Annotated in this window: 45 protein-coding genes (1 of these 45 running past the window's edge); 21 read left to right on the top strand and 24 right to left on the bottom strand. The window is 71.2% G+C overall.

Annotation, left to right across the window (positions count from 1 at the left end):
* The 4 genes from ABZ434_RS30460 to ABZ434_RS30445 form a co-directional block, all read left to right on the top strand.
* Nucleotides 1-43, top strand: partial view of an ATP/GTP-binding protein gene (locus tag ABZ434_RS30460; RefSeq protein WP_359143288.1) — the 3' portion only. Its footprint begins 584 nt before the window's first position; 43 of the gene's 627 nt are visible here — the last part of the coding sequence; the start codon falls outside the window, past its left edge; its stop codon occupies nucleotides 41-43.
* Nucleotides 40-1245, top strand: coding sequence for a cytochrome P450 (locus tag ABZ434_RS30455; protein WP_359143286.1), 1206 nt, complete (start codon nucleotides 40-42; stop codon nucleotides 1243-1245). The genes ABZ434_RS30460 and ABZ434_RS30455 overlap by 4 nt, the downstream gene beginning before the upstream one ends.
* A 12-nt stretch (nucleotides 1246-1257) precedes the next feature.
* The gene (locus ABZ434_RS30450) at nucleotides 1258-2490 is read left to right on the top strand and encodes a cytochrome P450 (RefSeq protein ID WP_359143284.1); all 1233 of its coding nucleotides are present in this window, start codon (nucleotides 1258-1260) and stop codon (nucleotides 2488-2490) included.
* A gap of 288 nt (nucleotides 2491-2778) precedes the next feature.
* On the top strand, nucleotides 2779-4308 hold the full coding sequence (locus tag ABZ434_RS30445) for a glycoside hydrolase family 43 protein (RefSeq protein WP_359143282.1): 1530 nt from the start codon (nucleotides 2779-2781) through the stop codon (nucleotides 4306-4308).
* A gap of 124 nt (nucleotides 4309-4432) precedes the next feature.
* Here the strand turns inward: ABZ434_RS30445 and sigJ are convergent, their stop codons facing one another.
* The gene (gene sigJ / locus ABZ434_RS30440) at nucleotides 4433-5416 is read right to left on the bottom strand and encodes an RNA polymerase sigma factor SigJ (RefSeq protein WP_359143280.1); all 984 of its coding nucleotides are present in this window, start codon (nucleotides 5414-5416) and stop codon (nucleotides 4433-4435) included.
* Between the two features lie 149 nt (nucleotides 5417-5565).
* On the opposite strand from sigJ, the gene ABZ434_RS30435 reads away from it, so the two are divergent.
* Nucleotides 5566-6090, top strand: a complete 525-nt coding sequence (locus ABZ434_RS30435) for a carboxymuconolactone decarboxylase family protein (protein WP_359143278.1) — start codon at nucleotides 5566-5568, stop codon at nucleotides 6088-6090.
* Nucleotides 6091-6218: 128 nt separating this feature from the next.
* On the opposite strand, the gene ABZ434_RS30430 is transcribed toward ABZ434_RS30435, so the two are convergent.
* From ABZ434_RS30430 to ABZ434_RS30410, 5 genes are all read right to left on the bottom strand, one after another.
* Nucleotides 6219-7931: an aldehyde dehydrogenase family protein gene (locus ABZ434_RS30430; protein ID WP_359143276.1), complete on the bottom strand. Its 1713-nt coding sequence runs from the start codon at nucleotides 7929-7931 to the stop codon at nucleotides 6219-6221.
* Between the two features lie 65 nt (nucleotides 7932-7996).
* Entirely contained in the window at nucleotides 7997-9292 is a 1296-nt protein-coding gene (locus ABZ434_RS30425) for an MFS transporter (protein WP_359143274.1), read from the bottom strand.
* Nucleotides 9293-9378: 86 nt separating this feature from the next.
* Nucleotides 9379-10308: a TauD/TfdA family dioxygenase gene (locus ABZ434_RS30420; protein WP_359143272.1), complete on the bottom strand. Its 930-nt coding sequence runs from the start codon at nucleotides 10306-10308 to the stop codon at nucleotides 9379-9381.
* 251 nt (nucleotides 10309-10559) lie between these two features.
* Nucleotides 10560-11162, bottom strand: coding sequence for a TetR/AcrR family transcriptional regulator (locus tag ABZ434_RS30415; protein ID WP_359143270.1), 603 nt, complete (start codon nucleotides 11160-11162; stop codon nucleotides 10560-10562).
* A 58-nt stretch (nucleotides 11163-11220) separates the two neighbouring features.
* Nucleotides 11221-11514: an AMP-binding protein gene (locus tag ABZ434_RS30410; RefSeq protein WP_359143304.1), complete on the bottom strand. Its 294-nt coding sequence runs from the start codon at nucleotides 11512-11514 to the stop codon at nucleotides 11221-11223.
* 127 nt (nucleotides 11515-11641) lie between these two features.
* On the opposite strand from ABZ434_RS30410, the gene ABZ434_RS30405 reads away from it, so the two are divergent.
* From ABZ434_RS30405 to ABZ434_RS30395, 3 genes are all read left to right on the top strand, one after another.
* Nucleotides 11642-12256: a TetR/AcrR family transcriptional regulator gene (locus ABZ434_RS30405; RefSeq protein ID WP_359143268.1), complete on the top strand. Its 615-nt coding sequence runs from the start codon at nucleotides 11642-11644 to the stop codon at nucleotides 12254-12256.
* 39 nt (nucleotides 12257-12295) lie between these two features.
* Nucleotides 12296-13957 (top strand): acyl-CoA dehydrogenase family protein, encoded by a 1662-nt coding sequence (locus ABZ434_RS30400; protein WP_359143266.1) that lies wholly within the window; start codon nucleotides 12296-12298, stop codon nucleotides 13955-13957.
* Between the two features lie 133 nt (nucleotides 13958-14090).
* Nucleotides 14091-15143, top strand: coding sequence for an NAD-dependent epimerase/dehydratase family protein (locus ABZ434_RS30395; protein ID WP_359143264.1), 1053 nt, complete (start codon nucleotides 14091-14093; stop codon nucleotides 15141-15143).
* Between the two features lie 86 nt (nucleotides 15144-15229).
* Here the strand turns inward: ABZ434_RS30395 and ABZ434_RS30390 are convergent, their stop codons facing one another.
* Together ABZ434_RS30390 and ABZ434_RS30385 are read right to left on the bottom strand one after the other, a co-directional pair.
* Nucleotides 15230-16336 carry a HAMP domain-containing sensor histidine kinase gene (locus ABZ434_RS30390; protein WP_359143262.1) on the bottom strand — a complete coding sequence of 369 codons (1107 nt, stop codon included), beginning with the start codon at nucleotides 16334-16336 and terminating at the stop codon, nucleotides 15230-15232.
* The gene (locus tag ABZ434_RS30385) at nucleotides 16333-17211 is read right to left on the bottom strand and encodes a response regulator transcription factor (RefSeq protein WP_359143260.1); all 879 of its coding nucleotides are present in this window, start codon (nucleotides 17209-17211) and stop codon (nucleotides 16333-16335) included. Before ABZ434_RS30385 ends, ABZ434_RS30390 begins: the two co-directional genes overlap by 4 nt.
* A gap of 123 nt (nucleotides 17212-17334) precedes the next feature.
* On the opposite strand from ABZ434_RS30385, the gene ABZ434_RS30380 reads away from it, so the two are divergent.
* The 3 genes from ABZ434_RS30380 to ABZ434_RS30370 are packed head-to-tail and all read left to right on the top strand — an operon-like array spanning nucleotide 17335 to nucleotide 19531.
* Nucleotides 17335-18039 (top strand): glycosyltransferase family 2 protein, encoded by a 705-nt coding sequence (locus tag ABZ434_RS30380; protein ID WP_359143258.1) that lies wholly within the window; start codon nucleotides 17335-17337, stop codon nucleotides 18037-18039.
* Nucleotides 18036-18713, top strand: coding sequence for a DUF2064 domain-containing protein (locus tag ABZ434_RS30375; RefSeq protein ID WP_359143256.1), 678 nt, complete (start codon nucleotides 18036-18038; stop codon nucleotides 18711-18713). Before ABZ434_RS30380 ends, ABZ434_RS30375 begins: the two co-directional genes overlap by 4 nt.
* Before the next feature lie 26 nt (nucleotides 18714-18739).
* Nucleotides 18740-19531 carry a methyltransferase domain-containing protein gene (locus tag ABZ434_RS30370; RefSeq protein WP_359143302.1) on the top strand — a complete coding sequence of 264 codons (792 nt, stop codon included), beginning with the start codon at nucleotides 18740-18742 and terminating at the stop codon, nucleotides 19529-19531.
* Nucleotides 19532-19856: 325 nt separating this feature from the next.
* On the opposite strand, the gene ABZ434_RS30365 is transcribed toward ABZ434_RS30370, so the two are convergent.
* Nucleotides 19857-21167, bottom strand: a complete 1311-nt coding sequence (locus ABZ434_RS30365; protein ID WP_359143254.1) for a molybdopterin-dependent oxidoreductase — start codon at nucleotides 21165-21167, stop codon at nucleotides 19857-19859.
* A 184-nt stretch (nucleotides 21168-21351) separates the two neighbouring features.
* Here ABZ434_RS30365 and ABZ434_RS30360 point away from each other — a divergent pair, with 184 nt between their 5' ends.
* Nucleotides 21352-22746, top strand: a complete 1395-nt coding sequence (locus ABZ434_RS30360; RefSeq protein WP_359143253.1) for a hypothetical protein — start codon at nucleotides 21352-21354, stop codon at nucleotides 22744-22746.
* Between the two features lie 168 nt (nucleotides 22747-22914).
* Nucleotides 22915-23523 (top strand): hypothetical protein, encoded by a 609-nt coding sequence (locus tag ABZ434_RS30355; protein WP_359143251.1) that lies wholly within the window; start codon nucleotides 22915-22917, stop codon nucleotides 23521-23523.
* A gap of 87 nt (nucleotides 23524-23610) precedes the next feature.
* On the opposite strand, the gene ABZ434_RS30350 is transcribed toward ABZ434_RS30355, so the two are convergent.
* Entirely contained in the window at nucleotides 23611-24870 is a 1260-nt protein-coding gene (locus tag ABZ434_RS30350) for a cellulase family glycosylhydrolase (RefSeq protein WP_359143300.1), read from the bottom strand.
* Between the two features lie 1203 nt (nucleotides 24871-26073).
* On the opposite strand from ABZ434_RS30350, the gene ABZ434_RS30345 reads away from it, so the two are divergent.
* Together ABZ434_RS30345 and ABZ434_RS30340 are read left to right on the top strand one after the other, a co-directional pair.
* Complete coding sequence (locus ABZ434_RS30345; protein ID WP_359143249.1) at nucleotides 26074-27051, top strand: glycoside hydrolase family 11 protein; 978 nt, start codon at nucleotides 26074-26076, stop codon at nucleotides 27049-27051.
* Between the two features lie 89 nt (nucleotides 27052-27140).
* Nucleotides 27141-28139, top strand: coding sequence for a polysaccharide deacetylase family protein (locus tag ABZ434_RS30340; RefSeq protein WP_359143247.1), 999 nt, complete (start codon nucleotides 27141-27143; stop codon nucleotides 28137-28139).
* A 234-nt stretch (nucleotides 28140-28373) separates the two neighbouring features.
* Here the strand turns inward: ABZ434_RS30340 and ABZ434_RS30335 are convergent, their stop codons facing one another.
* The 7 genes from ABZ434_RS30335 to ABZ434_RS30305 form a co-directional block, all read right to left on the bottom strand.
* Nucleotides 28374-30329 (bottom strand): acetoacetate--CoA ligase, encoded by a 1956-nt coding sequence (locus ABZ434_RS30335; RefSeq protein WP_359143245.1) that lies wholly within the window; start codon nucleotides 30327-30329, stop codon nucleotides 28374-28376.
* The gene (locus ABZ434_RS30330) at nucleotides 30326-30919 is read right to left on the bottom strand and encodes an alpha/beta hydrolase (RefSeq protein WP_359143243.1); all 594 of its coding nucleotides are present in this window, start codon (nucleotides 30917-30919) and stop codon (nucleotides 30326-30328) included. Before ABZ434_RS30330 ends, ABZ434_RS30335 begins: the two co-directional genes overlap by 4 nt.
* On the bottom strand, nucleotides 30916-32208 hold the full coding sequence (locus tag ABZ434_RS30325; RefSeq protein WP_359143241.1) for an MFS transporter: 1293 nt from the start codon (nucleotides 32206-32208) through the stop codon (nucleotides 30916-30918). The genes ABZ434_RS30330 and ABZ434_RS30325 overlap by 4 nt, the downstream gene beginning before the upstream one ends.
* Nucleotides 32192-33067 carry a TauD/TfdA family dioxygenase gene (locus ABZ434_RS30320; protein ID WP_359143239.1) on the bottom strand — a complete coding sequence of 292 codons (876 nt, stop codon included), beginning with the start codon at nucleotides 33065-33067 and terminating at the stop codon, nucleotides 32192-32194. Before ABZ434_RS30320 ends, ABZ434_RS30325 begins: the two co-directional genes overlap by 17 nt.
* A 46-nt stretch (nucleotides 33068-33113) precedes the next feature.
* The gene (locus tag ABZ434_RS30315; protein ID WP_359143238.1) at nucleotides 33114-34085 is read right to left on the bottom strand and encodes a quinone oxidoreductase; all 972 of its coding nucleotides are present in this window, start codon (nucleotides 34083-34085) and stop codon (nucleotides 33114-33116) included.
* Nucleotides 34086-34112: 27 nt separating this feature from the next.
* Nucleotides 34113-35174 carry a 3-keto-5-aminohexanoate cleavage protein gene (locus tag ABZ434_RS30310; protein WP_359143236.1) on the bottom strand — a complete coding sequence of 354 codons (1062 nt, stop codon included), beginning with the start codon at nucleotides 35172-35174 and terminating at the stop codon, nucleotides 34113-34115.
* 184 nt (nucleotides 35175-35358) lie between these two features.
* Nucleotides 35359-36378 (bottom strand): AraC family transcriptional regulator, encoded by a 1020-nt coding sequence (locus tag ABZ434_RS30305; RefSeq protein ID WP_359143234.1) that lies wholly within the window; start codon nucleotides 36376-36378, stop codon nucleotides 35359-35361.
* A gap of 434 nt (nucleotides 36379-36812) precedes the next feature.
* On the opposite strand from ABZ434_RS30305, the gene ABZ434_RS30300 reads away from it, so the two are divergent.
* The 3 genes from ABZ434_RS30300 (at nucleotide 36813) to ABZ434_RS30290 (ending at nucleotide 43825) form a co-directional block, all read left to right on the top strand.
* Nucleotides 36813-38315, top strand: a complete 1503-nt coding sequence (locus ABZ434_RS30300; protein ID WP_359143232.1) for a long-chain fatty acid--CoA ligase — start codon at nucleotides 36813-36815, stop codon at nucleotides 38313-38315.
* A 253-nt stretch (nucleotides 38316-38568) separates the two neighbouring features.
* Nucleotides 38569-42300, top strand: coding sequence for a S8 family serine peptidase (locus ABZ434_RS30295; protein ID WP_359143230.1), 3732 nt, complete (start codon nucleotides 38569-38571; stop codon nucleotides 42298-42300).
* A gap of 319 nt (nucleotides 42301-42619) precedes the next feature.
* Nucleotides 42620-43825 (top strand): MFS transporter, encoded by a 1206-nt coding sequence (locus ABZ434_RS30290; RefSeq protein WP_359143228.1) that lies wholly within the window; start codon nucleotides 42620-42622, stop codon nucleotides 43823-43825.
* 62 nt (nucleotides 43826-43887) lie between these two features.
* On the opposite strand, the gene ABZ434_RS30285 is transcribed toward ABZ434_RS30290, so the two are convergent.
* The 5 genes from ABZ434_RS30285 to ABZ434_RS30265 all read right to left on the bottom strand — a co-directional run bounded on the left by ABZ434_RS30285 (nucleotide 43888) and on the right by ABZ434_RS30265 (nucleotide 51380).
* Nucleotides 43888-45033, bottom strand: a complete 1146-nt coding sequence (locus ABZ434_RS30285) for a serine hydrolase domain-containing protein (RefSeq protein WP_359143227.1) — start codon at nucleotides 45031-45033, stop codon at nucleotides 43888-43890.
* 759 nt (nucleotides 45034-45792) lie between these two features.
* Nucleotides 45793-46485, bottom strand: coding sequence for a response regulator transcription factor (locus ABZ434_RS30280; RefSeq protein WP_359143225.1), 693 nt, complete (start codon nucleotides 46483-46485; stop codon nucleotides 45793-45795).
* The gene (locus tag ABZ434_RS30275; protein WP_359143223.1) at nucleotides 46482-47813 is read right to left on the bottom strand and encodes a sensor histidine kinase; all 1332 of its coding nucleotides are present in this window, start codon (nucleotides 47811-47813) and stop codon (nucleotides 46482-46484) included. Before ABZ434_RS30275 ends, ABZ434_RS30280 begins: the two co-directional genes overlap by 4 nt.
* A gap of 7 nt (nucleotides 47814-47820) precedes the next feature.
* The gene (locus ABZ434_RS30270; RefSeq protein WP_359143221.1) at nucleotides 47821-50064 is read right to left on the bottom strand and encodes an MMPL family transporter; all 2244 of its coding nucleotides are present in this window, start codon (nucleotides 50062-50064) and stop codon (nucleotides 47821-47823) included.
* Nucleotides 50065-50414: 350 nt separating this feature from the next.
* The gene (locus ABZ434_RS30265) at nucleotides 50415-51380 is read right to left on the bottom strand and encodes a zinc-binding dehydrogenase (RefSeq protein WP_359143219.1); all 966 of its coding nucleotides are present in this window, start codon (nucleotides 51378-51380) and stop codon (nucleotides 50415-50417) included.
* A gap of 167 nt (nucleotides 51381-51547) precedes the next feature.
* Here ABZ434_RS30265 and ABZ434_RS30260 point away from each other — a divergent pair, with 167 nt between their 5' ends.
* Complete coding sequence (locus ABZ434_RS30260; RefSeq protein ID WP_359143217.1) at nucleotides 51548-52192, top strand: helix-turn-helix domain-containing protein; 645 nt, start codon at nucleotides 51548-51550, stop codon at nucleotides 52190-52192.
* Nucleotides 52193-52372: 180 nt separating this feature from the next.
* Here the strand turns inward: ABZ434_RS30260 and ABZ434_RS30255 are convergent, their stop codons facing one another.
* Together ABZ434_RS30255 and ABZ434_RS30250 are read right to left on the bottom strand one after the other, a co-directional pair.
* Nucleotides 52373-53716, bottom strand: coding sequence for a class I SAM-dependent RNA methyltransferase (locus ABZ434_RS30255; protein WP_359143215.1), 1344 nt, complete (start codon nucleotides 53714-53716; stop codon nucleotides 52373-52375).
* A 106-nt stretch (nucleotides 53717-53822) separates the two neighbouring features.
* Entirely contained in the window at nucleotides 53823-55871 is a 2049-nt protein-coding gene (locus ABZ434_RS30250; RefSeq protein ID WP_359143213.1) for an APC family permease, read from the bottom strand.
* Nucleotides 55872-56246: 375 nt separating this feature from the next.
* Here ABZ434_RS30250 and ABZ434_RS30245 point away from each other — a divergent pair, with 375 nt between their 5' ends.
* Both ABZ434_RS30245 and ABZ434_RS30240 read left to right on the top strand, forming a co-directional pair.
* Entirely contained in the window at nucleotides 56247-56915 is a 669-nt protein-coding gene (locus ABZ434_RS30245) for a TrkA family potassium uptake protein (protein ID WP_026242838.1), read from the top strand.
* Nucleotides 56915-57592, top strand: a complete 678-nt coding sequence (locus tag ABZ434_RS30240; protein ID WP_148021383.1) for a TrkA family potassium uptake protein — start codon at nucleotides 56915-56917, stop codon at nucleotides 57590-57592. The genes ABZ434_RS30245 and ABZ434_RS30240 overlap by 1 nt, the downstream gene beginning before the upstream one ends.
* Nucleotides 57593-57671: the final 79 nt, after the last annotated feature.

Raw genomic sequence — 57671 nt, 5'->3', positions numbered from 1 at the left:
GATCTCGCACCGTGAAGCCCACTCCCTGGAGCCCTCGTCATGACGTTCACCAGCTCCGCCACGGTCGCACCGGGCAGGTTCTCCCTGTACGAGCCGGATTTCGCCGCCGACCCGCACGCCGCATACGAGCGGATGCGGAAGACCTACGGCCCCCTGGTGCCCGTCGAGTTGGCCCCCGGCATCCCCGCCACGCTGGTGATCGGCTACCTCCAGGCCCGCCGCATCCTCAACGACCCCATGTACTTTCCGCCCGACCCGCGCATCTGGGAGCAGCAGGTGCCGGCCTCGTGCCCCGTGCGGCCGATGATGGAGTGGCGGCCCAACGCACTGCGCAACGGCGGTGCGGAACACGCCCGTTACCGGGCTGCCAACACCGCCGGGATCAACGCCGTCGACCAGCACCAGCTGCGCACCCAGGTGGAGAAGATCGCTGCGGAGTCCATCGGAGACTTCCTCGCCACCGGCAGCGCCGATCTGCTCACCCAGTACGCCTGGCCGATCGCCTTCCGGATCCTGAGTGCTCTGCTGGGCTGCCCCGACGAGATCGGAGCCCGGATCGCCGACGGAATGGCGCGCATCTTCAACACCACCGACGCCCATCAGGGCAACCAGATCCTCGGCCAGGCCCTCGCCGACCTCGTCGCCCTGCGGCGGCGGGATCCCGCCGACGACATCACCTCGCGTCTGCTGGCCCACTCGGCGGAGTTGACCGACGAGGAGATGATCCACCAGCTCGTCACTCTCTACGGCGCCGGTATCGAGCCACTGACCAACCTCATCGCCAACACCCAGCTGAAGATCCTCACCGACGAGGACTTCTCCGCCGGACTGCACGCGGGTCAGTCCACGGTGCGCGACGCGCTCGACACCGTCCTGTACACCGACCCGCCCATGGCGAACTACTGCATCACCTATCCGCCCTTCCCCGCGGACATCGACGGCTTCCTGCTCCCGGCCCACCAGCCCGTCGTCATCTCCATGGCGGCGTGCAACAACGACCCCGAACTGACCCGGGGACCGGCCGGGATCTCGGGCAACCGCGCTCACCTGGCCTGGAGCATCGGCCCGCACACCTGCCCGGCCCGCTCCCACGCCTACCTCATCGCCGAGACCGCGATCGCCTGTCTGCTCGACGCCCTGCCGGAGATGGATCTCGCCGTCCCTGCCGCTGAACTGCGCTGGCGTCCGGGCCCCTTCCACCGCGCCCTGGAGTCCCTCCCCGTCCGCTTCGCCACCGCTCGCTGAAAGAGAGGCACCATGTCCGAGCAGCCCGCACTCGTCCTCGATCCCACCGGCTCCGGCCGCCACGCCGAATACCAGGCCCTGCGCGACCGCGGTCCGGCCACCCGGGTGGACGTCCTCGGTGTGAACGCGTGGTCGGTCACCGACCCCGCCCTCCTCAAGGAACTCCTCACCAGCCCGGAGGTCTCCAAGGACGCCCGCGCCCACTGGCCCGCCTTCGCCGAGACCGTGGCCACCTGGCCGCTGGCCCTCTGGGTCGCCGTCAGCAACATGTTCACCGCCTACGGAGGCGACCACCGGCGGCTCCGCCGGATGGTGGCTCCGGCGTTCAGCGCCCGCCGCATCCAGGACCTGCGTTCATCGGTCGAGAAGGTCGTCGCCACGCTTCTCGACGATCTCGACTCCCGGCCGGCCGGTGAGGTGGCCGATCTGCGCAAGGACCTCGCCTACCCGCTCCCGATCGCGGTGATCGGCCAGCTCATGGGCGTCCCCGAGCAGCAACTCGACGGCTTCCGCGCCCTGGTCGACGGGGTCTTCGACACCACCCTCACCGTCGAACAGGCAACCGCGAACACGGCCTCTCTGTACGAGGCCCTCGACGGACTGATCGCGGCCAAGCGCGCGGACCCCGGCGACGACATGACCTCGCTCCTCATCGCAACCCGCGACGACGAGGGGGACGGCGGCGCCCTCACCGACGACGAGCTGCGCGACACGCTGCTCCTGATGGTCTCGGCCGGATACGACACCACCGTCAACGTGATCGACCAGGCCATCACCGCGCTGCTGACCGATCCCGCGCAGCTGGCCCATCTGCGGGCCGGGCGCGCCGACTGGAACGGCGTCGTCGAGGAGACCCTGCGGCACGAGCCCGCCGTCAAGCACCTGCCCATGCGCTTCGCCCTGGCGGACATCCCTCTGCCCGACGGACAGAAGATCGCCCGGGGCGAGGCGATCCTCGCCTCCTACGCCGCCGCCAACCGCCACCCCGGCCTGCACGGGGAGTCCGCGGACCGCTTCGACGCCACCCGGCCGACGAAGGAGCACCTGGCCTTCGGGCACGGCGTGCACTTCTGCCTCGGCGCCCCGCTCGCCCGTCTGGAGATCGCGACCGCGCTCCAGCAGCTCTTCGAACGGTTCCCCGAGGCCGAACTCGCGGTTCCCGCAGCCGAACTGCAGCCGTTGCCGTCCCTGATCAGCAACGGTCACCAGTCCCTCCCGGTCCGTCTGCGCCCGGCCGCCGGCTGACCCTCACGGGTCCCCGCCACGGGCCGGCGGGGACCCGTACGGAGCTCGCTCCTGTCGTGCGCCTTCGCCGCCTCGGACGGAGCGACACGAAGCGAAAGGCGCCCCGGCGGGGGCACCGACGCGGCGAGCGGGCCCGAGCGCCCGGCGTACCGCGCACCGCCCGGTGCGGGCCGCCCACCAGACAACCGTTGACAGCGCACAGTCGCCATGCGAGTTTCGAAGCGCTTCGACGATCGTGGCGGTGCGGCGCGCAGCGGCCCCGCCACCCGGCCACACCCTGGGACGGACATGGCGCACTTCGACAACCCCGTGATTCCCGGCTTCAGCCCGGACCCGAGCATCTGCCGGGTGGGCGACGACTACTACGTGGCGACGTCCAGCTTCGAGTACGTGCCGGGGGTGCCCCTGTGGCACAGCCGCGATCTGGTGAACTGGCGGTTGATCGGGCACGCGCTGGACCGGCCCGGCCAGTTGGAGCTGCCGGAGACGGTTCCCGCCTCGTGCGGTGTGTACGCGCCCACCCTGCGGCACCACGACGGACTCTTCTGGATGATCACGACCGTGGTCACCGACGCCGGCACCGTCCTGGTGACCGCCAAGGACCCCGCCGGGCCCTGGTCGGACCCGGTGTCGGTCGGAGTTCCCGGCATCGATCCCGATCTGGCCTGGGACGAGGACGGCACCTGCTGGTGTGTGTACTCGGACGACGGCATCCACGGGGTGCGCATCGATCCGGAATCGGGCGGAACGCTGGGTGAGGCGGTGCCGTTGTGGTCGGGCAGCGGACTGCAGTACCCCGAGGGCCCCCATCTGTACCGGGTCGGCGACTGGTGGTACCTGCTTCTGTCGGAGGGCGGCACGGAGCGCGGCCATGCGATGTCGGTGGCCCGTGCCCGCAGCCTGCCGGGGCCGTTCGAGCCGCACCCGGACAACCCTGTGCTCTCCCACCGCAGTACCGGCCACCCCGTGCAGAACATCGGGCACGGAGATCTCGTGCAGGCACATGACGACACCTGGTGGATGGTGCTGCTGGGCACCCGGCCCCGCGGCGACACCCCGAAGTACCACGGCCTGGGCCGGGAGACGTTCCTGGCACCGGTGCGCTGGGAGGACGGGTGGCCGCTGCCGGGCCCGGTGGACCTGCGGGCCGAGGCCCCCGCCCTGTCGCCGCACCCGTGGCCAAAGGAGGCGGAGCGGGACGAGTTCGACTCCCCCGTGCTCGCGCCGTGCTTCGTGTCGCTGAGGCGGCACGACCCGGCTGCCGTACGTCTGGACGAGCGACCGGGGCACCTGGTGCTGCACGCCCGCGCGGACAGCCTCGACTCGCCCGGCGCGCTCCTCGTGGGCCGGCGCCAGCAGGCCCCCGACTGCACCGCCCGTACGCGGATCGAGGTCGCGCCCGGAGGCCTGGGCGGGCTCGTCGTGCGGCTCGACGAGGCGCACCACTACCGGGTGGAGACGGACGGGGCCGGCACGGTCCACATCGTCGCCAGGATCGGCCCCCTGTGCCACAGCGTGGCCGAACGCACCGTGCCGCCGGGTCCGTTGACACTGCGGATCGAGGTCAGCTCCACCGTGACCCTGCCGCCCTCCGTGACGGACCCGGCCGCGGCGGCCCCACCCGGCCTCCGCGTCGGCGGCCCCGACACGCTCCGTCTGGGGTACGAAACGGCCGACGGCGGCTTCGAGGCCCTTGCCGCACTCGACGGCCGCTACCTCACCACGGAGGTTGCCGGGGGCTTCACCGGCCGGGTCATCGGCATGTACGCGACCCGGGGCAGTGCCGCCTTCGACTGGTTCGGCCTGCGCCCGGCGTGACACCGGGGGCGGGTTCGGAACGCGCGTCCGAAGACGGCGCGCGTTCCGCCCGGCTCGCGGTCCGGCGCGACTCGGACGGGCACGACGTGCTGTACCTGCCGGACACCGCGCACAACTCGCTCTGCTACGGGCTCCGCTGAGCACCCGCCCCGTCGGCACTCCGGCCGGCGGGGCGTCCGGCGGTCCACGGCCGGAGCTTCTCGGGGTTCCGTACGGCCCAGATGTGCGTGATCCGGTCGTCCTCGACACCGAACGCGTACACGGTCACGACGGCACCGTCCTGCTGGGCGACCAGGCCGGGCTGCCCGTTGACGGTACGTTCCAGGAGCGTCAGGCCGGCCGTCCTGCCGGTGAGAGCGACGAGGCCGTGGGCGAGTTGCACGGCGCCCTCGAACCGGCGGCGCACGGTGGTGGCGAGACCGCCGCCGTCACCGGTCGCCCTGACCTCCGGGTCCAGCAGGGCGACGAGGGCGTCGATGTCCTTGGCTTCCCAGGCCTCCTTGAAGTCCCGGACGACGGCGGCCTGTCGGGCGGTCGGCCGGGAAGGCGGCCGCGGGTGACGAACGCGCCGCCGGGCCGATGACGCCAGTTGCCGGCAGGCCGCCGGCGTGCGGCCGACGATCTCGGCGACTTCGGCGAAGGGGTAGCGGAAGACGTCGTGGAGGACGAACGCCACGCGTTCGGCCGGCGTCATCGATTCGAGTACGACGAGGAAGGCCATGCCGATCGACTCGTCGAGGGTGACACGGTCGGCCGGGTCGACGGTGATGCCGCCCGCCCGGTCTCCGGACCACTCCGCAGGCGCGGGCAGCGGTTCGGGGATCCAGTCGCCGACGTAGGTCTCCCGTCGCGCCCGTGCAGAGTTGAGCACGTCGAGACAGATGCGGCCGGTGACCCTGGTCAGCCAGGCGCCCGGGCGTTCGATGGCTCGCTGCTGCTGCGGGGCCAGGGCGAGCCAGCGCGCGTAGGTTTCCTGGACGGCGTCCTCGGCCTCGGAGAGGGAGCCGAGGAGCCGGTAGGCAAGGTTGATCAGCTGACGCCGTTCGCCCGTGATGGCGCTCAGCCTCGGGTCGGGCCGGCCGTCTGCCGGTTCGGACGGGGTGATCATGGCGTGGTCGGCTCCCTCGGTCGCGTATGCGCTCACTCCCTTCGACAGGACAGCGCCGCCGAACCTGACATCGCCTCCCGCCTCACATTCCGAGGGGCTGCGGTGTCGGACCGGTGAGAGACCGTCCGGCCCAACGAAGGAGCCTCACCATGGCTACGACAACGACGAGCACGACCGGCACCACGGAGCAGGACGCAGGCGTCCGGTCACGTCTGCCCGACCCCACCCGGCTCTTCCCCGACCTGGCGAAGCTCTCCGGAGCCCTGCGCAACGCCCTCCGCAGCGGGCCGGTGCCGCAGACCACGCTCGGCGTGATGCAGCTCCGCGCCGCACAGATCGTCGGCAGCACCTACCACGCCCTTCCGCTGACCGAACACCTCCGCAAGGCCGGCGAGACCGAGTACCGCATCACCGCCGTGGCGACATGGCAGGACGCGCCCTGCTTCACCGATGCCGAACGGGTGGCCCTGGAACTGGTGGAGGCCGTACTCACCCCGAACCCGTTCGGGGAGCGCGTCTGTGACGAACTGTTCGCCAGGGCATCCGCGCTCTACGACGACGAGGCCCTCTGGACGCTCACCATGGCGATCGGCCACTTCTGTCTGTTCGTCCCGGTCGCTCTCATCGGCAAGCCGATCCCCGGACGGCCCATCGGGAAGAACTACAGCAGGTAGCCGGGCAAGCTCTACGTCTACACCGGCGACCCGGACTCTGCGAACCTCTGCATCCTGCGGCGCCGCAGCTGGATCAAGAGGTGCTCCGGCACCGCCGGAGCACCTCCGCATCACCCGTGCCCGAGGGTTCAGCCGCGCAGTGCGGAGAGGAGGATGCCGGGCAGTTTCCGGAACCTCGGTGCGGCGGTGAAGGCGGTGAGCCGCCGCACCGTGGTCCGGCCCGTCCGGTTGGTGACGAAGTACGGCGGGCGCGGGGACAGCGAGGGGGAGCCCGTGAACAGGCCGCGGGGCGACGGGGCGAAGGGGGCGCGGACCACCGTCTTCTCCACGTCCTCCAGCATGAACGCGTTGTGCACGAAGCCGATTCCACTGCCGATCTCCTGGCGCGTGTGCCCCGGGAACGCCCCCCACGGCGTGTATCCGAGCAGGAAGCCGAACGCCGACCAGCAGTTCACCCCGAGCGTGCCGTAGCGCAGCTCGGCCACCGCGGTGTCCACGGCCTCGCGGTGGGCCTGCTCGGTCCGGGGGTGGACCAGCAAGGTGGCGCCCAGGGTGCCCGGCAGGGTGTTGTTGGCGAAGTCGGTCGCCCGGCGCAGGAATGCGGCCGGGTCACGGCCCTCCATGCGCACCACTCCGAGTGCGCTGGCGAACACCTCGTCGGTGAGCATGGGGTCGTCGTGACGCGTGATGTCGGACACGAGCGCCCCACATGCCTCCCCGGCGAGGAACTCGGCCTCGGGGTGGGCCTCGACGACGGCGCGCAGTCGTGCGGCCGCGCCCGGGTAGTAGTCGCTGCGGGGCGGGAGCTCGCGCAGAACGCGGCGGACCTCGTCGAGCAGCCGCTCGGTTCCGTCCCAGTCCCGCGGCACCACAAGGATCTGGGCGGCGACGCAGTTGTGACCGGAGTTGTTCATCTTGCTGGTCACGATGTGCTCCGCCTGAAAGCGGAAGTCCGCGTCCGTCCACGGCCCCGGGGTGACGATGCAGGGGCTGACTCCCCCGAGCTCACTGGTGAACGGCTTGTCGTTCACGGGTGTGTCCTCGCGTCGGCGGTGTTCCGCGTGTTCGTCCGTGCCCCAGACGATGGCGTCGTGGGTGCGCTCGCTCCCCGTCACGTGAATGGTGTCTATACCGGCGTGGGAGGTCAGGTAGGCGCCCTCGGCGGCGCCGCCGTCCACGAAGCGGACCCATCCGTGGTCCACGAACTCCGCGAACACCTTCTCGAAGTGGACTCTGAGGTAGGCGTTGACCGGGTTCATCTTCGCGATGACGACCTGGTTGTCCAGACAGAGCTTGTGCACGATGTCGAGGGGGGTGATGGCTGCCACGTTCCCCGCTCCCAGTACGAGCGCCACGGCGGGCGCACCAGGCCTTCCCCGGTAGGCACCGCCGGCCCTGGCGAGCACCTGCTCGCGGGTGGTGCCGGGCAGGGTCCACACCTGTGCCGAGAAGCCGCTGAGGAGCAGCCGGTCGGTGCCCGTCGCGGGGAAGACGTCGACCACGGTGCGCCCGCCCCGGTCCCGGACGGCCCGGGCCGGAACAGGGTCACGCCCTGCGGACAGCCTGCGCAGCACGTGGAGGTACGCGCTCACGGTCTGTGCCAGGGCCCAGGGCGCGGTGACCCAGTCCTCGGCGGCCCAGGGCGAGTCGGCTCCGTAGCCCTTGGCGCGTGCCGCGTCGGCGACCATCGCGGGGGCACCCTCCGCGATGCGGGGCAGCATCCGTTCCAGCAAGCCGATGCGTTCGGCCGGACCGGTCCGGGGCCAGGTCTCCATGCCCGCGCGCAGTGCCGTCACGGCGTCGTCCAGGGGTGCGGTGTCGAGTACCGGTACGGCGCTCACAGAAGGGCTCCTCGGTGTGGGGTCGGGGCGGACAGGTCCGTCGGCCCCGTGTGCGGCGGTGGGGGTCACCGTGCCAGCCTTGCGGTGTCGCGGGCCGGGTCGATCAGGAGGAAGGACGCCGCCGCTCCGATCACGAGCAGCACGCCGGAGAAGGTGACGGCAAGGTGGTAGCCGTTGTCGCCCCGGGCGTCGACCAGCGCACCGACGACGGCGGGTGCCGCGAGACCGGCGGCCGTGACCACCGCGTTCATCGCGCCCAGAGCTCCACCGCTCCGGCCCGCGGGGGCGAGTTCGGCAACCGTGGTGGCCGCGACCGTCGCGTAGGAGCCGCCGAGACCGAATCCCAGGGCCACCAGCACGGTCCTTCCCGTGGAGCCGTCCACGCATGTCTGCGCCAGCAGACACGCGGCGCCCAGGGCGAGCAGCCACCCTCCGACCCAGCCGCGCGCCCGGCGGGTGCTGACACCTCGGCGCATGAGCCGGCCGGTGATACCGGCCTGGGCAAGCAGCGCCGCGCCGCCGATGGCCCAGGGCACGACGACGAGGACCGCTGCCGTGTGCGCCGGGTGCCCGAGGGCGTTGCGCAGGTAGGACGGCAGCCAGACCAGCATCAGAGCCACCGACCAGTAGCTCGTGAAGTAGGCGAGTGTGGCCCCGATCCAGGTGCGCGTGGCAAGGATCCTCCCGTACGGGACGGGTGCCGGCGCGGTGGCGCCCGGCAGCGCCTGCTTCTCCTCGGTGTCATGTCCGCCGTCGGCTCCGAGGAGCTTCCATGCCACGGCCCATGCGAGACCGGCCCCGGCGAGCACCCACAACGCCGCTCGCCAGCCGTGGTGCTGGACGACCCAGGACAGGCCGGGCGCGGAGACGATGACACCGAGCGTCACGCCCAGGGTGATCAGGGCCCCGGGCAGGTTGCGCCGGTGGTCGGGGAACCAGGCCAGGGTCGCCTGTTGGGCGACGGGGAAGGCCGGCCCCTCGGCAGCGCCGAGAACCACGCGGGAGGCGACCAGTACGGCCAGGCCGCCACCGAACGCCGCGGGCGCCTGGGCCACCGACCACAGCACGGCCATCACCAGGAGGAGCAACCGCGGTGACACCCGGTCGGCGACGAGGCCGACAACGACTGCCGAGAGCGAGAAGAGAAGGAAGAACGCGCTGTTCGCGAGGCCGAACTGGGTGGCGCTCAGGTGGAGGTCGGCGCGGATCTCGTCGGCGGCCAGGCCGAGCACGGACTTGTCCGCGAAGTTGACCATCATGAAGACCACCAGCAGGGCGGTCACGGTCCAGGCCTTGGCACCACCGCCGTGGGAGCCCGTGGTCCCGGAGGACCGCCGGGACAATGTCGGTGCCGTGTTCATGGGTCCTCCATGCAGCGGGGGCAGAGGGTGGGGATCGGGACGGCGGTCCGCGCGGGGGACGGTTTCCCGCGCGCGGACCCGGCGGTTCAGGACAGCGGTACGCCGGCGACCGCGATGCGCTCCATCACCCGGCGCTGCGGGTAGTAGTCGCTGATCGCGTAGTGCTGGGTGGCGATGTTGTCCCAGATCGCCACGGAGTCCTGTTCCCAGTGGAAGCGGACCTGGAATTCGGGGACGCGCGCCTGGAGCACCAGCTCGTCGAGGAGTTCACGGCTCTCGGCGTCGGACAGGCCCACGATGCGGGTGGTGAACGGCTCGTTGACGTAGAGGAGTTCGCGGCCACTGCGCGGGTGGCGCACCACGACCGGGTGCTCCACCGGCGGCAGGCTCGCACGGAAGTGCGCGATCTGCTCCTCGGTCATGGTCGAACCCCAGCTGGGCACCCAGTCGTGCACCGCCGTGAGGTTCTCGATGCGTGCCTTCATCTCGTCGGAGAGGTTGTCGTACGCGGCCCCCATGTCGGCCCACATGGTGTCGCCGCCGGCGGCCGGCACTTCGACGGAGCGCAGGACCGAGCCGAGCGCGGGTGCGGCCATGAAGGAGTGGTCGCTGTGCCAGATGTTCTCGTTGCCGACGGCCACCGCGTCCTTGGCGAGACGTGAGACCCCTGCCGTCCCGGCGTTCGGGAAGAACGGGTTGGCCTCCGGCGGCCCCCAGACCGCGGCCAGGTCGAGGTGGTGCCGCGGCTCAAGCCCCGGCTGCCCGCGGAAGAAGATCACCTTCCACTCGAGCAGTGCCTGGCGCAGTTCCTCGGCGACCGCCTCGTCGAGCGGCCGGGACAGATCGACGCCGCTGACCTCCGCCCCGATGTGCGGGGTCAGCGGGCTGATGCCGAGGATTCGGTACTGCGCCGCCTCGGCGCCGGGTGCGAGGCGCTCCAGCGTCCGGCGGCCGTAACGCATCAGCGGCTTGTCGAGCACGGGCTTGGGACCATCGGTGGTGACGGTGGCGGCCATGGGTTCCTCCCACAATCGACGTTGATTACGTAACCGGCAGTATCGATATAGCGCCGCGACGGGGCAAGGGGTCTGGAGGAAAAGATTCCGGGGAGCGGCCAGGGCCCGGCGCGCGGGCCCTCCGGGGCTGCATCGAAGGTCCCGCCCGCCCCTCGGCAGCAGCGGAGAGCGGGCACAGCGCGCAGCCGCCCCCGTCACCTGCGCGAGGCGGGACGGGGGCGGCCGGAGGTTGCGCGAGCAGTCCTACCGGCTCACGACGGGACCCCGACCGCGCAGCCGATCAGGTCCACGACGGAGGCGACGAGCGCCTCGTCCGGCACCGCCTGTTCACCGATCAGCCGGAACACCAACGACCCCGCCACCAGCGTTGCCGCGGCCGCCAGGTCGGCCTCGGGCCGCACGTCCCCGCGGGCGACACCGCGCTCCAGCACATTGCGGGTCTCACTCATCACCCGTGCCGTATAGGCCCGGTAGGCGGCGGGTTCCGCCTCGGCCTCCGCCGCCGCCCCGATCACCCCTGCGAGCAGACGGCCGACGCCGGGCTGCCGGTACGCCTGGGCGCGCGCCGTCAGCACGGCGAGCAACTCGGCGCGGAAGTCGCCCATGTCGGGCACGGACAACGGCCCGATGCGCGACTCCGCCGCGGCGATGATCAGATCCTGCTTGGTGGACCAGCGGCGGTACATGGCGGGCTTGCTCACGCCCGCCCGTGCCGCCACGGCATCCATGGTCACGGCACTCATACCGCTCTCCGCCACCAGCGCGACGACAGCATCGAGGGCCGCGCCCGTGACCCGCTCCTCCCGGGGCCGGCCCGGCCCCCGGCCCGACTGATTCATCCGGTGTTCGGCCATGCCGCGACCTTACGCGGGCAGACCCGGCCGCCCGTCGAAGGGGCTGGGCACCGGGCGTTCAGCCGGCCGGGCCGCGGCGCAGCACATGCTTGGTGATCTTCTGTACAGGGTCCGGGCGATGTCGGCGTCCGACCCCGGCCCCACTCTCCGTCCGCGGCTTGCGGTTGACGGGCACCGGCGTGGCACCGGCCGGCCAGGCGTCGAAGGCCGCGTAGAGGTAGGCCGGGGAGTGGTACGTCATCACGGCCATGCGGTCCCCGGGTCCGGGCCCCGCTTCCCGCGGCACGGTCGCCGCCCGGCGGACGACGGCGCCGAACTCGCCGTAGCTCCGTCGCCGGTCTCGGCGAACCAGGGCCTCTCTTCGGACGGCCGGACGACGCTGTCCGGCACGGCACTGAGGTGCCTGCCTTTCTCCCCGGATGACGGGCCGGGACGTGCGGCCCTTGTCGGGAAACTATGAATGGTGGTTCACTTCTTATATGGCCTACCGCAAGACCCCAGCGGAAATTCAACGTCTCGAATCGGCCCGTGAGCATCTGGTCACCCGGGCGACCGACGTCGTCGCCGAAGTGGGCTGGTCAGGGGCGTCCGTGACCGCGGTCGCCGACGCCGCGGGCATCGCGGCGGGTTCCGTGTACCAGCACTTCGCGTCGAAGGCCGCCCTCGCGGTCGAGGTCTTCCGACGGGCGGCAGGGCACGAGGTGGACGTCCTCGAATCCGTGTTGAACGGTTCCGGAACCCCGGTCGAGCGGCTCGCCGACGGTGTCCGGGTCTTCGCCCGCCGCGCTCTCGAAAGCCGCGGTCTGGCCCATGCCCTGCTCGCCGCGCCGGCCGATGCGGCGGTCGGCGCGGAACGGCTCGCATTCCGTCGCCGCTACCGGGCGCTGTTCGCCGAAGTGATCCGCGAGGGCATGGCACAAGGGCTGCTCCCGCCCCAGAACGGCGAAGTCACCGCCGCGGCGCTCACCGGTGCGATCGGCGAGGTCCTCGTGGCGCCGCTCGGTGCCCCGGAGGAGGACGATCAGGACATCCTCGACGAACTGACCGCCATGGCGCTGCGCTGCGCGGGCGCCGCCCCTGTCGCCCGCCCCTGATCCACCTCCCGCCCCTGCCCCCGCCCCAGGAGGACCCTCATGTCTGCCAACACCCCGGCGCCCCACAGCCGTCCCACCGCCACCACCCACGAGGTGACGAACCAGCCGCCGCCGCTGTCCGGCCACGACGTCGCCGACGACCCGGTGCTGATCGAGGGCGTGCGCCGCGAGGGGGCCCCGTGGTACCTGGACGACCTGCACCGCCTTGGCCGCCGCGCCGGCAGCGAGGAGGTACAGCGCTGGGCGGACGAGGCCAACCGCCACGAGCCGAGGCTGCGCACCCATGACCGGTACGGCCACCGCGTCGACGAGGTCGAGTTCCACCCCTCGTACCACGCCCTCATGGACGTGGCGATCAGCGAGGGTCTCGGCGGGGCCGCCTGGGCGGACGCGCGCCGCGGCGCCCATGTGGCCCGCGCGGCGGGCTTCATGGTGTGGAGCAGCGCGGAAGCGGGCCACGGCTGCCCCGTTTCGATGACGTACGCGGCGGTCCCCGCCCTGCGTCACGCCCCGGACCTCGCCAAGCTCTACGAACCCCTGCTGACCAGTCGTGTGTACGAGTCCGGTCTGCGCACCCCCGCCGATAAGCCCGGGTTGCTCGCAGGGATGGGAATGACGGAGAAGCAGGGCGGCACCGATGTGCGCGCCAACACGACCGCTGCCGCACAACAGGCCGACGGCACATGGCGGTTGCGCGGCCACAAGTGGTTCACGAGCGCGCCGATGAACGACCTCTTCCTCGTGCTCGCCCAGGCCCCCGCCGGGCTTTCCTGCTTCCTGGTCCCCCGGGTCCTGCCCGACGGCAGCCGCAACACGTTCCGCATCCAGCGGCTCAAGGACAAGCTCGGCAACCGCTCCAACGCCAGCAGCGAGCCGGAGTTCGACGACACCGTGGCCTGGCTCGTCGGGGACGAGGGCCGGGGCGTGCGGACGATCATCGACATGGTCACCATGACCCGCCTGGACTGCGTCCTGGGTTCGGCCGCCGGCACCCGTGCGGCACTCGCGCAGGCCGCTCACCATGTACGGCACCGTTCCGTGTTCGGGGCGAAGCTCATCGACCAGCCGCTGATGCGCAACGTCGTCGCCGACCTGGCGCTGGAGTCCGAGGCGGCGACCACGCTGGCCCTGCGCCTGGCCGGCGCGGCGGACCGCGCGCAGCACGGTGACACCCAGGAGCGCGCCTTCCTCCGGCTCGCCACCGCGGTCGGCAAGTACTGGGTGTGCAAGCGCCAGCCCGCCGCCGTCGCCGAGGCCCTCGAATGCCTGGGGGGCAACGGATACGACGAGGAGTCCGGCATGCCCCGCCTCTACCGCGAGGCCCCGCTCAACGGGATCTGGGAAGGCTCCGGCAACGTCAACGCCCTGGACATGCTGCGCGCGCTGGACCGTGAGCCGGATTCGCTCCAGGCCCTGCGCGAGGAGATCGAGGCCGCTGCCGGGGGCGACCGCCGTCTGGACTCGGCCTGGCGGGAGCTCCAGGGTGAGCTCGCCCTCACCGAGGACGCCCCCCTTCGTGCCCGCCGCGTCATCGAGCGTGCGGCACTCGTCCTCCAGGGCTCCCTGCTCGTACGCCACGCACCGGCCGCCGTAGCCGACGCCTTCTGCGCGTCCCGCCTGGCCGGCGACCGCGGACTGGCCTTCGGGACCCTGCCGGCCGGGGCGGACTTCACGGGGCTGCTGGCCCGCCTGCCCGTCTGACCAGCCTGCCGCGGCCGACTCCCCCGTCGCGAGCCGGCCGCGGCTCCGCATGCGGTGCGTCCATGCCTTACGGTCCCGTGACGTGCCGAGTCGCCGGCCCCCGGCTCGCCCTGCGCGGCCTACCGTGGGCGCCATGCGTGTACTGGTCACCGGCGGCGCCGGGTTCATCGGTTCGGAGATCGTGCGGACCCTCGTGTCGGCCGGGCACGAGGCGGTGGTGCTCGACGCTCTGCTTCCCTCGGCGCACGGCGTCGCCCCCGTGCCGCCCGGCGCCGGCAGCGGACTCGTCGTGGCGGACGTGCGCGACCGGGGGGCAGTGGACCGTGCGCTGTGCGGCATCGACGCGGTCTGCCACCAGGCGGCGATGGTCGGCCTCGGCAAGGACTTCGCTGACGCGCCGGACTACGTGGGGTGCAACGACCTCGGAACGGCCGTGCTGCTCGCCGCGATGGCCCGCGCGGGGGTAGCGAACCTGGTCCTCGCCGGATCGATGGTGGTGTACGGGGAGGGCCGGTACGACTGCCCGCGACACGGCACGGTCCGGCCCGGGCCCCGTGCCGAGGCCGATCTGGCCGAAGGCCGGTTCGAGCCCCGCTGTCCTTCCTGCGGCACCGAGCTGGTGCCCGGACTCGTCGGCGAGGACGCGCCGGTGGACCCACGCAATGTGTACGCGACCACCAAGCTCGCCCAGGAACACCTCGCCTCCTCGTGGGCGCGGGCGACGGGCGGCCGCGCTGTGTCGCTGCGCTACCACAACGTGTACGGCCCGGGCATGCCGCGCGACACCCCGTACGCCGGTGTCGCGTCCTTCTTCCGCTCGGCCCTCGCACGTGGCGAGGCGCCCCGCGTCTTCGAGGACGGCGGCCAGCGCCGGGACTTCGTCCATGTGCGGGACGTGGCCGCGGCGAACGCGGTCGCGCTGGAGGCGGTCGCGGGACGCGAACCGGGCAGCTTCTCCGCGTACAACACCGGAAGCGGGCAGCCGCACACCATCGGCGAGATGGCCACTGCCCTCGCCTCGGCCCATGGGGGACCGGCCCCGGTGGTCACCGGTGAGTACCGGCTCGGGGACGTACGCCATGTCACGGCGGACTCGCGGCGGCTGCGCGACGAGCTGGGCTGGAAGCCGGAGGTGGGCTTCGCCGAGGGAATGGCGCGGTTCGCCGCGGCGCCGCTGCGGGCGTGAACTCGGACGCCTCCCTGCCGGAGCGCCGCTGCGCAACGCGGTCGGCCGACGGAGGCGGATGGAGGGTGGGGGCCTCCGCCGGCGGCTCACGCCACCGGCAGCGTCACCTCGAAGCAGCAGCCGCCGGTGACGTTGCGGACGTCCGCGCGGCCGGCGTGTGCCTCGACGATCCCGCGCACGATGGCGAGTCCGAGGCCCGCCCCGGCCGGCGGTGTTCGGGCGTGGGTGCCGCGCCAGCCCGTGTCGAAGACCCTGGGCAGATCCTCCTCCGGAATTCCGCCGCAGCCGTCGGTCACCGAGAGCACCACCCCGCCGCCCGTACGGTGCGCGGCCACCGCGACGGTGCCGTCGGCGGGGGTACGGCGGATGGCGTTGATCAAAAGGTTGCCCAGGACCCGGCTCATCTCCTTGCCGTCGACCTCGACGGGCACCGCCTCGATCCGGTCGCCGACCAGCCGCACGCCGTGCTCGCGCGCCAGCGGGTCGGCCCCGGCGAGCGCGTCACCCACCAGGTCGTAGACGGAGATCCGGGTGGGGGTGAGGGTGAGCGATCCGGCATGGATGCGGGAGAGCTCGAAGAGGTCGCCGACCATGTCGTTCATCCGCTCCACCTCGGTGCGTATCTGCCGCAGATAGCGCCGCGAGTCGACGGCCATGCCGTCCTCCAGCGCCTCCGACATGGCACGCAGACCGGCGAGCGGGGTGCGCAGGTCGTGCGAGATCCAGGCGACGAGCTCCCGCCGCGAGGTCTCCAGGGCGCGCTCCCGCTCACGCGAACCGTCGAGCTTGGCGCTGGTGGCGGCCAGTTCGCGGGTGAGCGCGGCGAGCTCGGCGGTGGCCGGGGCGTCGGGGGCCGCGAAGGTCCCGCCGTCGCCGAAGGAACGGGCGGCGAGGGTCAGATCACGGCTCCGCGCCGCCACCCAGCGGCCCAGCAGCATGGCGGTGACGAGCGAGACGACGGCGGCCATGGCGACGACGGTGGTGACCACGGTGAGGTCGTGCGGCGACAGGAACATCGCCCAGGCGACGGCCAGCGTGCCGGCGAGCATCGCGAGGACGGCCACGGCCGCCACGACGGTCAGTGAGACCACGAGCGAACGGTGGCGGGAGATCCGCAGCACGAGTGCGCCGAGCAGCCCGGCAGCGGCGGCGCCCAGGAAGGCGAGGAGAGCGATGAGCAGGATGTCGGTCATGCCGGCGCTCCGGAGCCTGGATCCGTGGGAGCGGTGGGATCAGCGGCAGTCCGGTCCACGGGCAGGTCCAGGCGGTAGCCGACGCCCCATACCGTACGGATCAGCTCCGGGCGGGCCGGATCCGCCTCGACCTTCCCGCGCAGCCGGCGGACGTGCACGGTCACGGTCGACAGATCTCCGAAGTCCCAGCCCCAGACCTCGCGCATCAGGTCCTCCCGGGTGAAGGCCCGGCCGGGGTGACGCAGGAGGAAGGCGAGCAGGTCGAACTCCCGCAGGGTGAGAGCCAGCACCCGCCCCGCGAACGTCGCACGCCGGGCGGCGGGGTCCAGGACGAGGCCCCCGCCTTCGAGCGGTGCGGGGCGGCCCGGAGGTGTCGCGACCGCCCGGGCGCGGCGCAGCACGGAGTCGACGCGCAGGACGAGTTCGCGGGGGCTGAACGGCTTGGTGACGTAGTCGTCGGCCCCCGTCTCCAGGCCGAGGATGCGGTCGTCCTCGTCGCCGCGCGCGGTGAGCATGATGACCGGCACGGGCCCGTGCGCCCGCATACGGCGACAGACCTCGAATCCGTCCATGCCGGGGAGCATCAGGTCCAGGACTGCCAGGTCCGGGCGCCGCGTCGCGTACCCGTCCAGGGCGGCCGGGCCGTCCGCCGCCCGGGTCACCTCGTATCCGGCCCCGGTCAGGTATCCGGTGACCACCTCCGCGACCGTGGGGTCGTCGTCCACGACGAGTACGTGGCCGCGGGTGGCGGCGGGTGCCGTCGCGGCCGCCGGGGTCGGGGCCCCGGCCCCCGGGCGGTTGCCTGCGGGCACCGGGCGGGCGGCGGGCGTCCCGGCGGCGGGGCGGCGCGGTGAGGGGTCCGGGGTCGGCTGCATGCCACCACCTTGGCACCCGCCGCGGTGAAGCGCGGACGCCCCGGCGCCGCCGGCTGCCGACGTCCACGTTCCGTAAGATTCCGGAACCCGAATTGTCCGTTTTCTCTCCGTAGGGTGAGCCGGGTGACTGCTCCCTCGGATACTTACGGCCCCCGTGCCGACATCGTCCTGCCCTGTCTGAACGAAGCCGGCGCCCTGCCCGGGGTCCTGGCCGCGGTCCCCCGTGGCTGGCGGGCGATCGTCGTGGACAACGGTTCCACCGACGGTTCGGCGGAACTGGCCCGTTCCCTCGGCGCGACCGTGGTGCGCGAACCGCGGCGCGGCTTCGGCGCTGCCTGCCAGGCCGGACTTCTCGCCGCCGAGGCGGAGTTCGTCTGCTTCTGCGACTGCGACGGCTCACTGGACCCGGGGCTGCTGCCCGGATTCGTCAGCCGGGTGGCCGACGGTGAGAGCGATCTGCTGCTCGGCCGACGCCGCCCACAGGGGCGCGGCTCCTGGCCCCTGCACGCACGGGCGGGCAATGCGGTGCTCTCGCGGATGCTGCGCCGCCGCACCGGGCTGCGGCTGCGTGACCTCGGACCGATGCGGGCCGCCCGCCGGGCCGATCTGCTGGCACTGGATCTCACCGACCGGCGCAGCGGATACCCGCTGCAGATGGTGGTGCGCGCGACCGACGCGGGGCTGCGCGTCACCGAGACCGACGTCCCGTACCTCGCGCGGACGGGCAAGTCGAAGGTCACCGGCACCTGGCGGGGCACCTGGCAGGCGGTGCGCGACATGCGCGCCGTGCTGGCGGAGCCTCCGGTCCGGACGGGAGCCACTCGATGAACCCGCCCGAGTCCGGTGCGGACCGCCCGGCCCCGGCCGGGGCCACGACCCTGCTCGTCATCGCGAAGGAGCCGCTGCCCGGCCGGGTCAAGACCCGGCTCACTCCGCCGTTCTCGCCCGCCGAGGCCGCGCGGCTCGCCGAGGCGGCGCTCGCGGACACCCTGGACAGCGTCCGGGCGCTGCCCGCCGCTCGGCGCGCGGTCGTCCTGGACGGCCGACCCGGACCGTGGCTGCCGCCCGGCATCGAGGTGGTGGAGCAGGGCCCGGGACGTCTCGACGAACGGCTGGCTGCCGCGTTCGCCGCGTGCACCGGACCGACCCTCCTGATCGGAATGGACACCCCGCAGGTCACGGCGGCCGATCTGGCCGCCGCTCTCTCCCCCGGCGCCTGGGACGGCTGCGACGCCTGGTTCGGCCCGGCCGAGGACGGCGGCTTCTGGGCCCTGGGCCTGGCCGAACCGGACCCCGGACTCCTGCGCGGCGTGCCGATGTCCGTGCCCGAGACCGGCGCGGTGCAGAGGCGCCGCCTGGTCGACGCCGGACTGTCCGTACGCGATCTTCCCCGGCTGCGGGACGTGGACACCGCGGCCGACGCCGCGCATGTCGCCGCACTCGCCCCGCACGGGCGTTTCGCCGCCGAACTCGCCCGGCTGACCCGGGCGGTGGTCCGATGAGCCGCACAGGCCGGGATCACGGCGTGATGAGCCCGCCGCACCAGGACGTCACCTCGTGGGACAGCGGGTCGTGGGGGACGGATCCCTATGCCAACGCCCTGCGCAACGGACATGGTCCGCTGTTTCTTCGCCGTACGGACGGCTGGCTGCTGCCGCTGGACGTGGAGCGCTGGTGTGCCGGCGCGGACGCCGCGGACCTGTCGGCACTGCGCCGTTGCGAAGGCCCTGTCCTGGACATCGGCTGCGGCCCCGGGAGGCTGGTCGCCGCGCTGGCGGCCCGCGGCCACCGGGCGCTCGGCATCGACGTCAGCGAGGCCGCGGTCGACCGCACCCTGCGGCTCGGCGGTTCAGCTCTGCGCCGCTCCGTCTTCGAACCGCTCCCGGGCGAGGGGCGCTGGGGCACCGTGCTGCTCCTGGACGGCAACGTCGGGATCGGCGGCGACCCGTCCCACCTGCTGCGGCGCACGGCGGACCTGCTGGCCCCGGGCGGGCTCCTCATCGCCGAGACCGCCTCGCAGGACATCGACGAGCGCGTCCGGGTGCAGCTGGACGACGGGGGCGCCTCCGTCGCCGGGCCGCCGGCCGTCCCGTTCCCGTGGGCCCGGCTCGGCACGTCCGCGCTGCTGGGATACGCCCGCCGTCACGACCTGCACCGCGTCGATCAGTGGGACGCGGACGGCCGCTCCTTCGTCTCCCTGCGCCGCAGCCGGACCGTCCGGACCACCAGCCAGACCGCCGAGACCGAGAACAGCGCGGCCGTGATCAGCAGCCAGTTCCCCAGGAACACATCGGGGGACAGCCCGCTGGCCGGCTCGTAGCGCTCCGTCCGCCGGGTGATCAGCGGGAACCACACGAGCAGCAGCAGTCCCGAGAGGAAGACCGGCACCCTGACGAAGTTCACCAGGTCCTGTCGCCGCCCGGCGGAGCGGCGCAGCAACCGGTCCGCCCCCGCGTAGAGCGGGACCAGCACCAGGTCGTGCACGAGGGCGGCGCCGACGAACCACACGATCACGCCCCAGGTGTCGCCCGCCAGCAGCCGTACGCCCGCATAGCCGGCCAGTGCGAAGGAGGCCGCCATCAGCAGGAGATGCAGCGGCCCCTCCCCGTAACGTCGCCGCACGGCAGTGCGCGCGCTGTCCCCCTTCACAGTGCTCCAAAGGTCAGCCGGGACACCCATTTGGTGTTGAGTACGCCGGGTGCGGCCGGGACGATGATCCGTGCCGGGGATCCGTGATCGGGTGTCAGGTCCTCCCCGTTGACCTGGAGGGCCAGCAGGGAGCGCGGGTCGCGCACCTGGTTGTCACGCAGGGCGGCCCGGCGGAAGGGCCCGCTGCGCTGCACGGACTCCACGAGCACTCCCGGCGCGTCGTCCGGGTAGCCGGCGAGCGCGGCCAGATCCTTCAGCCGTACCCCGCGCCACCACTGGTCGGATGTGGACCAGCCCTCCACGCAAGCGATCGGGAGTGCCGCGCTGTGCTGGTCCATCGCCAGGAGTTGCTCCCGGGTGAAACGCCGGTCCCCGGCCGGGCCGCTGACGGTCAGCCACCAACCCTCCCCGGTATCGGCGGTGGTGACGCCGACCGCCGCCGCCGTCTTGTTGATCTGGAATCCGCCCGGCCCGGAGCCCGGCTCGGCCGCGCCGTGCGGGGTCAGCACGGCCAGACGCCGTAGCGGCCCGTCGAAGCTCCGCCCGGCCGAGGTGATCAGCAGGACCAGTGAACCGGCGCCGACCACGGCCAGCGCCCCGCGCCGGGACAGCGTCGGCGGAGAAGGGGCCGGAGACTCCAGCGGGTCCCCCTGAACGGTCCCCCTCAGCCCTCCCGACCGCAGCACCCTGACCGCCTGCGGCACCCGCAGCCCCGCATGGGCGAGGAACGCGGCGAAGAACACCCACGCCCCGTAGAAGTGCAACGGATAGAAGGATCCCGGGAACAGGTACTCCAGCTGGATGTTGAGCAGCCCCGTGACGAACTCGAACAAGGCTCCGCCCACCAGCAGGAGCAGCGAGATCCGCTCCAGCGCATGCCCGAAGGAACGGGCCGGTGGCAGCGCGAAGAGCCGGGGAACCACGGACCAGAGCTTGGCCAGCAGGACCGGGACGAGCACGATCCCCAGGGTGACGTGGAGCCCTTGCGTCAGCCGGTACAGCCAGTGCGGCCCGGTCGGCCAGTCGAAGAGGTAGAAACCCAGCAGCCCCTTGTCCGGTGTCTTGTCGTTGACCGGGTTCAGGTCCGGGTTGTAGGCGGCGTACGAGAGCAGGCCGGTCACGAACAGCACGGTGATCCCGACGAGCAGGACGAGGCCGAGCACCGCCGTGAACCGCACTCCGCGCACCGGGCTGCGCCAGAACCCCGGCGCGGAGGGGAGGCGTTCGAAGAGCGTCGCCGCACGCCCGCCGAGCAGACGGGACGGGAACGCGGGAGGTGTCGGACTCTGCCGACGGCTGTCGCCCATGCCCCGACGCTATGCCGGGGGTGGAGGGGTGAGGCGGTTACGACTCCTGACGAAACGATGACGTCACCCCGGGGACGCACTCTCCCGGCGCCCCGCCCACCCACGGACCTTCCGGATCTGACGGTTCGGTGACGCGCCCGGTCACCACACGTGCGCGCCGCGGTGTCGTGCATACGGTGCCTGCGTGAAGACCGAGGACCGTACCGAACATGCCACCGAACCGCTCGCCGCACAGCGCTCCGGGCACCGCCGCGACCTGGCCGCCGCAGGGGCGGGGCTCCTCCTCGTCGCCGCCGCGGTGCTCGTCGGCCGGGCCTTCGACGACTCCGGCCGCATCCTCGTGGTCCACTGGCCGCCCCTGCTCGCGTCCTGGGACCCGCATGTCGGACCGGGCACCTGGGCCGCCCCCACCGTCGCCACCGCCGTCATCGCCTACGGGCCCGTCCTCGCCGACCGGCTCCGCATGCGCTCCCTGCTCCTCGCCTGCTACGCCACCGCGCTCGCCTGGGTCTTCTCGCTCGCGCTGGTCGACGGCTGGGACCGTGGCGTCGCCGAACGGCTCACCACGAAGCACGAGTACCTGAGGGTAATCGGCCGCTTCGACGACATCGGAGCCGCCCTGCGCGGTTTCGACGAACACATCCTGATCGGCCCGCCGGGCAACTGGCCCGCCCACGTCGCGGGGCACCCGCCGGGCGCCACGCTCACCTTCGTCCTGCTGGACCGTATCGGGCTCGGCGGCGGCGCCTGGGCCGGGGTCTGGTGCATCGTGACCGGCGCCTCCGCAGTGGTGGCCGTCCTGATCGCCGTACGCGCCCTGGCGGACGAACACACCGCCCGTCGCGCCGCTCCGTACGTCGTCCTCGCCCCGGTCGCGATCTGGGCCGGCACCTCCGCCGACGGCTACTTCACCGCGGTGGCCGCCTGGTCCGTCGCGCTGCTCACCCTGGCCGCGACCCGCACGGTCCGCAGCCCGGCGGCCGCCGCTCTGGGCGCAGGCCTCCTCTACGGGCTGACCTGCTACCTCAGTTACGGTCTGACGCTCATCGCGGTCCCACTCGTCGCCGTCCTCGTCCTCACCCGCACCGGACGGCCGCTCCCCCTCTTCGCGCTGGGGGCTCTGGTGGTACCGGCCGCCTTCACGCTCGCGGGCTTCAACTGGTGGGAGGCCTACCGCCTGCTCGTCGAGCGCTACTACCAGGGAGCCGGCGGCATCCGCCCCTACTCCTACTGGGTCTGGGCCAACCTGGCCTGCACCGCGATCGCCGTCGGACCGGCGACGCTCGCGGGCCTGCGCCGGAGCACGGCAGGGGCTCCCGGGGCAGTGCGCAGTCTGCGAACCAGGACAACGGCTCCGTCGCAGCGGCTGATGCTGCTCGCCTCGGCAGCACTCCTGGCACTGCTGGCGGCCGACCTGTCCGGAATGAGCAAGGCGGAAACGGAACGGATCTGGCAGCCGTTCATGCTCTGGCTGCTCCCCGCCTCGGCCCTCCTGCCCGCCCGCGGCCGGCGCGGCTGGCTGGCCGCGCAGGCGATCGTGGCCCTGGCGGTCAACCACCTTCTCGGGACCGGCTGGTGACCGGGCCCGACAGCCGGTGCGGAGCACGACGCACGCCCGCAGCACCGCCGATCCGCGGGCCCGCTGCCGGTGCCCGCTTCACTCGGCGGAGTGGAGTCCGCAGGCCGCAGGGAGCATTTCGGCCTCGCCACACTCAGGTCCCGTGCCGTTCTGCCGAACGATGAGCGCATGTCACCGAACAGTCTGCGCTCACTGGCCCGCCGTGTGGTTCCCACCCTGCTGATCGCCCAGGTCGTCCTTCTCCCCCTTCAGCCCGCTTCCGCCGCCGGGCACGTGGCCCACCCGTGCCGGTCTCTCGCCGGCTGCGGCTCGGTCGTCGTCGCCCCCGTCTCCCAGGCCGCCCCGGACCACGGTGACTGCACCAGCCCGGAACCGGTCGTGTGCCTGATCCGGAGCGAGACGCCGGAGGAGCGCGAGGTCGCCCGTGATCAGCGGATGCGCTATCACCAACTCCTGGAGGACATGGAGCGCAAGGAGTGCGCCATGCGCGAGGAAGGCCGCTCCGAAGAGGACATCGCCCGCGCTCTTGTCGAGATGCGCAACGACGCCAAGGACATCGTCCGCGCCGGCATGACCCCGGAGCAGGTCGCGGAGCTGGAGGCGCGCAACCAGAAGAAGTACGGCAACCCGCTCGGCCCGACAGCTGACCAGCTGTACATGAAGTACGGCTCGTGGGAGAAGGTCGCCGAAGCCGCCACGCGCTCCAGCGCGGCGGTGGACCACGAACTCGGTCTGGAGTTCCGCCACTGCACCTGTGAAGTGCTCCAGGCGGCCTGACCCGGTCCTCGGTACGTCGTGCGTGAGGCCGCCTCCTCACGAGGCCCGAGGACCTGATGGTCCGAGGGCGGCCTCACGCACGCGCTGTCAGCTGTCCGCGCCGCTGCCCCGGACGACGCAGGAGCGGCTGCTCTCCCAGCCCCACCCGTCACCATCGGGATCGGACGAGCTGCCGTTGACGCAGTACGGGTATCCGTTGGGCGCGGTACCGCCGCCGGTCCCGGTGTCCGCGCCGCTGCCCCGGACGACGCAGGAGCGGCTGCTCTCCCAGCCCCACCCGTCACCGTCGGGATCGGACGAGCTGCCGTTGACGCAGTACGGGTACCCGTTGGGCGCGGTACCGCCGCCGGTCCCGCCGCCCGGCTCTCCTCCACCTCCGTAGACGGTGGCGGTCTCGGAGGTGGCAGCGATGCCGTTGGCGCCGTTGAAGAGGCGGTTGCCCCAGGTGGTCAGGGAGTTCGCGTCGAAGCCGTTGACCAGGTCGAGGTATTCGACACCGCTGCCGTTGCCGCTCCAGGACCAGCCGAGGTAGCCCACACCCAGCGACTGCGCGGTCGCCATGATGGCGTCCTCGTCCGGGTTGCCGTCGCTGTGCTGGTTCCCGAACTCGCCCACGACGATGGGCAGCCCGTTGTCGACGAAGTGGTGCAGGTAGTCCTGCACCTCGGCGGCGGTGTCGTAGACGCCGTACATGTGGATCGAGAAGATGGTGTTGCGGTCGGGGTCGGACGCGAGGACCGAGGCCGCGTTGTCCCTCATGGTCCCGGACCAGTCCTGGCCCCAGTTGGGGGCGTCCACCATCAGAGCGTGGTCGATGCCGGCGTTCCGCAGCTTGCTGATCGCGCCCTTGGTGGCCCCGGTCCATGCCGCGGCGTCCGTGTTGCCGAACGGCTCGTTGCCGATGTTGACGACGACGTAGTCCTCCTGTCCCTCCAGCGCGCTCTTAACGCCGATCCAGTAGTCGGCGGCCTTGTCCAGGGTGGTGGCGGCGCCGTCCTCGCCGTAACCGGTGGTGTCATGCACCTCCAGCACGCAGATGACCTTGTTGGCCTTGCACTGGCCGATGAGGGTGGAGACCTGGGAAGCGCTCGTCTTCGTCCAGCGGTCGCCGCTGCCGAGGACGACGCGGACGGTGTTGGAGCCCTTGGCCGCTATGTCGGCGATGGAGGTCGTCCGCTCGGGGTACCAGGCGTAGGCGTGGTTGACCCCACGCATGACGAACTCGTTCCCGTTCGCCTCGACCACGTGTCCGCCACTGACGCGGATGCCGGTGGGTGCGGCCTCGGCCTCGCCGACGCCTGGACCGGCGATCGAGCCCAACAGGCCCAGGGCGGCGGCGCACGCCATGCCCGCCGTGGTGATCAGGGTGCTTCTCGGCTTTCGCATTTCTCTCCTCGGATACGCAAGCGGCTACGGGAACGGAGCGGGACGGGACGGGTCACTGGACGGGCGGCACCCCACCTGACAACGATGTCCGACTACGGACACCGGACCTTGCGGGCACGCTTGATGAGCGCCGCACACACATCGGTGGGAGTGTCACCGAGGGCAGGCTTCGCAGGCGTCGTGGTGGTGGGGGGCAGCGCCGGACAACTGACGTCGACCAGCCGCGACTTCGGCCGCATGTGGCTCGACCGGAGCGTCGCCACACCATGAGGCACCGGGTGTTACACCCCTGTCAATAGCGAGTTCACAATCCGCTCGTCGAGCAGAGAACCCTGCCGGGAACTAAACCGCTAAACTCACTGGCCAGCAGCAATGCACACCAGGAGATGGCCACAGACCTGCATGAACAGTGCCATCGCAATTGATTGACAGTCGCGCACCACACTCCTGGATTTCCGTTCGGTAAACCGGTGCAGGTCCCCAAGTCCACTGATCCGATAACCGAGGCCGACTCCGTCCGCCTGCCACATGCCCAGGGACCGCCCACCGCCCCCGGCCGCCTTCGGCAGACCTTCGCCGCCACTCGCGCCCCTCACCCCGGCATCGGCCGCCACCCACTTCGAGCCCGTGCGCGCCGCGCGGCAGCCGGGCCTGCCCGACCGCACGCTCGCGCGTCCGTCCGCATCCGCGGGCAGCCCTCGCACCGGTGCTCGCGAGTTGTGCGGACGGTGTCGCCACCCGCGAGTCATTCATCGGACCGGCGGGACCCGCTACGCGTCGCATCACATTCGAGGATTATCGAAAGTTTCGAGATTCTGCCAAATCGGAATTGCGCACACCACCCTCATCCCACTGATCGGTCATCATTTCCGTCGACTCAATTGGTGCTTTGAGCTGGGCAATTGAGCACAGTGCGGCCCCTTTATCGGTAGCGAAGGTTTCGCAACACTTGCCGAAACTATTGACACTTGTCGGGGACAGACCAAGACTCCGTGATCGGGCCGGACCAGCACCGCCGACTGCCGCGTGAGCCCAACCATGCGGTGATTCCCCTGCGTTGGCGGGAGCCGGTGGGGCCCGTCCGGCATCACTCGTACGTCACTGGAGGACACCGACATGAGCGCACCCGTGCCATCACCGCGCAGACCCAGACCCGCCCGCTTCATGACCCTGCTCCGAAGCTCCTGGGCGATCGCACTGGCCGCGGTCGCCGTGCTGCTGCTGCCCAACGCGGCCAGCGCCGACACCGTCATCAACTCGAACCAGACCGGCACCAACAACGGCTTCTACTACTCGAACTGGAGCGACGGCGGTGGCTCGGTGTCGATGACACTGGGCTCGGGTGGCAACTACGGCTACCAGTGGAGCAACGTCGGCAACTTCGTCGGCGGCAAGGGCTGGAGCACCGGCGGGCGCAAGTCCGTGAACTACTCCGGCAGTTTCAACCCGTCCGGCAACGCCTACCTCACTCTCTACGGTTGGACCACCAACCCACTGGTCGAGTACTACGTCGTCGACAACTACGGCACCTACAAGCCCACCGGCACCTTCAAGGGCACGGTCACCAGCGACGGCGGCACCTATGACATCTACGAGACGACTCGTGTGAACCAGCCCTCGATCGAGGGCACGAAGACCTTCAAGCAGTACTGGAGCGTCCGCCAGGCGAAGCGGACGGGCGGCACCATCACCTCGGGCAACCACTTCGACGCCTGGGCGAGCCACGGCATGAGCATGGGCTCCTTCAACTACATGATCATGGCGACCGAGGGCTACCAGAGCAGCGGCAGCTCCAACATCACCGTCAGTGAAGGCTCCGGCTCCGGCGGTGGCACGGGCGGCGGGAGCGGCGGCGGCACGGGCGGCGGCGGCTCCGGCGGCTGCACGGCGACGCTCTCCGCCGGCGACAAGTGGAGCGACCGCTACAACCTCAACGTCTCGGTCTCGGGCTCCAGCAACTGGACCGTCACCATGAAGGTCCCCTCGCCCGAGAAGGTTCTGTCGACCTGGAACGTGAGCACCAGTTACCCGGACAGCCAGACCCTCGTGGCCAAGTCCAACGGCAGCGGCAACAACTGGGGAGCGACCATCCAGACCAACGGCACCTGGACCTGGCCCACGGTCACCTGCAGCGCAAGCTGACCGACCGGGTCCGCACCGCCCCCTCACCCTTGCAAGGGGCCGGCCACGCTCCTCGGCGTGGTCGGCCCCCCGCCACCAGGAGGACCCCCATGCGTCTCCTTCCCCGCCGCCGCCCGGCCGCTCTGGCCGCCGGTCTCGTTCTCGCAGCGACGGCCTCCCTGAGCCTGACCGCCACGACCGCCGCCCCGGCGCAGGCCGCCACCTGCAGCGGCTACGTGGGCCTGACCTTCGACGACGGGCCGTCCAACGACCACACCCCCGCCCTGCTCAACGCCCTCAAGCAGAACGGCCTGCGGGCCACCATGTTCAACGAGGGCCAGTACGCCGCCTCCGCCCCGAGCCAGGTGCAGGCACAGGTCAACGCAGGCATGTGGGTCGGCAACCACAGCTATACGCACCCGCATCTCGTCCAGAAGAGTCAGGCCGAGATCGAATCGGAGGTCTCCCGGACCCAGCAGGCCATCGCCAACGCCGGCGGAGGTACGCCCAAGCTGTTCCGGCCGCCGTACGGCGAGACCAACTCCACCCTCAGGGCCGTCGAGGCCAAGTACGGGCTGACGGAGGTGATCTGGGACGTCGACTCGCAGGACTGGAACGGTGCGAGCAGCGACGCGATCGTGCAGGCCGTGGGACGGCTCACCAACGGGCAGGTCATCCTGATGCACGAGTGGCCCGCCAACACGCTGGCCGCGATCCCGCGGATCGCTCAGTCACTCGCGGCCCGCGGCCTCTGCTCGGGCATGATCTCGCCGCAGACCGGCCGGGCCGTCGCGCCCGACGGCAGTGCGGGTGGAGGCGGGACCGGTGGAGGAGGCGGCACCGGTGGCTGCACCGCGACGCTTTCGGCCGGGCAGCAGTGGAGCGACCGCTACAACCTCAACGTCTCCGTCACCGGCGCCGCCAACTGGACCGTCACCATGAACATCCCCTCCCCCGAGAAGATCCTCTCCACCTGGAACATCAGCGCCGCCTACCCCAGCGCTCAGGTCCTCACCGCGAAGCCCAACGGCAGCGGAAACACCTGGGGGGTGACCCTGCAGACCAACGGTTCGTGGACCTGGCCGACGGTCTCGTGCAGCACGGGCTGACCGTCCAAGGACATGGCACCCTTGCCGGGCGCGGTTCGCCGGCAGGGTCCGGGGCGAGGGGGCGGGGGCGGGGCGACCCGGAACCTGCTCCCTCGTCCGGCCGGGCCGCGGCCGCGTCAGCCGAGCGGTTGGACGTCGGGATCCCGGCGGCTCGCTCATCACGCCGGTCACCTCGCTGCCCGTACGTGGCCAGGTGGGCCGCGGCAGCCCTCCCCTTGCCCCGCAGGGCGGTCCTCACCTCCGGACGGGATCGAGCCGGGCGGCGAATTCCGCGAACCAGGCCAGCATCTCGGGGTGGGTCACGGCACCCTCCGCACTGACCTCGCTGACGCGGGCGCCCTGGAGGATGCGTTTGACGGGCACCTCGAGCTTCTTGCCCGTCAGAGTGCGGGGCACGGCCTCGACGGGGACGACGGCGTCCGGCACGTGCCGGGGCGAAAGGCTCCGCCTGATCGCGCCGACGATCTCGTCGCGCATTGCGTCGTCGAACCGCTCCCCCTTCTCGGGCACGACGAAGAGCGGCATGTAGTACCGGCCGTCGGGGAGTTCGGCACCGATGACGAGGCTGTCGGCGACGCGTGGCAGCTGTTCGACGACGGCGTAGAGGTCGGCCGAGCCCATCCGTACACCCATGCGGTTGAGCGTGGAGTCGGAGCGTCCCGCCACCGCGACGGACAGGTCGGCATCGACGGTGACCCAGTCGCCGTGCCGCCAGACGCCCGGAAAGACGTCGAAGTAGCTGCGTGTGTAGCGCTCACGCCCCGGATCGTCGACGAAGTACAGCGGCATCGACGGCAGCGGGGCTGTGACCACCAGCTCGCCCTGCTCTCCCACGCACGGCTTCCCCTCGGCGTCCCAGGAGGCGAGGGCGACCCCCAGAGCGGGGCCGGAGAGCCGGCCCGTGCGTACCGGCAGCAGCGGGGAGCCGCCGGCCAGCACCGAGCAGATGTCGGTGCCACCGCAGATCGACTGGAGCCGGGCATCGGGGCCGAGCCGGTCGCGGGTCCAGTCCCAGGTGCTGTCGGGCATCGCCGAACCGGTCTGCAGGACGGACCGCACCGCTGCGAGGTCCGTCTCGGCCGCCGGGTGGGCGCCGGCCTTCTCCGCGGCGATCAGGTAGGCGGCGCCGACCCCGACGGTCGTGGCGCCGGTGCGTTCGGCGATCCGCCAGACCCCGTTGATGTCGGGGTGGGTGGGACTGCCGTCGTACAGGACGAGTGTGCTCCCGTGCAGCAGGCCCGCGACCATGAAGTTCCACACCATCCAGCTGGTGGAGGTCTGGAAGAAGTAGCGGTCGTCCGCGCGCAGGTCGGCGCCGAGCCCGAGCGCTTTGAGCAGTTCGACGACGATGCCGCCGTGGCCGTGCACGATGCCCTTCGGCACGCCTGTGGTGCCCGACGACCACAGGATCCACAACGGGTGGTCGAACGGGACATCGGCGAAGACCGGCCGGGCCCGGCGGTCGGCGAGTGCGGCCCAGCGGTGCCGGGTCACGTCCGCCCGCTGCGACCGGTCCTGGCCGGCCTCGGACACGTACAGACGGTCGACGGCGACGAGGTGCCTCACCGTGGGCAGGCCGTCCATGAGCTCCGCGATGTGCGGTCGCCGGTCGTACTCCTTGCCCGCGTAGCGGTAGCCGTCCGCGACCACCAGAACCGTCGGGCGCGCCTGGCGGAGCCGGGCGAGCACGCTCGGCGTACCGAAATCGGGCGAGCAGACCGTCCAGGTGGCGCCGACGGCGGCCGTGGCCAGGAGGGCGACCACGGCCTGCGGGATGTTCGGAAGGTACCCGGCGACGCAGTCCCCGGGACCCACGCCCATCTCGCGCAAGGAGGCGGCAACGCCGGCCACTTCCTCGTTGAGCCGGTCCCACGAGATCTCCACGGGCTCGCCGGTCTCGGACACGGCGACGATTGCGGGGCGTGCGTCGGTGGCGTGGGCCAGGCACTGCCGCGCGAAGTTCAGCCGCGCCCCGGTGAACCAGGTCGCGCCGGGCATCGTCGCGTCGGCGAGCACCTCGTCGTAATCGCTGACGTGGTGCAGCCCGTAGTAGTGCCACACGGCCGACCAGAAGCCCGTCAGGTCGTCGGTGCTCCACCGCCAGAGGTCCGCATAGCCGGTGAACACCAGGCCGCGCTCCGTCTCCAGCCACCGCAGGAAGCCGGCGATGTTGCCGGCCGGCGCGCTCATGCCGACACCTCGGGCTCTGCTGCCGGGCGGCAGCCGAAGGCGTCGAGGAACTCCTGCGCCCGCGGCCAGTCCCCGTAGCCGGAAGCGGGGTTGAGGTGGCCGACGGGGCCGAGGTCGACCAGGCGGCTGCCCCAGGCCCGTGCCAGTTCGGCGACCCGTTCGAAGCCGGCCAGGGGGTCGTTCGTGCTCGCCGCTACGACGCTGGGGAACGGCAGCGGGGTCCTGGGGGTCGGCAGCCATCCGTTCTCGCTCAGGGTTCGGGGGTCCGGATGGCCGTCGGGCAGCGGGGTGTCGAAGTCCGGCGGCGTCGCGAGCAGCGCGCCCCGCACCGGGCGGTGGTGGCGGGCCGCCCAGTGGACGGTGGTGAGCACCCCGGCGCTGTGCGCGACGAGCACCACCGGCCCGGCGATGCCGGAGAGTATGCCGTCGAGGGCGGCGACCTGCGCGTCGCGGCTGAGCCTGGCCTCGGTCAGGGGCGGCACGGTCACGGCTCCGGGGTGCCGGGAGCCCAGTGCCGTCTGCCAGTGGCCCGGGACGTGGTCGCGAAGGCCGGGCACGAGTACGACGGTGGGCGCGGGGGCGGCGTTCATGTCGGAAGCTCCGATTTCGTGGGGGGCACGGCCTCGGCCGGAACCGGGACGAGGCCCTTGTCGTAGTGACGTCGGCCGAGGGCGAAGGCCAGGCCCGCCACGACCGAGACGATCGGGATCACCCGGAGCGCTGCGTGCAGGCCCATGCGGTCGGCGAGCATGCCGGTCACCGCGGGGCCGGGTGCCAGACCCAGCAGACTGTTGGCGAGGGTGAGCGTGGCCAGGGCCGTGGCCGCCACGGCGGCGGGGGTCAGGCTCATCACCATGGCGGCCGCGGGTCCGGCGGTGGCGTTGCACAGCAGTGTTCCCGCGCCGATGAGGACGAGTTGCGCTGCTCCGGTGGGCAGTTGGAACCCTCCCGTCAGCAGGATCACCGACCCGACGCTGCATACGACGGCGACGGACCACTTGAGGTGCGGTTTACTGCGGCCGAGCCGGTCGCAGACCAGGCCGCCTCCGACCATGCCGATCCCGGTGATGAGCGCGAAGACGCCCGCGGCGAGCCCGGCCTTGTCGGGTGGCAGGCCGTAGTAGCGGTCCAGGTAGCTCGGCATCCAGGCCAGCAGCGCCATCGCGAGGAACATCTGGAGCCCGCTCCCCACGTAGGCACACCGCACGGAGACGGAGGAGAACAGCCGTGGCAGCAGCTTTCGTACCGAGCCCCCCGTGCCCCGGGCGGCCGAGGGCCCTGCGCCTGCGCCGGCCAGTCTCCGCTCCGTCACGACGACGCCGTAGAGCGCGGCAAGGACCAGTCCGAACAGGCCCATGACGCCGAACGTCCAACGCCACCGGAGGTGTTGGGCGACGACACCGCCGATCGACACTCCGAGTACGGATCCGAAGGCGCCGCCGGCGATGAACGCGCCGGAGAGCGTGGCCCGCATGGCCACGGGAAACACGCTCAGCACCACCGCGATGCCCACGCTCCCGTACGCCGCCTCGCCGACGCCGACCATGAAGCGGCCCAGGAACATCTCGCCGTAGCTCGCGGAGACCGCGCAGCCCAGGGTCGCCAGGCTCCACACCACCGCTGACAGGACCAGGCTCCTGACCCGGCCCCAGCGGTCCGCGAGCAGCGACAGCGGGAAGGTCAGCAGGCCGACCATCAGGGCGACGATGCCGCTCAGGGAGCCCAGAGCGGTGTCGGAGAGCGCCCATTCGGCCTTCAGCAGCGGGAACACCGCGTTCAGGACCTGCCGCGACATGTAGTCCGACAGCAACAGCCCGAAGCTGAGGGCGAACACCAGCCACGCGTATCCGCGCGTCATGGGCTCAGCTGGTCCGGTCACCGGCGATCCCCGCTCGTTCCATTTTGCGGACGGCCGGCCAGTAGTCCTGGACGGCGTAGTGCTGGGTGGAGCGGTTGTCCCAGATGGCCACGCTGTTCGGGGTCCAGCGCCAGCGGACCTGGTACTCGGGGATCGCCGCCTGGCTGATCAGGTAGTTGAGGAGGAGGTTCGCGCCGGGCGCGTGGTCCTGGCCGAACCGGACGTTCTGCGGGGTGTGGTGGTTGACGAAGTGCGTGGTGAAGGCGTTGACGAAAAGGATCTTCTCGCCGGTCTCCGGGTGGGTGCGGACCACCGGGTGTTCGGGGTCCGGGTAGCGCTCTTTGAGCTGGTGGCGCTGTTCCACCGGCATGACGGCGCCGAAGCTCGCCTCGATGCTGTGCCGGGCCCGCAGGTCCGCGATCTGGATACGTATGTGCTCGGGGAGCCTGCGGTAGGCCTCTGCCATGTCGACCCAGATCGTGTCGCCGCCCACCTCGGGCGTCTCGATGCAGCGGAGCACGGCGCCCATGGGAGGGCACTCGCGCCAGGTCGCGTCGCAGTGCAGGGCGTTCTCGTAGTGCTCGGGCTTGCTGTCGAGGTCCTTGTAGATACGGACGAGGCCCGGGTGGTCGGGATCGCTGCCCAGAACAGGGTGGTCCTCCAGCGGGCCCAGGCGTGAGGCGAAGGCGACGTGCTCGGCGCGGGTCAGGTTCTGGTCGCGGAGGAACAACACCTTGTGGCGGAGCAGGAGTTGTTTGATCTCGGCGAAGAGGGCGTCGTCGCGGGATGCCTCACCCAGCTGGACGCCGTGCAGTTCGGCTCCCAGGGTGCAGGTCAGCGGTTCGGCGTGGATGCGGGTGCGGGCGGAGGTCTGCGTCATGTGCGCTCTCCCGGTGCGGCTCAGGGGAATCGGGGAACTGGGGGAATCAGGGAACGAGGACGGAGGAGCCCGTGGTGCGGCCCGCCTCCAGTGCGCGATGCGCGGCCACGGCGTCGTCGAGGGCGTAGCGCTGGTTGATCCGGATCCGGATCCGGCCGGCGGCGACATGGCCGAACACCTCACCGGCCAGCGCGTCCCGCTCCGCGGGGTCGGCGATGTAGTCGGCCAGCGCCGGACGGGTCACGAACAGGGAGCCGTGGATGGCCAGTTGCATCGCGTCGAGCGGCGGCACGCCGGACGCCGTGCCGAAGCAGACCAGGAGGCCGCGGCGGCGCAGCGAGGCCATGGAACCGGCGACGGTGTCCTTGCCGATGCTGTCGAGAACGAGCGGGACGCCCGCCCCGTCGGTCAGCTCCCGCACGCGTGCGGCCACGTCCTCCTGGCGGTACAGGATCGTGTGGTCGCAGCCGTGGGCACGGGCGGTCTCCGCCTTCTCCTCGGTGGAGACGGTGCCGATCACGGTGAGGCCCAGCAGCTTCGCCCACTGGCTGACGATCAGGCCGACGCCGCCCGCGGCGGCGTGCAGCAGGATCGTGTCGCCGGGGTTCAGCGGATGGATCCGGCGCAGCAGGTACGCGGCGGTGAGTCCCCGCATCGTCATCGCGGCGGCGGTCTCGCTGTCGATGCCGTCGGGCAGCCGGATCAACGGGGCCGCGGGCATGATGCGTTCGGTGCTGTACGCGCCGAGCGGGCTGCCGGTGTACGTGACGCGGTCGCCCTCGGCCACGTGGGTGACGCCCGCGCCGACGGCCTCGACGACACCGGCGCCCTCGACCCCGAGGCCGGCGGGCAGCGGGGCCGGGTACAGGCCGGTACGGAAATAGGTGTCGGCGAAGTTGAGACCGACGGCTTCGTGCCGGACGCGCACCTCACCGGGGCCCGGGTCACCGACGGTGACGCGTTCCCGGCGCAGGACGTCGGGGCCGCCGGTCTCGTGGAAGCGGATGGCGTGTGCCACGGGGTGCTCTCTCTTCGTTCGGTGGGGTCAGCCGGCGGTGGTGTCGCGGAGCATGAAGCCGCGCCGGCCGGGACGCCGGTTGGGCACCATGCCGAGCCGGGCCAGGGTCTGGTCGGTGTCCTCGTAGTACTCGCCGAGGTGGTAGATCTTCTTGGCCTCCGCGCCGCTCGCGACGTCGCGGCCGAGGCTGTCGGCGATCGCGACCATCTGCTCGACCTGGCGCACGGAGCTCATGGGCTCACCCTTGCGGGCCCACAGGTTGTCCTCGTTGCCCACGCGGACGTGCACCCCGAGGGCGATGGCGATGGCGTTCATCGGGGCGACGGCGCGCATCGAGGACTCGATGGTGAGCACGGCGCCGTCGGGGACACGGCGGACGAACTCGATCAGGTCGGCGGGGTGACGCCCGGAGAAGCCTCCACCGATCGCCACGTAGTTGAGAACCAGCGGTCCGGTGTGGACGCCGCTGCGGATCAGCCGCTCGACGGTCTCCAGCTGTGCCAGGGTGGCCAGCTGGAAGTGCGGCTGAATGCCGTTGGCGCGCAGCCGTTCCAGGTGTTCGAGGTAGAAGTCGGGACCGGCCTCGACGACCATGTCCCGGTATGCCTTGTAGAGGTCGGGCTTGGCTATGGAGGTGCCGGCCAGGTCGTCGTCCGACATGATCTCGACGATGTTCATCTGGCTGGTGTTGATCGCGATCGTCACCTGGTCGGGCCGTGGGTCGAGTTCGGCCAGCAGGTGGCGGGTGTCGTAGCTCAGCCACTTCGCCTCGGCGCCCTCGTCCTCGGGGGCGAACGAGATGGAGCCCCCGATCTGGAGGACCATGTCCGGAACGGCCTCGCGCAGGCGTCCGACCAGTTCGTTGAACATGGACATGCGCTTGGAGCCGTGCCCGTCCAGTTCCCGCACGTGGATGTGGAGCACGGTGGCGCCGGCGTTGTGGCAGTCGACGGCGGCCTGCACGTGCTCGTCCATGGTGAGGGGGAGGTCGTCGGCGTCGCCGGGGAGCCACTCCGGGCCGTAGGGAGCGGCCTGGATGACCAGCTTCTCCTGGTTCTCGGGCAGCAAGGAGTCATCGAGGAAGTGCATGGGGTCATCTCCTGATACGCGGATGCGGCGGCAGCTGACCGGCGGGCCGAACGCTTTCGGCACCGGTCGCATCAACTTCGTTGCACGACAACGAAGTTGATTTGCGAGGCCCTGGGGCCCTGCGGTACCGCCACGTTAGGAGCGGGTCGCGTGGAGCGCTTTACCCGAGGTGACAGGAGACTTGTCAGTTGGGGACAGGGCCGTCGAGTGCCCTGCGGGTGCGCCACTCGCGGGCGCTGGTGCCGAACTGGTCGCGGAACCATCGGGAGAAGGCGCTGGGAGCCGCGAAGCCGAGGAGGCCGGAGATCTCCGTCAGAGAACGGCGCGGGTTCGCCACCAACTGCTCGGCGAGCTGTGCGCGCGTGGCGTTGACGAGCCCGGAGAAGGTCTCGCCGGACGCGGCCAGATGCCGGTGGACCGTCCTGCGGTCGACGCCGAGACTGCTCGCGACCTGTTCCATCGAGCAGCGTCCGGTCGGCAGCAGGACCTCGATCAGTTCGCGCACCCGGTCCAGCTCGGTGGCGTCCGCCTCCACGGCGAGGGACTCGAAGTACTGGCGGGCATATCCGCGCAGCAGAGGATCCGCCATCTTATTGGGAGTGGCCAGTTCATTCGCGTAGAGAACGATCCCGTTGAATTCGCGGTCGAATTCCACCACGGGCCCGAAATAGCGCCGGTGTGCGGCCGGGTCGCTGGGCGCACGGTGGGTGAAACACACGGACACCGGCTGCCAGCGGGGACCGAGGAAAGCCCTCAGGAATCCGATGAAGGTGCCCGTGGCCAGCTCGACGGCCTGCCGGACCTCGCGCACCTCGCCCAGTTCCAGGCTCAGCTTGATGGTGGCGAGGCCGTTCGCCTCGGTCAGCCGGCTGCGGAGCAGCTCGTTGTAGGTCCGCTCGTGGCGTACGAGCAGTGCGAGGGCACTGCGCACATCGGGTTCCTCGCGCAGGACGAGGCTGATGGGACCGAGGTTCGAGAACCGGCGACGCTCGGCGAGGAGCAGGCCGAACTCCTCGCGACGGGCGGCCGACGCGGAGAGTTCGAGGAGCTCGGTGACAGCGATGCCGGAGACCCAGCGGTCCTGGACGGCGAGACCCACCGGATCGAGACCCACGCGCTTCATCAGCGCGCGCGGATCCAGACCGAGGGACTGGCTGAGCTCCACATAGCTGCTCAGCGCTGCGTTACGGACCAGCGGTTTCATCGGCGCTCCAGAGCTCTGTCCCCAACTGATAAGTCATCTGCCCCGCCAGGTCAAGCGCCGGCACAGTCCGTGACCTAGCGTGGCACCACGGTAGGGACCGGACGAATTCGGGGAAAACTTTTTCCACAGCCCGGTCTCGAAACAGCCTCACCTCAATTCCGAATTCGCGGATGGATCAAGTGATCAAGTGGAAGGAACCGAGGCGTCCGGCCCCACATAACGAAACGTCCGGCTCCGTCCCATTCACCGGCCATAAGGGAGAAACGTGGTGCCCGGGGTTGTGGCCGACACCGCATCGGCCTCGTCGCGTGCCCGGGAGTTCCGGGGCGACGCGGACGCCACCGGCGGAGGCCGCGACGGAATCGCACCGCTCGATGTGATCACCCACCCCGTACGCCCGCACCCGCCGCACACTCCGAAGACAAGGACGCCGCATGACCGACCTGTTCGCACTCCTGGCCCGATCCGTCCGGTCCCGCGCTGACCGGACGGCCGTGCGCCAGGGCAAGGACTCGCTCACCTACGCCCAACTCGACGCCATCACGGCCAGGTTCGCCACGCTGCTGCGCTCCAAGGGCCTGCGAGCGGGTGACCGCGTGGCGGTCGCCCTGCCCAACGTCGTCCAGTTCCCCGTCGTGTACTACGGCATCCTGCGCGCCGGCGGCACGGTGGTGCCGATGAATCCCCTGCTGAAGTCGGGCGAGATGGTGTTCGTCCTGCGCGACTGCGGTGCCCGCCTCCTCGTGACCTCCCCCGCCTGCGCCGACGAGGCCGTGCCGGCGGCGGCGGAGGCCGGAACGGAGTGTCTGGTCGCGGATCCGGCAACGTTCACCGCACTGCTGCGGTCGTTCGAGCCGGTGGCCCGGGCGGCCGGAGCTGCCGGCGACGACACCGCGGTGATTCTGTACACGTCCGGCACCACCGGGGCCCCAAAGGGCGCGGAGCTGACGCAACGCAACCTCGTGAGCAACGCTCTGACGGTGGCGCGTACGCTGCTGCGCCTGGGTCCGGACGACGTGCTCTTCGGCGGTCTGCCGCTGTTCCACGCCTTCGGGCAGACCTGCGCCATGAACGCCTCGATCGCGTCGGGTTCCTGTCTGTCGCTGCTGCCACGCTTCCAGCCGTCCGACGCCCTGGAGACGCTCCGCCGGGACGGGGCGACGGTCTTCCTGGGAGTGCCCACGATGTACAGCGCACTGCTCCGGCACGGAACAGGGCCCTCCCTGCCCCGGCTGCGCCTGGCCGTCTCGGGCGGCTCCTCCCTCCCCGTCGAGCTGCTGCACGCCGCGGAACGGGAACTGGGCGTCACCGTACTGGAGGGCTACGGCCTCTCCGAGACGTCCCCGGTGGCCTGCTTCAATCCGCCGGGCCGCCCCCGCAAGCCGGGATCCATCGGGCTCCCCGTCCGCGGGGTCGAACTCCGGCTCGTCGGCGCCGACGGCGGTACGAGCGGTCCCGGCGAAGTCGGCGAGCTGGCGATCCGGGGCGAGAACGTCATGAAGGGTTACTGGAACCGTCCGGAGGCCACCGCGGCCGCGTTCCGGGACGGGTGGTTCCACACCGGGGATCTCGCCCGCGTCGACGAGGACGGCTACTACTTCGTCGTCGACCGCAAGAAGGACCTCGTCATCCGCGGCGGCTACAACGTCTACCCGCGCGAGATCGAGGAGGTGCTGTACCGGCACCCGGACGTCGTGGAGGCGGCCGTGGTCGGCGTGCCCGATCCGGTTCTCGGGGAGGAGGTCGCCGCCGCGGTGGTCCTCCGGACGGGGGCACCTGCTACGGCGGACGAGCTGCGCGACTACGTGAAGCAGCAGGTGGCGGCCTACAAGTACCCGCGGATCGTCACGTTGGTCGACGCCCTGCCCAAGGGGGCGACCGGAAAGATCCTCAAGCGCGACATCCGGATCGCTCCGCCGACACCCTCCGCCACCTGACCGACGCGGCGCACGCCCGCCCTCACGACTGGCGCACGGGACGTGCGGGAAGATCCTCGGGCTCCCCGGCGCCAGGCACTCCTGCCTCCCGGGAGAACCGTTCCGCGCGCCCATGCTCCGCTCCGGTCGCTGTCGGATCCCCGCCATGCGACCTACCCGCCAACACATGGCGGTGTCGTGCGCGTTGCTGTCGGGGACATTCGTCGCAGCACCCGGACCACCCATTCACCGGGTGCGCGGAGGAGAGACATCCATGACCAGAGCATCCGCGAGACGGCGGCACCGGCTACTCGCAGCCGGGCTGTCCCTCTCACTGCTGCCGGCCGGACAGGCCGTCGCAGCCGGGGCGATGGGCTCGACGGCGGGCACCGACCGTGCCGCGTCGTCCGTGCACGCACCCACCACCGCGCGAACCGTCACCCTGATCACCGGTGACCGGGTGACGGTGACCGACCTCGGCGCAGGCCGCAAGTCGGTCGCCGTGGAGCGCCCCGCGGACGCGACCGGCGCGGTGCGCAGTGAGATATCCGGCGGCCGGATCACCGTAGTGCCGGACGAGGCCCGGCCCTACCTGCAGGCGGGCGTCCTCGACGCCGAACTCTTCGACGTCACCGCTCTGATCGAGCAGGGGCTCGGCGACCCGTCCTCCGACGGCCTGCCGCTCATCGTGACGTACACGAAGAACAGCCGGGGCGCGGCGCCCCGCGGCGCCCGTCAGGTCCGTGTCCTGCCGAGCGTGGGCGGTGCGGCGCTGGAGGCGTCGAAGTCCGGGGAGTTCTGGCGCACGGTAGCGCCGGGCGTCAACGCCACGCGTATGAACAGGGCTTCGGCACCTGCTCGCCTGGCGGGTGGGGTCGGGAAGATCTGGCTGGACGCCCGCGTACACGCCACGATGAAGGCCAGCAACGCCCAGATCGGCACCCCTGCGGCCTGGGAGGCCGGCCTGACCGGCAAGGGCGTCAAGGTCGCCGTCCTGGACACGGGCGTGGACCTGACCCATCCCGATCTCAAGGACCGGGTGAGCGAGACCAGGAGTTTCATCGACGGCCAGGAGGTCGCCGACCGCAACGGCCATGGCACGCACGTCTCGTCCACCGTGGGTGGCAGTGGTGCGGCATCCGACGGCAAGGAGAAGGGTGTCGCGCCCGACACCACCCTGGCCGTCGGTAAGGTCCTCAGCGACCAGGGCTCCGGATCCGAGTCACAGATCATCGCCGGCATGGAGTGGGCCGCCAAGGACGTCCGGGCCAGGATCGTCTCCATGAGCCTCGGCTCGTCCCAGGGCAGCGACGGCACCGACCCGATGGCCCAGGCGGTGAACACCCTGTCCAAGGACACGGGCGCTCTGTTCGTCATCGCGGCAGGCAACTCGGGCGGGCCCGGCACCATCGGCTCCCCGGGCGCCGCCGACTCCGCGCTGACGATCGGCGCGGTCGACTCAGCCGACCGGCGGGCGTCCTTCTCCAGCCAGGGCCCGCGCCGGGGCGACAACGCCCTCAAGCCCGACCTGTCCGCGCCGGGCGTGGACATCCTCGCAGCGCGCTCGCAGCTCGTGAGCGGCAGCGGCCCGTACACATCGCTGAGCGGGACGTCCATGGCGACCCCGCACGTCGCGGGCGTGGCGGCACTGCTCGCCGAGAAACACCCCGACTGGGACGGCCAGCAGCTCAAGGACGGGCTGATGAGCACGTCCAGGCAGATCAGTGGCACGTCGTACGAGGTGGGCGCGGGCCGTGTCGACGTCCCGTCCGCCATGGACGCGCAGGTCACCGCGACCGGCAGCGCCGACCTCGGCTTCATCGGCTGGCCGTACGAGGAGAACCAGCCGGTCACGAAGACCCTGACCTACACCAATACCTCCGACAGTCCGGTCACCCTGGCACTGACCGTCGAGGGTGCCCCCGCCGACGTGGTCACCCTCGCCGACTCTTCCCTCACGGTCCCCGCGCACGGCACCGCCCGGACCACGGTCACCGGTGACGGCTCCGCCGCGCCCGTCGGCACGACCTCCGGCCGGATCACCGCCCGGGACGGCGGGACAGTGGTCGCGCACACGTCCTTCGGTATGACCAAGGAGAACGAGCGCTACACCCTCACCGTCCACGTCAAGGACCGTGAAGGTACCCCGACCGCCGCATACGTGGCGGTGAAGGAGATGGCCGAGGGCACGTCGGTCATCCCGGCCGCGGTCGATGACTCCGGCACCATCGAGCTGCGCCTGGAGCCCGGCTCGTACAACCTGTCCACGTTCCTGGACGTGCGTGGCAGCAAGGGCAAGGACTCGCTCGGCCTGGGGCTTCTCACCGAGCCCGAGGTCACCCTGGACCGTGACCGCGAAGTCACGCTCGACGGGCGGACGTTGCGGGAGATCCGGGCCGAGGTGGACCGGCGGACCGAGACCCGTCAGCGGGTCATGGAGTTCAGCCGGACCGTGAACGGCGAGTCCTTCGCGCCGTCCGTACTGGTCCCGGCGAAGTACGACAGCATCTTCGCCGCGCCGACCCGGAAGCCCGCCACGGGCGCTTTCGAGTACCGGACGGTGTGGCGGCTCGGCAAGCCGCAGCTCGATGTCGAGGCGGGCGGCAGGCAGCTGGGCGAGGCAGTCGTCCAGCGCGGCTCGGACCAGTTCACCGGGCACAAGCGCATGCCTCTGGTGGACGCGGGCGCCGGAAGCACCGCCGACTATGCCGGCCAGTCGGTCAAGGGCAAGGCGGTCGTCGTGCGCCGCACCGACGCCGTCGGCCCCGCCGAACTGGCCCAGAACGCACAGGACGCGGGCGCCGCGGCCCTGTTCGTCACCGACGACGCTCCCGGGCGGTTGCTCGGCAACTTCGCCGGACCCGACGGGGCGACGCGTCCACTGCCCATCGCGACGGTGAACGCCGCGGACGGGGCACGGCTGATCGAGGCCGCCCGCCACGACCGGGGCGTGGAGCTCACCGGCACCGCATTCACGCCGTACGTGTACGACCTCACCGAGGGGTACCCGGGAGCGATCCCCGCCGAACTGACCTACCGGCCGGACGGAAGTGAACTGGCCGTCGTCAAGCAGAAGTTCCACGCACCGAAGGGGGCCGACGGCAGCGAGTTCCGCTTCTCGGTCACCGACACCTTCCCCATGGGCATGGGCGTCCCGGAGAAGATCCAGCTGCCCGCGGAACGCACCGACTACGTCGACGCCGGCCCCGAGCGGGGGTGGCACCAGTCCGTGACCAGCGGCCCGGGCGCCATCGAGGAACGTGAGGGCGTCGTGCACTTCCGCGGCGGCAAGCGCTCCGCGACGGACTGGTTCAAGCCGGTCTGGCACCCGTGGCTGGGCACCGGCCTCGGCTGGGGCCAGGAGCGCGCGGGCAACGACCTGCAGTTCAACACGCCCGGCTGGGGCGACTCGGGGCCGGACCACACCGGCTTCGGCGATGTGTGGCACGCGGGCTCGGTGACCCAGTTCACCACGGTGTACGTGGACGGGGTGCAGGTCGACCGGAGGATGGGCTCGGGGGCGTACGCCCGGAAGGTCAAGCCGACCGAGCAGGACTTCAGGGTCGTCACCGACACCACCCTGGACCCGGAAGTCTGGCGCCTCGCCACGAAGGGCCACTCCGAATGGACCTTCAAGTCGGCTGCCACGCCGGCCGACCGGTGGACGTATCTGCCGATGCTCAACCTCGGGTTCGACGTCGACACCGATCTGCACGGTGATGTGCGGGCCGGAAAGCGTCTGGATCTCGGGATCTTCTCCGAGTACGTCGAGGGCGCCTCGGACACCGGGAGGATCATCGGCTCCACGCTGGAGGTCTCCTTCGACGACGGCGGGACGTGGCGGCCGGTCGAACTGGACGGTGTACGTGGCAGGTCAGCCGCCTGGTCAGGCTCGGTGCGGGTGCCGGACGACGCGCGGTACGTCTCCGTGCGGGCCTCGGCCACCGACGACCGGGGCGGCTCGGTCAGGCAGGAGATCGTCCGCGCGGTGGGCGTGCGGAAGTAGCTGACGCCTGCGCTGCGACACGTGAGGCCGTGACTACGTTACGGAGCGCGGTGCTTGGTGAAGGACGCCGGGTGCCGTGCCCAGCGACGGGCCGCGGGTCGGGGGCACCGCTCCTGATCCGCGGCAGCGGCCCCGCCCTCCCGCCCCGCCGGTCGAGGACCCTGGCCTCCCGGACTCCCGGGTGTGCGGTTCCGGGAACCGGCGGCATCGCGGCACCTGGCAGCCCCTTGCCTCCGGTACGCACCTGGGCCGGGGCATTAGGGTCGGCCTTCGGCCACAGCGTGCGGCGGAACAGAGGCTCGGCTCAAGAGGGGTATGCGTGAACATCGGTGTGCAACGCGGCGCGATCGCTGCGGTGCAGGTGCTCGGACTTGCTGTGTGGTTCTCCATGTCGGCGGTGGTTCCCAGCCTCCGCAACGACTGGGGGCTCACTGCCGGGGGTGCGGTATGGCTTACGGCCTCCGTACAGATCGGTTTCGTCGCCGGGGCCGTGGCCTCGGCCGCCCTGAATCTGGCCGACCGCGTCGCGCCGCAGCGTCTGCTCGCCGCCAGTGCCGCGGCCGCCGCCACCTGCACCGTCGTGCTGGCCCTGGTCGCCGACCAGCTGGCCGTCGCCATCCCGCTGCGCTTCATGACCGGGATGTTCCTGGCCGGGGTCTACCCAACGGGCATGAAGCTCATGGTCTCGTGGGCCGGCAGTGCCGGACGAGGCAGGACCATGGGCGTCCTCATCGCCGCCCTCACCCTCGGCTCCACGCTTCCTCATCTGATCGCCGGCGTGGGATCACTGCGCTGGCGCGATGTCCTGCTCGCCGCAGCGGCCGCCGGCTTCGTGGGTTCCGTCATCGCTCTGCTCCTTGTCCGGCCCGGCCCCTTCGCAGCGAAGTCCGCGCCTGCCCGCAATCCCAGGTATGCGCTGAACATGTTCACCGAGCGCGGGCCACGACTGGCGAACCTCGGGTACTTCGGGCACATGTGGGAGCTCTACGCACTGTGGACGTGGATCCCGACCTTCCTGCTGGCGACCTCTGCCTCGCGGGGACTGCCCGGCTCTGTGGAGATCACCGTGTTCCTCACCATGGGACTCGGCGGAGCCGCCGGCTGCCTGATCGGCGGCTGGGGCGCGGACCGCTACGGCCGCCCACCCGCGGCCATGACAGCGCTTCTCCTCAGTGGTCTGTGCTGCCTGGTCTCCCCGTTCCTCTTCCATGCTTCCCCGCTGCTGCTCTTCGCCTTCTGCATGCTGTGGGGTGCGGCCGTCATCGCGGACTCGGGGGTGTTCTCGACATCGCTGAGTGAGGTCGCCGACCACCGCTACATCGGAACGGCCCTCACCGCCCAGACCGCGATCGGATTCGCCCTGACGGTCATCACCATCCAGCTCACTCCCCTGCTGGCCGAGGCCGTCGGCTGGCGCTACGCCTTCCTCCTCCTGGCACCCGGCCCCCTGGCCGGTGCACTGGCCATGCGTGCGTTCGGCAAGGGCGAGGGCGCCCCCGTTGCCGTCCCGCAGAGCAGATCCTGAGGTTCAGCGACCCTGCGCAACCCGACCCCTCCCTCAGCTGGGGACCACCACGATCCGGTCGCTCACGCGCCGCAGAACTCGGCTTCGACGACTCGCTGTTCGTGGACGTTCCAGTCGCCGTTGAAGTTCATCGACAGGACGTGCCCGCCGTCCGTGGTCGCCATGGTCTGCGAGATGGACCCCTGGATGCCGCCGTTGTGCCCCCACACGTCGACGCCGCAGGACAGCTCTATCCGCATCAGGCCCAGGCCGTAGGAGACGGTCGGCATTTCCTTGATCGGCTCTGTCGTGGTCATCTCCGCCAGCTGACGCCTGTGGAGGAGCCGACCGGAGAGCAGGGCCTGGTAGAACCGATTGAGATCGCGGGTGTTGGAGACCATTTCCCCGGCGGCCCCTGCGAGGGAGGGGTTGAGCTCGGTGACGTCGTACGTGGGACTGTTCGGTTCGGCGGGCCCCGCCAGTTCCCCGGTCAGTTTCGAGTAGGCGCGTCCACCGGGGCCCGGCACGCCGGCCCGGGTGCCAGGCAGCGCGGTGGAGTCCATGCGCAAGGGGCGCAGGATCCGCCGCTCGATCTCGTGGGCGTACGGATGGCCGGTGGCTTTCTGGATCACCAGGGCGGCGAGGACGTAGTTGGTGTCCGAGTAGCTCCACCCGCTGCCGGGGGCAAAGGCCGGCTGGTGGGTCATGGCCAGGTGCACGATCTGCTGCGGCGTCCAGGTGTCGTAGCGGTGCTGGAGGAAGTCGGTGCTGAACTCCTTGCGTTTGAAGTCCGCGTCGTCGGTGTAGCTGTAGACGCCGCTAGTGTGGTTGAGGAGCCGACGCAACGTGATCTTCGTGCCGTCGTGGCCGTTCCCCCGCACCACTCCCGGCAGCCAGTGGTCCACGGTGTCGTCCAGGCTCAGCCTGCCCTCGGCTTCGAGCTGGAGGACGACGGTGGCCACGAACGTCTTGGTGATCGATCCCACCCGGAACCGGTCATCGGCCCGCGGCTGGCGGCCGGTCACCAGATCGGCGGTGCCCGCACGGCCTGCCCACAGGTCGTGCCCCCGCTGCGCGAGCGCGATCGCGCCGGGCGGCCCGCCCCGGACCACCCCGTCCAAGGCCGCCTGCGTGGCCTGGTGGCCGCCGCGTGCGGTCGACGCCCGACCGCCAGCGTCGGCGACCGCCGCCGACGCGGGCGTGATGAATCCGGCGGACACCACCGCCATCGCGACCGCCCCGGCAGCAGCGACCCGCAGCCTCAACGCCCCGGGCCGGCGGCCCCTTGCCGGGCCGGTCGTCGCCGTCCGCCCGCCGGTACTGCTCCTGGGCGAACGTGATCCCTCTGCTGCATGCATGTGCTCGTACACGAAAGGCTCCTGCGAGACCGGGGGCGACAACTTCTTTGCGCGTGCCCAGTATTCGGGGCCCGGCCCTGCATCCGGGATCCTGTCAGCCACCTGCCTTGAGGTGGGGCTAACCCCCTGCCACGCCGGCCGCCCTCCGCCACGTCAGCTCTGATTCGTCCTTGTTGACGCCTGCCGAATCGGCAGTCCCGTGCCCGTGCGCTGTTCACATTCAGGTACCGGCCGGGAGCATGGCCTGTGCGGCGGTGAGGGTGTGGCCTTGAGCAGATGAAGGCGCTCGATGCGGCCGTCCCGGACCGTGAGGCGGAGGCCGGGGGGGCGTGAAGCGGCATCCGGTCGACGTGACCGTGTGCGTGAACCGGCCGAAGTCGGCCGCGCCGACCTGCGACACCGGGTACGTGACTGCATCCACAGCCTTCCCGGCCCGGTCGGCTGCATGGACGCCGTGGCCTCCGCACGCTCTCTCCCGCGATCCATGTGTGGCCGAACTCGGCCCCGCCCGCGGTCCGAGAAGACTCGACGCTGCGTCACATCCACGCGCACGGGCTCCAACGCCTCGGCGCCGGGCAGCAGTGGTGTGCCCCAGCCGCGCGGAGCCGCCGGAAGGCCCCCGGTATCGGACTACGACAGGCGCTCGGTGCCACCGTCGGGGGCGGCGCGGGCCAGACCCGTCCGGTAGGCGATGACGACGAGTTGCGCCCGGTCGCGGGCCTCCAGCTTCGTCATGGCGCGCTGCACATGGGCGCGCACGGTGAAGGGACTGAGGAAGACGCGTTCGGCGATTTCCTGGTTGGACAGGCCGGTCGCGACCAGAGCCACCATCTCTCGTTCGCGCGGGGTGAGTACGTCGAGCCGCCTGGATTGGTGCGGCGGGGCGTCGTCCGGTGCAGCCAGGAAACGGGCGACCAAGGAGCGGGTCGCGGCCGGGGACAGGAGGGTGTCGCCGTCGGCGATCGTGCGCACGGCGTCCAGCAGGTCCTCCGCTCCGATGCCCTTGCCGATGAAGCCGCCGGCTCCTGCGCGCAGCGCTTGCGCGACGTACTCGTCGGTCTCGTACGTGGTGAGGATCAGGATGCGGCTGCCACGCAGTTCAGGGTCCGCGCAGATCTCCGACGTGGCGGTGAGCCCGTCCACTTCGGGCATGCGAATGTCCATGATCACCACGTCCGGGCGCAGTTCCCGGGTGAGTCTCACCGCCTCCCTGCCATCGGCGGCCTCGCCGACCACGGTGATGTCGTCGGCACTGTCGAGAAGTATCCGGAAGGCGCCGCGCAGCAGGGCCTGATCATCGGCGAGCAGCACCCGGAGCGTCACGGCCTGCCCCCGGTCTCCCGGTCGCGCGTCCGTCCCTCGCCTGTTGATTCGTCGGGCATCCGTCCCCCGGTGGTTGCGGCTTCGACCGTTCCACGCGTCGTGTCCTTTGCGGGCGGCAGGGGCAGTTGCGCGGAGACGAGGAAGCCGCCCTCCGGGCGCCTGCCCGCGGAGAGGTGTCCCCCTGCAGCGGTGGCACGTTCGCGCATCCCGATCAGACCGTAACCGGGCGCCCGGTTCCCCGCGGTGTACGTACTCGGTCCCGTGGATCCGGTCGGTGCCGTACGGGCGCCCGCTCCGTCATCGGCGACGGCGATGGTCACGCGATCGCGGTTCCACGTGAGGAGCACCCGGGCGTCACCGGTGCCGGCGTGCTTGGTCACGTTGGTCAGCGCCTCCTGGACGATGCGGTAGGCCGTGAGATCCACTCCCGGCGGCAGCGGCCTGGCCGTGCCCTCCTGGTGCACCGACACCTCCAGGCCCGCGCGGCGGAAGGAGTCGAGGAGCGTGGGAAGCCGGGACAGCCCGGGTGCCGGTTCGGCCGGGTCTTCCGCGTCCCCGGTCTGGCGCAGCAGACCGACCGTGGCACGCAGGTCGTCGAGCGCGTTGGCGGTGGTCTCGACGAGTTCCCGCAGGCTCTTGCGTGTCTGCTCCGGGCGGGTGTCGAAGAGGTGTGCGGCGACGGTGGCCTGAGCGTTGGCGAGAGTGATCTGATGGGCCACGAGGTCGTGCAGTTCACGGGCAATGCGTACCCGTTCCTCGGCCACTCTGCGGCGCGCCTCGATGTCCCGGCTCTTCTCGGCCCGCAGGGCCCGCTCCTCCACGGCTGCCAGGTAAGCCCGCCGGTTGTGCACCGAGTGACCGAGCACGCCGGCCACCAGCGGGAACGCCGCCACCGCTCCCATCCTGCTCGCGTCCTTCCACGAGAGGGCCCCGAACACGGGGGCGAAAGCGACCAGCAGCGCCGCGGAGATGAGCGCCACGGCGCTCGCCAGGCGCCGTTCGGTGCGCGCGGTGAGCGAGTAGGAGTAGGCGGTGATCACGGCGGGGGCCACGATGAGCGGGCTCAGCAGGAGGCCCAGGAACGGAGCCAGCACGCCGCTCGCGGTCGTGGCCGCCATGGCGGCCAGGGGCGCCCTGTGCCGCACCGGGAGTACGGCACAGGACACCACGGCGACGAAGTAGGCAGCGGCAGACGGCGGTGACAGCGTGCTGCCGTCGTCCTGCACCACGCCACCGAGCAGGCAGAGCGCGAACGCCGCGGCCACGGTCGCTCCCTCCCGCCACCACGTACCGCGTGGTGCTGGGCCACCGCCACCCGTGTTCGTCACGGCCGACTCACTGCCGGCCGGCAGGGAGCCGCGGCCCCGCTGCTGCTTCCGGCTCGGTCGCGGAGGCCTGAACATGCCTGCTCAGTGCCTCACCCTCGATATCCACATTCGGCAGCACGCGGTTCAGGATACGGGGCAGCCACCAGGCCCTGTGGCCGAGCAGTGCCAGGACCGCGGGGGCGATCGCCATCCGGACGACGAAGGCGTCGAAGGCGACGGCGGCGGCCAGACCGACACCCATCGTCTGGATGGTCGGGCTGCTCATGCCGATGAATCCGGCGAACACGCTGATCATGATGATCGCCGCCGCGGCCACCACACGTCCGCTGTGCCGGAAGCCGCTTACGATCGCTTCGGCGGGGGAAGCGCCATGGACGTAGGCCTCCCGCATCCGGGTGAGGAGGAAGACCTCGTAATCCATGGCCAGGCCGAACACTATGCCGATGATGAGAATCGGCATCAGCGACATGACCGGTCCGGTCTGCTCGATCCCGATGAGGTCTGCCGCCCAGCCCCACTGGAAGACGGCGACGAGGACGCCGAAGGCCGCACCCACCGACAGCAGGAACCCGAGCGCGGCCTTGACCGGGACGAGCACCGACCGGAAGACGACCATCAGCAGGAGCACCGCCAGGCCGATGACCACGCTCAGATAGGGGACGAGGGCGTCGGACATGGCTTCGGAGATGTCGATGTTCAGCGCGGTGGCGCCGGTCACCAGGACGACGGCACCCGTGTCGGCCTCGACGCCGGAGGCGGCGTCCCGGATCGCGTGCACCAGGTCCTTGGTCTCGCCGCTGTTCGGCGCGGTCTGCGGGACGGCGGTGAGGACGGCCGTGTCCTTGGTCCGGCTGAGAACCGGGTCGCCGACCGACGCGACCCCGGCCACGTTCCGTACGGTCTTGACGACCCGGTCCGCAGTGGCCCGGGTCTTCCCGGACTCCGACGTGTCCACGACGACGGTCAACGGGCCGTTGAAGCCGGGGCCGAATCCTTCCGACAACAGGTCGTAGGCACGGCGCTGGGTGGTCTCCACCGATTTGGACTCATCTCCGGGCAGCCCGAGTTCGAGGCTGAGTGCCGGCAGGGCTACGGCGCCCAGACCGAGTCCGGCGATCATCAGCACGGCCATCGGCCGACGCAGCACGAACCGCGCCCAGCGGGCGCCGAGCCCGGGCGGGCCGGCCGGGCCCGGTACCAGGTGCGGGTCGCGTCCCGGCCTGGTGGACCTGCGGACGGCGCGGGACAGTATCCGCCGGCCGAAGAAGCCGAAGAGTGCGGGGACCAGGGTCAGTGCGACGAGTACGGCAAGGGCCACGGCGCCCGCGCCGCCCATGCCCATCCTGGTGAGTTCGGGGATTCCGACGACTCCCAGCCCGGCCAGGGCGATCAGGACGGTCGCGCCGGCGAAGACGACGGCGGATCCGGCCGTGCCCACCGCCCGGCCGGCGGCCTCTTCCGGCTCGACGCCCTGGGCGCGCTCGTCGCGGAAGCGGGAGGTGATGAAGAGTGCGTAGTCGATGCCGACCGCCAGCCCCAGCATCAGCGCCAGGATGGCGACGGTGGACGTCAGACCCAGCGGAACGGCCAGTGCGGAGACCAGGCCGAAGGCGATGGCCACGCCCACGAAGGCGGTCAGCAGCGACAGTCCGGCCGCGACCAGCGACCCGAGGGCGAGGACCAGCACCAGTGCGGCGACCGCCACGCCGATGATCTCCGTCGTGCCGCCCGGTTCCTCTTCCGAGTCCAGGGCCGAGCCGCCGATCTCCACGGTGAGCCCCGCGTCCCGGGCACGGCCTGCGGCATCCTCGAGGGCGCTCTTCGTCCGCTCGGTCAGGTCGACGGCGTCCGCGCTGTAGGTGATCGTGGAGTAGGCGATGGTGCCGTCCTCGCTGACAGCGCCGGTCTCATAGGGATCTGTGGTCGACGCGACCTGATCGCCCCCGTCCAGCGAGCCGAGCGCGTCCTTGACGGCTGCCCGGTTGTCCGTGGCCGTCACCCGTTGCCCGTCCGGGGCCTCGAACACCAAGCGCGCCTCGGCGCCCTGGGAGTTGCTCAGGGGGAAGCGCTCGTCCAGCAGGTCGAACGCCTTCTGCGACTCGGTGCCGGGCATGGAGAGGTCCTCGTCCTCCCCGGCCGGCGCCAGGGCGGCGGCGACGACGGCCAGCACCAGGGCACTCAGCCACAGACCACCCACGAGCCGGCGCCGCCGGAAGGCCCACCGTCCGATCCGGTAGAGAATTGTCGCCACCTTGTGATCACTCCAGACACCGCTTGGAAAAGGGGAATGCGCGGGATTCGCGCGCCTCCCACACTTCCCTCCGGCGCCGTTGCCGGGCATCGTCCCCGGCCACCGTCGTCCTCTGGTGCAGACGGACCAGCCACTCACGTGTCCTGGTGCATACGCACCACACGTGGGCGTGAGCGGACTGGATGGCCCCAGGCGGAACGGGGTCCCGTGGTGGCGGCGGCGCGGGGCTCGCCGGTCGTGGTCGGGCCGGCGAGCCCGGAGGCGGCGATCGGCAAGGCCGGGTTCGGAGACCAGGTGCCCGGCGGGTAGCAGTCCAGTTCCGTCGACCGCGGCCTCCCTCCCCTGGCTGCTCAGGGGGCCAGCACCACCCTGCCGAACACCTCTCCCGCGTCCATCTTCCGGTGCGCCAGCACCGCTTGGCCCAGCGGCAGCACCTCGTGCACGACCGTGCTCAGGCTCCCGTGTGCGGCATCCGCGAACTGGGCCGACCGCACGGCCTGCCTGGCGGGGGCGGGCACGGTGTCGGAGCTGAGGGTGGCGAACGACAGGGACCGGCGGAAGGCATCCATCAGCCGCATGCCGAAATCTGCCGGTGGGTGCCCGCCGGCCACGCCGACGGAAACGAACCGCCCTTTGGAGTTCAGCCTGTCCAGGAAAAGGGGGAGCTGGGGACCTCCCACGACATCGATCACCACATCGAAGCCAGACGGCGCGTCCGGGCCGGCGCCCTCGCCTGAGCGGTCGAGGACGTGGGTCGCACCCAGGTCTTCGAGTCGGGCGCCGCGCTCCGCCGATGAGGTGGTGACCGCCACCGCACCTGCACCGCCCCTGGCTGCGAGCTGGACCGCCGTGATCCCGATGCTGCCCGCCGCGCCGCGCACGAGCACCGCCTCACCGGGCGTGAAGCGGGCGTGTTCCAGGGCGAAGTGGGCGACCACGCCGGAGCCGCCCAGAGTCACCGCGTCGGCGCCGGACAGGCCGTCCGGCAACGGAAGGATGTCCTCGACCGCCGCGACCGCCTGCTCGGCGTATCCACCGGACAGCCCCGTGAACGCCCACACCCGCCGACCGATCCATGAGGCGTCCACTCCCTCTCCCACCGCGGTGACGTTTCCCGCGACCTCGCTGCCAAGGAGATGGCCCTCCTGGAAGCCGTGGGCGGCGAGCGTTCCCCGCCGGATCACGGCGTCCACGCCGCCCACCCCGGCGGCTTCCGTTGCGATCAGCACCTGCCCGGGGGCAGGAACGGGCACGGGCACATCGACGACCTCCAGACCGTCGGGGCATCCGAACTTCCTGATCACGACGGCTTTCATCTCTACTCCTCGGGTCGGTGGACGTACGGGTCCCAGCTGCTGCGAGCATGTGCGGCGAGACCGCCCCACCCTCCGCGGCCAGCATGAGTGGGGTGCCGGGAAGCGCGGGTACGACCGCCATCGGAACGTAACGGACGCCCCCGTCCGTTTGGCTGAAGTGAGAGACCATGACCGGCCGTTTGCCTCAACCTGCGCGTTCCGACGCCCGCGACAACCGGGCCCGCATCCTGGACGCCGCCCGTGCGGTGTTCGGCGAAGACGGCCTGGGCGCGCCCATGCGTGAGGTCGCCCGGCGCGCACGCATCGGCCCCGCCACGCTGTACCGGCACTTCCCGACCAAGCAGGCACTGATCGTGGAAACCTTCGCCGAGCAGCGGCGAGCCTGCCATGCCGCGATCCGCGACGCCCTCGCAGACTCGGACCCGTGGCACGGATTCCGGACCTTGGTCGAGCGGATCTGCGAACTTCACGCGCACAGCCGGGGATTCGCCGACGCCTTCATGACGGCCTATCCCGAGGCCATAGACTTCGCCGCCGACCGAGAGCGGACTGCACAAGCGGTCGCCGAACTGGCCCGTCGCGCTCAGGAGACCGGTCAGCTGCACCCAGGCTTCGTCGTCGACGACCTGATCCTGATGCTCATGGCCCACCGGTGCGTCCAGGACGCACCACGTGCCGCCCGGCTCACGGCTTCGCGCCGCTTCGCCGCCTACATGATCGAGGCCTTCCGTGCCGCACCGGAGACGGGAGCGCCTGCCCCGCTGCCGCCGGCTCCACGCCTCCAGCACCCGCCCTCGCCCACCACGCCGTGAACTCGTCACAGGGAGGCCTGTCGTCCTCGCAGCCCGCCAGCCGTATCGGGCCCCCGGCCAGCCAGGTCGGACAAGGCTCGGTGCCGTTGGACGGCCGGTCGCGCGATGGCGGGAGCGTCGTCCTCGGCGGAGAGCCGGAATGACGTCGAGCGACCCGCCCGGACCACAAACCCCCGCAGATCAGGCGTCCTTCTTCACCGGCTCCAGAATCGCCACGCACTCCACATGGTGCGTCATCGGGAACAGGTCGAACGCCCGCAGCGTCCGCACCTTGTACCCGCCCTCCGCGAAGTACGCCAGGTCCCGTGCCAGCGCCGCCGGGTCGCACGCCACGTACGCGATCTTGCGTGCCCCCAGGGCGGCCAGCTGCTTCACCGTGGCCTTGCCCGCCCCCGCGCGCGGCGGGTCCAGGACGATCAGGTCGCACTCCGTGATGCCCGTGCGGGGAAGGACCTGGTCGACCTTGCCGTGCTCGATGCGGACCCGCTCCAGGTCCTTGAGGTTGTGGCGGGCGTCCTCGACCGCGCGCTTGCCGGACTCGATGCCGAGCACCGCGCCCTTCTCGCCGATGCGCTGGCCGATGGCGCCGGCGAACAGGCCCACGCCGCAGTACAGGTCGAGTGCGGTGTCGTTCTTGCGGGGCAGCAGGCCCTGCATGACCGCGCGGACGAGGGTGTCCGCCGCCTGCGGGTGGACCTGCCAGAAGCCGCCGGAGCCGACGCGGTAGGTGCGGTCGTCGGCGCGCTCGCGGACGAAGCCGCGGCCGTGCACGCGGTGCACGCCGCCGTCGCGCTCGTCGACGCGCAGCACCGAGACGGGCTTGTCGAGCTCGACCAGCGGGAGACGGCCGCCCTCGCGGGGGGTGAGGATGACCTGGCGGTCGTGGGAGCCGGTGGCGGCGATGGCCTCCACCGTGGCCATCTGGGGCCAGTCCTGCTTCTCGATGCCCAGCTCGGTCACGCCCGGCGCGGCGATCATGCACTGGTCGATGATCTCGATGTCGTGCGAACGGTGCTTGCGCAGACCGACGCGGCCGTCCGCGTCGATGGCGTACTGGACGCGGGTGCGCCAGGCGGGCACCTCGCCCGGCGGGAGCTTGTCGCCCTCGGCCGGCATGACGGTGCCGTCCCAGCCCGCCTCCTCGGGGGTGAGGCCCGCGAGGCGCTGGAGCTGCTCGGCGATGACCTCGCCCTTGAGGCGGCGCTGGGCGCCCGGCTTGGCGTGCTGCCAGTCGCAGCCGCCGCACTTGCCGGGGCCGGCGAACGGACAGGGGGCCTTCACCCGGTCCTTGGACTCCTCGATGATCCGTACCGCGTCGGCGCGCAGGAAGCGGGAGTCGGTGGCGCCGTCGGTGACCTTGGCGACGACCTTCTCGCCGGGCAGCGTGTGGCGCACGAACAGGACCTGGCCCTCGGCGGTACGGGCGATGCAGTGGCCGCCGTGGGCGACCGGGCCGACCTCCACCTCGTACTCCTGCCCCACGAGCGATTCCCCGGTCTGCGGCGAAGTGGATTCGTTCTGCATGAGGGGAGGACTCCAGAGATCAAGGGGGACGGCGAACGGCCGGACAACAACCTACGAGTCTACGTGGGTGTCGTCCGGCCGCTTACCAGGCGGAGCTTGCCGCGGGTCAGGCCTTGTGCGTGGGCTCCTTGTGCCTGCGTTCCACGGGGCCGCGTCGCACCGAGCCGGGGGCGTTCCAGTCCGCGCGCTTGCGGGCCCGCTTCTTGGCCGCCTCGGAGGACTCCAGCTGGTACGGGACGGAGGTGACCATCACCCCGGGGGTGAAGAGCAGCCGCCCCTTGAGGCGCAGGGCGCTCTGGTTGTGCAGCAGGTGCTCGTACCAGTGGCCGACGACGTACTCCGGGATGTAGACGCTCACGACATCGCGCGGGCTCTCCCGGCGCAGGCCCTTGACGTACTCGATGACCGGGCGGGTCACCTCTCGGTAGGGCGAGTCGAGGATCTTCAGCGGGACGTTGATGCCGCGCCGCTCCCAGTCCTCCTTGAGCGCCTTGGTCTCGGCCGGGTCGACGCTGATGGAGAGCGCCTCCAGGTGGTCCGTCCGGATCAGCTTCGCGTACGCGAGGGCGCGGAGGGTCGGGCGGTGGAGCTTGGAGACCAGGACGATCGAGTGGACCCGGGAGGGCCGGACGGTCTCGTCGGACGGCGTCTCGTCGGCGGCGATCTCCGCGGCGACCCGGTCGTAGTGCTTACGGATCGCGGTCATCGTGCCGTAGAAGATCACCATGCCGAGCAGCGCGACCCAGGCGCCGTGGGTGAACTTGGTGGCGAGGACGACGACGAGCACCAGGCCGGTGAAGAAGGCGCCGAAGGTGTTGATCGCGCGGGAGCGGATCATGTGGCGTCGCTTGGCCGGGTCCTTCTCGGCGCGCAGGTGGCGGTTCCAGTGCCGGACCATGCCGGTCTGGCTGAGCGTGAAGGAGACGAACACGCCGACGATGTAGAGCTGGATCAGCCGGGTCGAGTCGGCCCCGTAGATCCAGACCAGCAGGATCGCCGCGCCGGCCAGCAGCACGATGCCGTTGGAGAAGGCGAGGCGGTCGCCGCGGGTGTGGAGCTGGCGGGGCAGGTAGCGGTCCTGGGCCAGGATCGAGCCGAGCAGCGGGAAGCCGTTGTACGCGGTGTTGGCGGCCAGGAAGAGGACGAGGGCGGTGGCGGCGGCGAGGATCACGAAGAAGAACGTGCCGTCGCCGAAGACCGCGGCCGCGACCTGGGAGATCACCGGGTCCTGGACGAAGGACGAGCCGACCGGGGTCCCGTTGTTGATGAGGTCCTTCGCCGGGTTCTCGGCCATCTTGACGTCGGTGGCCATGGCGAGCCCGATGATGCCGCAGAACATGGTGACGGCCAGGAGGCCCATCATCGCGAGGGTGGTGGCGGCGTTCTTGCTCTTCGGCTTGCGGAAGGCCGGGACGCCGTTGCTGATGGCCTCGACACCGGTCAGGGCGGCACACCCGGAGGAGAAGGCGCGCAGCAGCAGGAAGACCAGGGCGAAGCCGGCCAGGCCCTGGTGTTCGGGCTTGATCGTGTAGTCGGCCGTAGGGGCGTGCATGGTGTCGCCGAGGACCAGTCCGCGGAAGGCGCCCCACGCGATCATGATGAAGACGCCGGCCACGAAGAGGTAGGTGGGGATGGCGAAGAGTTTGCCGGACTCCTTGACGCCGCGCAGGTTCATCAGGGTCAGCAGCACGATGGCGGCGACGGCGCACGTCGTCTTGTGCTCGACGACGAACGGGATCGCGGAGCCGAGGTTCTCCACCCCGGAGGCGATGGACACGGCGACGGTCAGGACGTAGTCGACCAGCAGCGCGCTGGCCACGGTCAGTCCGGCCTTCGGGCCGAGGTTGGTGGTGGCGACCTCGTAGTCGCCGCCGCCGCTCGGGTACGCGTGCACGTTCTGCCGGTAGGAAGCGACGACGGTGAACATCAGGACCACGACGGCGACCGCGATCCACGGGCTGAAGTGGTACGCCGACACGCCCGCGATGGAGAGCACCAGGAGGACTTCCCCGGGTGCGTACGCCACCGAGGACAGCGGGTCGGATGCGAAGACGGGCAGGGCGATGCGCTTGGGGAGGAGTGTTTCCCCGAGTTTGTCGCTGCGCAGGGCCCGGCCGATCAGGATCCGTTTGGGCACGTCGGTCAGTTTGGACACGCTGAGGATCGTAAGGGTTCCGTATGGGAGCGGCCCACGCACCACCCCCATGGCCCCGCAATCTCCTGCACCTGGCGGGAAAGGGCACAGAATCCTTAACGGAATCCTTGCACCGCGGCCCCTCCAAAGCCTCTCGAAAGCCACTCGAACGCTCTTCGAAAGGCCGTGCGGGCACTTCCGGGGTCTCCGGCTTTGCCACAGCGCCCCCGGGATGAGCACACTCGAATGAGGCAACGAACCCGGCGCCGCTTAAGCTCATCCTGGGCAACGGGACGAACCGTTGCCCCATTGTTTGCCCGGCCAGCCGAGGAATGAGTGTGAGCAGGGTGTTTTCGCAGGTCAGCCGGACGACCAGGACTGCGAGGTAGGCGCAAGGTGCACATCGTCATCATGGGCTGCGGGCGAGTGGGGGCCGCTCTCGCGCAGACCCTGGAGCAGCAGGGGCACACGGTCGCCGTCATCGACCAGGACCCCACGGCGTTCCGGCGCCTCGGATCCGGCTTCGGCGGCCGTCGCGTCACGGGGGTCGGATTCGACCAGGACACCCTCCGCGAGGCCGGGATCGAGGAAGCCGGCGCGTTCGCAGCGGTGAGCAGCGGCGACAACTCCAACATCATCGCGGCCCGCGTGGCCCGCGAGATGTTCGGCATCGAGAACGTCGCGGCCAGGATCTACGACCCCCGGCGTGCCGAGGTGTACCAGCGCCTCGGCATCCCCACGGTCGCCACCGTGCGCTGGACCGCCGACCAGATGCTGCGCCGGCTGCTGCCTTCGGGCGCCGAGCCGCTGTGGCGCGATCCGAGCGGTGGTGTGCAGCTCGCCGAGGTGCACACCACTCCGTCCTGGATCGGCCACAAGATCAGCACCCTGCAGGAGGAGACGGGCGTGCGCGTGGCCTTCCTCACCCGGTTGGGCGAAGCCATTCTGCCGTCGTCGCAGACGGTGCTGCAGGAGGGCGACCTCGTCCACGTGATGATGCGTACGGACGAGATCGCGAAGGTCGAGGCGGCCTTCGCCGAGGGCCCCGAGGAGGGCGGTCACTGATGCGTGTCGCTATTGCCGGGGCCGGCGCGGTGGGACGTTCCATCGCGGCCGAGCTGCTGGAGAACGGGCACGAGGTGCTGCTCGTCGACAAGGCGCCGACCGCCATCTCGGTCGAGCGGGTGCCGATGGCCGAGTGGCTGCTGGCGGACGCCTGCGAGATCACCTCGCTTGACGAGGCCGCGTTGCAGCGCTGCAACGTCGTGATCGCGGCGACCGGCGACGACAAGGTGAACCTGGTCGTCTCGCTGCTCGCCAAGACGGAGTACGGCGTGCCGCGCGTCGTGGCCCGGGTGAACAACCCGAAGAACGAGTGGCTCTTCAACGAGTCCTGGGGCGTCGATGTGGCGGTCTCCACGCCGCGTCTGATGTCGGCCCTGGTCGAGGAGGCGGTGAGTGTCGGTGATCTGGTCCGGCTGCTGCGCTTCAGTCACGGCGACGCGAACCTGGTCGAGCTGACGCTGCCGCCGGAGTCGGCGCTGGCGGGCACGCAGGTCGGGGAGGTCGCCTGGCCCGAGGACACCTCGCTGGTCACGATCATCCGCGGGCAGCGCGTGCTGACGCCGAGCACCGAGGAGACCCTGGAGGCCGGGGACGAGCTGCTGTTCGTCGCCGCCCAGGCACGCGAGGAGCAGCTGGAGGACCTGCTGTCGGTGCGCCAGGGCGACCCCGAGAGCTGACACGCGAAAAGGAGGGGCCTGCCACCGCTGTCGGCGGTGGGGTGGGCCCCCGTTTTACGTGTGTTATTATTACATGTCG

It is taken from the genome of Streptomyces sp. NPDC005761, assembly GCF_040630635.1.
In the GTDB taxonomy this organism is placed as follows: Bacteria; Actinomycetota; Actinomycetes; order Streptomycetales; family Streptomycetaceae; genus Streptomyces.
Note: the sequence above shows the minus strand (reverse complement) of the source record. Positions and strands in the feature narration are given on the sequence as shown.

Bases quoted from the DNA above. Each gene is read 5' to 3' on its own strand.
- ABZ434_RS30445 (WP_359143282.1), top strand. From the start codon at position 2,779: ATGGCGCACTTCGACAACCCCGTGATTCCCGGCTTCAGCCCGGACCCG.
- ABZ434_RS30255 (WP_359143215.1), bottom strand. From the start codon at position 53,716: ATGCAGAACGAATCCACTTCGCCGCAGACCGGGGAATCGCTCGTGGGG.
- ABZ434_RS30365 (WP_359143254.1), bottom strand. From the start codon at position 21,167: ATGGGCGACAGCCGTCGGCAGAGTCCGACACCTCCCGCGTTCCCGTCC.
- ABZ434_RS30345 (WP_359143249.1), top strand. From the start codon at position 26,074: ATGACCCTGCTCCGAAGCTCCTGGGCGATCGCACTGGCCGCGGTCGCC.
- ABZ434_RS30390 (WP_359143262.1), bottom strand. From the start codon at position 16,336: ATGACCGACATCCTGCTCATCGCTCTCCTCGCCTTCCTGGGCGCCGCC.
- ABZ434_RS30435 (WP_359143278.1), top strand. From the start codon at position 5,566: ATGGCTACGACAACGACGAGCACGACCGGCACCACGGAGCAGGACGCA.
- ABZ434_RS30405 (WP_359143268.1), top strand. From the start codon at position 11,642: ATGGCCTACCGCAAGACCCCAGCGGAAATTCAACGTCTCGAATCGGCC.
- ABZ434_RS30385 (WP_359143260.1), bottom strand. From the start codon at position 17,211: ATGCAGCCGACCCCGGACCCCTCACCGCGCCGCCCCGCCGCCGGGACG.
- ABZ434_RS30340 (WP_359143247.1), top strand. From the start codon at position 27,141: ATGCGTCTCCTTCCCCGCCGCCGCCCGGCCGCTCTGGCCGCCGGTCTC.
- ABZ434_RS30455 (WP_359143286.1), top strand. From the start codon at position 40: ATGACGTTCACCAGCTCCGCCACGGTCGCACCGGGCAGGTTCTCCCTG.
- ABZ434_RS30240 (WP_148021383.1), top strand. From the start codon at position 56,915: ATGCGTGTCGCTATTGCCGGGGCCGGCGCGGTGGGACGTTCCATCGCG.
- ABZ434_RS30375 (WP_359143256.1), top strand. From the start codon at position 18,036: ATGAACCCGCCCGAGTCCGGTGCGGACCGCCCGGCCCCGGCCGGGGCC.
- ABZ434_RS30285 (WP_359143227.1), bottom strand. From the start codon at position 45,033: ATGGCGGTGGTGTCCGCCGGATTCATCACGCCCGCGTCGGCGGCGGTC.
- ABZ434_RS30310 (WP_359143236.1), bottom strand. From the start codon at position 35,174: ATGCACTTCCTCGATGACTCCTTGCTGCCCGAGAACCAGGAGAAGCTG.
- ABZ434_RS30400 (WP_359143266.1), top strand. From the start codon at position 12,296: ATGTCTGCCAACACCCCGGCGCCCCACAGCCGTCCCACCGCCACCACC.
- ABZ434_RS30355 (WP_359143251.1), top strand. From the start codon at position 22,915: ATGTCACCGAACAGTCTGCGCTCACTGGCCCGCCGTGTGGTTCCCACC.
- ABZ434_RS30450 (WP_359143284.1), top strand. From the start codon at position 1,258: ATGTCCGAGCAGCCCGCACTCGTCCTCGATCCCACCGGCTCCGGCCGC.
- ABZ434_RS30265 (WP_359143219.1), bottom strand. From the start codon at position 51,380: ATGAAAGCCGTCGTGATCAGGAAGTTCGGATGCCCCGACGGTCTGGAG.
- ABZ434_RS30350 (WP_359143300.1), bottom strand. From the start codon at position 24,870: ATGGCGTGCGCCGCCGCCCTGGGCCTGTTGGGCTCGATCGCCGGTCCA.
- ABZ434_RS30330 (WP_359143243.1), bottom strand. From the start codon at position 30,919: ATGAACGCCGCCCCCGCGCCCACCGTCGTACTCGTGCCCGGCCTTCGC.
- ABZ434_RS30305 (WP_359143234.1), bottom strand. From the start codon at position 36,378: ATGAAACCGCTGGTCCGTAACGCAGCGCTGAGCAGCTATGTGGAGCTC.
- ABZ434_RS30415 (WP_359143270.1), bottom strand. From the start codon at position 11,162: ATGGCCGAACACCGGATGAATCAGTCGGGCCGGGGGCCGGGCCGGCCC.
- ABZ434_RS30395 (WP_359143264.1), top strand. From the start codon at position 14,091: ATGCGTGTACTGGTCACCGGCGGCGCCGGGTTCATCGGTTCGGAGATC.
- ABZ434_RS30420 (WP_359143272.1), bottom strand. From the start codon at position 10,308: ATGGCCGCCACCGTCACCACCGATGGTCCCAAGCCCGTGCTCGACAAG.
- ABZ434_RS30295 (WP_359143230.1), top strand. From the start codon at position 38,569: ATGACCAGAGCATCCGCGAGACGGCGGCACCGGCTACTCGCAGCCGGG.
- ABZ434_RS30260 (WP_359143217.1), top strand. From the start codon at position 51,548: ATGACCGGCCGTTTGCCTCAACCTGCGCGTTCCGACGCCCGCGACAAC.
- ABZ434_RS30425 (WP_359143274.1), bottom strand. From the start codon at position 9,292: ATGAACACGGCACCGACATTGTCCCGGCGGTCCTCCGGGACCACGGGC.
- ABZ434_RS30370 (WP_359143302.1), top strand. From the start codon at position 18,740: ATGAGCCCGCCGCACCAGGACGTCACCTCGTGGGACAGCGGGTCGTGG.
- ABZ434_RS30320 (WP_359143239.1), bottom strand. From the start codon at position 33,067: ATGACGCAGACCTCCGCCCGCACCCGCATCCACGCCGAACCGCTGACC.
- sigJ (WP_359143280.1), bottom strand. From the start codon at position 5,416: ATGATCACCCCGTCCGAACCGGCAGACGGCCGGCCCGACCCGAGGCTG.
- ABZ434_RS30300 (WP_359143232.1), top strand. From the start codon at position 36,813: ATGACCGACCTGTTCGCACTCCTGGCCCGATCCGTCCGGTCCCGCGCT.
- ABZ434_RS30335 (WP_359143245.1), bottom strand. From the start codon at position 30,329: ATGAGCGCGCCGGCCGGCAACATCGCCGGCTTCCTGCGGTGGCTGGAG.